This is a genomic window from Blastopirellula marina DSM 3645 (genome assembly GCF_000153105.1).
In the GTDB taxonomy this organism is placed as follows: domain Bacteria; phylum Planctomycetota; class Planctomycetia; order Pirellulales; family Pirellulaceae; genus Blastopirellula; species Blastopirellula marina.
This window is the reverse complement of the sequence record NZ_CH672376.1, coordinates 1,529,385-1,586,813: the sequence shown is the minus strand read 5'-3', so window position 1 is coordinate 1,586,813 and position 57,429 is coordinate 1,529,385. Positions and strand designations below refer to the sequence as shown.

At 57.4% G+C, this 57,429-nt stretch carries 53 protein-coding genes (1 of these 53 cut by a window edge); 34 read left to right on the top strand and 19 right to left on the bottom strand.

Annotation, left to right across the window (positions count from 1 at the left end):
• Positions 1-1,594: the 5' portion of a hypothetical protein gene (locus DSM3645_RS08270; protein ID WP_002651664.1), read on the bottom strand. It extends 29 nt beyond the left edge of the window; 1,594 of the gene's 1,623 nt are visible here — the first part of the coding sequence; it begins with the start codon at positions 1,592-1,594; its stop codon lies beyond the left edge, outside the window.
• 388 nt (positions 1,595-1,982) lie between these two features.
• Here DSM3645_RS08270 and DSM3645_RS08265 point away from each other — a divergent pair, with 388 nt between their 5' ends.
• The 10 genes from DSM3645_RS08265 to DSM3645_RS08220 all read left to right on the top strand — a co-directional run bounded on the left by DSM3645_RS08265 (position 1,983) and on the right by DSM3645_RS08220 (position 11,788).
• The gene (locus tag DSM3645_RS08265) at positions 1,983-3,404 is read left to right on the top strand and encodes a prenyltransferase/squalene oxidase repeat-containing protein (RefSeq protein ID WP_050769331.1); all 1,422 of its coding nucleotides are present in this window, start codon (positions 1,983-1,985) and stop codon (positions 3,402-3,404) included.
• Positions 3,388-4,140, top strand: a complete 753-nt coding sequence (locus DSM3645_RS08260) for a HisA/HisF-related TIM barrel protein (protein WP_161603310.1) — start codon at positions 3,388-3,390, stop codon at positions 4,138-4,140. The genes DSM3645_RS08265 and DSM3645_RS08260 overlap by 17 nt, the downstream gene beginning before the upstream one ends.
• A 440-nt stretch (positions 4,141-4,580) precedes the next feature.
• On the top strand, positions 4,581-5,936 hold the full coding sequence (locus tag DSM3645_RS08255; protein WP_040351703.1) for a Na(+)-translocating NADH-quinone reductase subunit A: 1,356 nt from the start codon (positions 4,581-4,583) through the stop codon (positions 5,934-5,936).
• 2 nt (positions 5,937-5,938) lie between these two features.
• Entirely contained in the window at positions 5,939-7,189 is a 1,251-nt protein-coding gene (locus DSM3645_RS08250) for an NADH:ubiquinone reductase (Na(+)-transporting) subunit B (RefSeq protein WP_002651659.1), read from the top strand.
• Complete coding sequence (locus tag DSM3645_RS08245; protein WP_002651658.1) at positions 7,179-7,985, top strand: Na(+)-translocating NADH-quinone reductase subunit C; 807 nt, start codon at positions 7,179-7,181, stop codon at positions 7,983-7,985. The genes DSM3645_RS08250 and DSM3645_RS08245 overlap by 11 nt, the downstream gene beginning before the upstream one ends.
• The gene (locus tag DSM3645_RS08240; RefSeq protein ID WP_002651657.1) at positions 7,978-8,616 is read left to right on the top strand and encodes an NADH:ubiquinone reductase (Na(+)-transporting) subunit D; all 639 of its coding nucleotides are present in this window, start codon (positions 7,978-7,980) and stop codon (positions 8,614-8,616) included. The genes DSM3645_RS08245 and DSM3645_RS08240 overlap by 8 nt, the downstream gene beginning before the upstream one ends.
• A gap of 2 nt (positions 8,617-8,618) precedes the next feature.
• Positions 8,619-9,230 carry an NADH:ubiquinone reductase (Na(+)-transporting) subunit E gene (nqrE, locus tag DSM3645_RS08235; protein WP_002651656.1) on the top strand — a complete coding sequence of 204 codons (612 nt, stop codon included), beginning with the start codon at positions 8,619-8,621 and terminating at the stop codon, positions 9,228-9,230.
• A 40-nt stretch (positions 9,231-9,270) separates the two neighbouring features.
• Positions 9,271-10,509, top strand: a complete 1,239-nt coding sequence (gene nqrF, locus DSM3645_RS08230) for an NADH:ubiquinone reductase (Na(+)-transporting) subunit F (RefSeq protein ID WP_002651655.1) — start codon at positions 9,271-9,273, stop codon at positions 10,507-10,509.
• Positions 10,493-11,524 (top strand): FAD:protein FMN transferase, encoded by a 1,032-nt coding sequence (locus DSM3645_RS08225; RefSeq protein WP_237564778.1) that lies wholly within the window; start codon positions 10,493-10,495, stop codon positions 11,522-11,524. The genes nqrF and DSM3645_RS08225 overlap by 17 nt, the downstream gene beginning before the upstream one ends.
• Positions 11,525-11,527: 3 nt before the next feature.
• Entirely contained in the window at positions 11,528-11,788 is a 261-nt protein-coding gene (locus DSM3645_RS08220) for a (Na+)-NQR maturation NqrM (protein WP_050769330.1), read from the top strand.
• Positions 11,789-11,965: 177 nt separating this feature from the next.
• On the opposite strand, the gene DSM3645_RS08215 is transcribed toward DSM3645_RS08220, so the two are convergent.
• Positions 11,966-13,444 carry a sulfatase family protein gene (locus tag DSM3645_RS08215; RefSeq protein ID WP_002651652.1) on the bottom strand — a complete coding sequence of 493 codons (1,479 nt, stop codon included), beginning with the start codon at positions 13,442-13,444 and terminating at the stop codon, positions 11,966-11,968.
• A 125-nt stretch (positions 13,445-13,569) separates the two neighbouring features.
• Between DSM3645_RS08215 and DSM3645_RS08210 the strand changes: the two genes are divergently transcribed.
• The gene (locus tag DSM3645_RS08210) at positions 13,570-14,043 is read left to right on the top strand and encodes a nucleoside deaminase (protein ID WP_040351702.1); all 474 of its coding nucleotides are present in this window, start codon (positions 13,570-13,572) and stop codon (positions 14,041-14,043) included.
• A 7-nt stretch (positions 14,044-14,050) separates the two neighbouring features.
• Here the strand turns inward: DSM3645_RS08210 and queF are convergent, their stop codons facing one another.
• Positions 14,051-14,437 (bottom strand): preQ(1) synthase, encoded by a 387-nt coding sequence (queF, locus tag DSM3645_RS08205; protein ID WP_002651650.1) that lies wholly within the window; start codon positions 14,435-14,437, stop codon positions 14,051-14,053.
• A 91-nt stretch (positions 14,438-14,528) separates the two neighbouring features.
• Here queF and DSM3645_RS08200 point away from each other — a divergent pair, with 91 nt between their 5' ends.
• Entirely contained in the window at positions 14,529-15,215 is a 687-nt protein-coding gene (locus tag DSM3645_RS08200) for a 7-carboxy-7-deazaguanine synthase QueE (RefSeq protein WP_002651649.1), read from the top strand.
• A 65-nt stretch (positions 15,216-15,280) separates the two neighbouring features.
• Here the strand turns inward: DSM3645_RS08200 and DSM3645_RS08195 are convergent, their stop codons facing one another.
• From DSM3645_RS08195 to DSM3645_RS08175, 5 genes are all read right to left on the bottom strand, one after another.
• Complete coding sequence (locus tag DSM3645_RS08195) at positions 15,281-15,631, bottom strand: hypothetical protein (protein WP_040352291.1); 351 nt, start codon at positions 15,629-15,631, stop codon at positions 15,281-15,283.
• Between the two features lie 12 nt (positions 15,632-15,643).
• Positions 15,644-16,216: a hypothetical protein gene (locus DSM3645_RS08190; protein ID WP_002651647.1), complete on the bottom strand. Its 573-nt coding sequence runs from the start codon at positions 16,214-16,216 to the stop codon at positions 15,644-15,646.
• 92 nt (positions 16,217-16,308) lie between these two features.
• Positions 16,309-17,085: a PIG-L deacetylase family protein gene (locus DSM3645_RS08185; protein ID WP_002651646.1), complete on the bottom strand. Its 777-nt coding sequence runs from the start codon at positions 17,083-17,085 to the stop codon at positions 16,309-16,311.
• Positions 17,085-18,011 (bottom strand): hypothetical protein, encoded by a 927-nt coding sequence (locus DSM3645_RS08180; protein WP_002651645.1) that lies wholly within the window; start codon positions 18,009-18,011, stop codon positions 17,085-17,087. The genes DSM3645_RS08185 and DSM3645_RS08180 overlap by 1 nt, the downstream gene beginning before the upstream one ends.
• A 75-nt stretch (positions 18,012-18,086) precedes the next feature.
• On the bottom strand, positions 18,087-18,782 hold the full coding sequence (locus DSM3645_RS08175) for a hypothetical protein (RefSeq protein ID WP_002651644.1): 696 nt from the start codon (positions 18,780-18,782) through the stop codon (positions 18,087-18,089).
• Positions 18,783-18,853: 71 nt separating this feature from the next.
• On the opposite strand from DSM3645_RS08175, the gene DSM3645_RS08170 reads away from it, so the two are divergent.
• The 4 genes from DSM3645_RS08170 to DSM3645_RS08155 all read left to right on the top strand — a co-directional run bounded on the left by DSM3645_RS08170 (position 18,854) and on the right by DSM3645_RS08155 (position 22,797).
• Positions 18,854-19,798, top strand: a complete 945-nt coding sequence (locus DSM3645_RS08170) for a hypothetical protein (RefSeq protein WP_002651643.1) — start codon at positions 18,854-18,856, stop codon at positions 19,796-19,798.
• Positions 19,799-19,986: 188 nt separating this feature from the next.
• On the top strand, positions 19,987-20,883 hold the full coding sequence (locus DSM3645_RS08165) for an MlaE family ABC transporter permease (RefSeq protein WP_040351700.1): 897 nt from the start codon (positions 19,987-19,989) through the stop codon (positions 20,881-20,883).
• A gap of 3 nt (positions 20,884-20,886) precedes the next feature.
• Positions 20,887-21,714 carry an ABC transporter ATP-binding protein gene (locus DSM3645_RS08160; protein ID WP_002651641.1) on the top strand — a complete coding sequence of 276 codons (828 nt, stop codon included), beginning with the start codon at positions 20,887-20,889 and terminating at the stop codon, positions 21,712-21,714.
• A gap of 6 nt (positions 21,715-21,720) precedes the next feature.
• A complete protein-coding gene (locus tag DSM3645_RS08155) occupies positions 21,721-22,797 on the top strand; it encodes an MlaD family protein (RefSeq protein ID WP_002651640.1) in 1,077 nt (358 codons plus the stop codon).
• Positions 22,798-22,954: 157 nt separating this feature from the next.
• Here DSM3645_RS08155 and DSM3645_RS27915 read toward each other — a convergent pair whose 3' ends face one another.
• Positions 22,955-23,362 carry a carboxypeptidase-like regulatory domain-containing protein gene (locus DSM3645_RS27915; protein WP_131282331.1) on the bottom strand — a complete coding sequence of 136 codons (408 nt, stop codon included), beginning with the start codon at positions 23,360-23,362 and terminating at the stop codon, positions 22,955-22,957.
• Between the two features lie 131 nt (positions 23,363-23,493).
• Entirely contained in the window at positions 23,494-24,423 is a 930-nt protein-coding gene (locus DSM3645_RS08145; RefSeq protein WP_002651638.1) for a DUF1559 domain-containing protein, read from the bottom strand.
• A 557-nt stretch (positions 24,424-24,980) separates the two neighbouring features.
• Here DSM3645_RS08145 and DSM3645_RS08140 point away from each other — a divergent pair.
• A complete protein-coding gene (locus DSM3645_RS08140) occupies positions 24,981-25,469 on the top strand; it encodes a hypothetical protein (RefSeq protein WP_002651637.1) in 489 nt (162 codons plus the stop codon).
• A 142-nt stretch (positions 25,470-25,611) separates the two neighbouring features.
• Here DSM3645_RS08140 and DSM3645_RS08135 read toward each other — a convergent pair whose 3' ends face one another.
• Together DSM3645_RS08135 and DSM3645_RS08130 are read right to left on the bottom strand one after the other, a co-directional pair.
• On the bottom strand, positions 25,612-26,499 hold the full coding sequence (locus tag DSM3645_RS08135; protein ID WP_002651636.1) for a cytochrome c: 888 nt from the start codon (positions 26,497-26,499) through the stop codon (positions 25,612-25,614).
• 280 nt (positions 26,500-26,779) lie between these two features.
• Positions 26,780-28,093, bottom strand: a complete 1,314-nt coding sequence (locus DSM3645_RS08130) for a radical SAM protein (protein ID WP_002651635.1) — start codon at positions 28,091-28,093, stop codon at positions 26,780-26,782.
• A 185-nt stretch (positions 28,094-28,278) separates the two neighbouring features.
• Between DSM3645_RS08130 and DSM3645_RS08125 the strand changes: the two genes are divergently transcribed.
• From DSM3645_RS08125 to DSM3645_RS08080, 10 genes are all read left to right on the top strand, one after another.
• Complete coding sequence (locus DSM3645_RS08125) at positions 28,279-30,111, top strand: prenyltransferase/squalene oxidase repeat-containing protein (RefSeq protein WP_002651634.1); 1,833 nt, start codon at positions 28,279-28,281, stop codon at positions 30,109-30,111.
• A 13-nt stretch (positions 30,112-30,124) separates the two neighbouring features.
• Positions 30,125-31,975, top strand: coding sequence for a polyprenyl synthetase family protein (locus DSM3645_RS08120; RefSeq protein ID WP_002651633.1), 1,851 nt, complete (start codon positions 30,125-30,127; stop codon positions 31,973-31,975).
• Positions 31,976-32,014: 39 nt separating this feature from the next.
• On the top strand, positions 32,015-32,563 hold the full coding sequence (locus DSM3645_RS08115; protein WP_002651632.1) for a hypothetical protein: 549 nt from the start codon (positions 32,015-32,017) through the stop codon (positions 32,561-32,563).
• A 224-nt stretch (positions 32,564-32,787) separates the two neighbouring features.
• On the top strand, positions 32,788-33,018 hold the full coding sequence (locus tag DSM3645_RS08110; protein WP_002651631.1) for a DUF3311 domain-containing protein: 231 nt from the start codon (positions 32,788-32,790) through the stop codon (positions 33,016-33,018).
• 2 nt (positions 33,019-33,020) lie between these two features.
• Positions 33,021-34,571 carry a sodium:solute symporter family protein gene (locus DSM3645_RS08105; protein WP_002651630.1) on the top strand — a complete coding sequence of 517 codons (1,551 nt, stop codon included), beginning with the start codon at positions 33,021-33,023 and terminating at the stop codon, positions 34,569-34,571.
• A gap of 149 nt (positions 34,572-34,720) precedes the next feature.
• Positions 34,721-34,990, top strand: a complete 270-nt coding sequence (gene rpsR, locus DSM3645_RS31265; protein WP_002651629.1) for a 30S ribosomal protein S18 — start codon at positions 34,721-34,723, stop codon at positions 34,988-34,990.
• Positions 34,991-35,110: 120 nt separating this feature from the next.
• Positions 35,111-35,533 (top strand): acyl-CoA thioesterase, encoded by a 423-nt coding sequence (locus tag DSM3645_RS08095; protein WP_002651628.1) that lies wholly within the window; start codon positions 35,111-35,113, stop codon positions 35,531-35,533.
• Between the two features lie 18 nt (positions 35,534-35,551).
• Complete coding sequence (locus tag DSM3645_RS08090) at positions 35,552-36,475, top strand: prenyltransferase/squalene oxidase repeat-containing protein (RefSeq protein WP_002651627.1); 924 nt, start codon at positions 35,552-35,554, stop codon at positions 36,473-36,475.
• Between the two features lie 14 nt (positions 36,476-36,489).
• A complete protein-coding gene (locus DSM3645_RS08085) occupies positions 36,490-37,158 on the top strand; it encodes an ABC transporter ATP-binding protein (RefSeq protein WP_002651626.1) in 669 nt (222 codons plus the stop codon).
• Entirely contained in the window at positions 37,142-40,651 is a 3,510-nt protein-coding gene (locus tag DSM3645_RS08080) for an ABC transporter permease (RefSeq protein ID WP_002651625.1), read from the top strand. The genes DSM3645_RS08085 and DSM3645_RS08080 overlap by 17 nt, the downstream gene beginning before the upstream one ends.
• A gap of 11 nt (positions 40,652-40,662) precedes the next feature.
• On the opposite strand, the gene DSM3645_RS08075 is transcribed toward DSM3645_RS08080, so the two are convergent.
• The 3 genes from DSM3645_RS08075 to DSM3645_RS08065 all read right to left on the bottom strand — a co-directional run bounded on the left by DSM3645_RS08075 (position 40,663) and on the right by DSM3645_RS08065 (position 44,169).
• Positions 40,663-42,003, bottom strand: coding sequence for a DUF11 domain-containing protein (locus DSM3645_RS08075; protein ID WP_002651624.1), 1,341 nt, complete (start codon positions 42,001-42,003; stop codon positions 40,663-40,665).
• A 21-nt stretch (positions 42,004-42,024) separates the two neighbouring features.
• A complete protein-coding gene (locus tag DSM3645_RS08070; RefSeq protein ID WP_050769329.1) occupies positions 42,025-42,864 on the bottom strand; it encodes a hypothetical protein in 840 nt (279 codons plus the stop codon).
• A gap of 150 nt (positions 42,865-43,014) precedes the next feature.
• On the bottom strand, positions 43,015-44,169 hold the full coding sequence (locus tag DSM3645_RS08065) for a hypothetical protein (protein WP_040351698.1): 1,155 nt from the start codon (positions 44,167-44,169) through the stop codon (positions 43,015-43,017).
• 298 nt (positions 44,170-44,467) lie between these two features.
• On the opposite strand from DSM3645_RS08065, the gene DSM3645_RS08060 reads away from it, so the two are divergent.
• From DSM3645_RS08060 to DSM3645_RS30205, 5 genes are all read left to right on the top strand, one after another.
• Positions 44,468-45,322, top strand: a complete 855-nt coding sequence (locus tag DSM3645_RS08060) for a hypothetical protein (protein WP_002651621.1) — start codon at positions 44,468-44,470, stop codon at positions 45,320-45,322.
• 138 nt (positions 45,323-45,460) lie between these two features.
• On the top strand, positions 45,461-46,042 hold the full coding sequence (locus tag DSM3645_RS08055; protein WP_131282328.1) for a hypothetical protein: 582 nt from the start codon (positions 45,461-45,463) through the stop codon (positions 46,040-46,042).
• Positions 46,043-46,160: 118 nt separating this feature from the next.
• Positions 46,161-46,649, top strand: a complete 489-nt coding sequence (locus tag DSM3645_RS08050; protein ID WP_002651619.1) for a hypothetical protein — start codon at positions 46,161-46,163, stop codon at positions 46,647-46,649.
• 132 nt (positions 46,650-46,781) lie between these two features.
• Positions 46,782-48,905 (top strand): TIM44-like domain-containing protein, encoded by a 2,124-nt coding sequence (locus DSM3645_RS08045; protein ID WP_002651618.1) that lies wholly within the window; start codon positions 46,782-46,784, stop codon positions 48,903-48,905.
• Positions 48,906-48,921: 16 nt separating this feature from the next.
• Positions 48,922-49,434 carry a hypothetical protein gene (locus DSM3645_RS30205; protein WP_002651617.1) on the top strand — a complete coding sequence of 171 codons (513 nt, stop codon included), beginning with the start codon at positions 48,922-48,924 and terminating at the stop codon, positions 49,432-49,434.
• 13 nt (positions 49,435-49,447) lie between these two features.
• On the opposite strand, the gene DSM3645_RS08035 is transcribed toward DSM3645_RS30205, so the two are convergent.
• The 4 genes from DSM3645_RS08035 to DSM3645_RS08020 all read right to left on the bottom strand — a co-directional run bounded on the left by DSM3645_RS08035 (position 49,448) and on the right by DSM3645_RS08020 (position 55,918).
• Positions 49,448-50,380, bottom strand: coding sequence for an ABC transporter ATP-binding protein (locus tag DSM3645_RS08035; protein ID WP_002651616.1), 933 nt, complete (start codon positions 50,378-50,380; stop codon positions 49,448-49,450).
• Positions 50,381-50,399: 19 nt separating this feature from the next.
• Positions 50,400-52,592 (bottom strand): hypothetical protein, encoded by a 2,193-nt coding sequence (locus DSM3645_RS08030; RefSeq protein WP_002651615.1) that lies wholly within the window; start codon positions 52,590-52,592, stop codon positions 50,400-50,402.
• 159 nt (positions 52,593-52,751) lie between these two features.
• Entirely contained in the window at positions 52,752-53,081 is a 330-nt protein-coding gene (locus DSM3645_RS08025; protein ID WP_002651614.1) for a MazG nucleotide pyrophosphohydrolase domain-containing protein, read from the bottom strand.
• On the bottom strand, positions 53,078-55,918 hold the full coding sequence (locus DSM3645_RS08020; RefSeq protein WP_002651613.1) for a tetratricopeptide repeat protein: 2,841 nt from the start codon (positions 55,916-55,918) through the stop codon (positions 53,078-53,080). Before DSM3645_RS08020 ends, DSM3645_RS08025 begins: the two co-directional genes overlap by 4 nt.
• Positions 55,919-56,051: 133 nt before the next feature.
• Here DSM3645_RS08020 and DSM3645_RS08015 point away from each other — a divergent pair, with 133 nt between their 5' ends.
• Positions 56,052-56,372, top strand: a complete 321-nt coding sequence (locus tag DSM3645_RS08015; RefSeq protein WP_002651612.1) for a Rieske (2Fe-2S) protein — start codon at positions 56,052-56,054, stop codon at positions 56,370-56,372.
• Between the two features lie 50 nt (positions 56,373-56,422).
• Entirely contained in the window at positions 56,423-57,364 is a 942-nt protein-coding gene (locus DSM3645_RS08010; RefSeq protein WP_002651611.1) for a mechanosensitive ion channel family protein, read from the top strand.
• The last annotated feature ends 65 nt before the right edge of the window (positions 57,365-57,429 follow it).

Sequence of the window (57,429 nt, the reverse complement as noted above, 5' to 3'; positions counted from 1 at the left end):
CAGGACCAGCAGGGATCGGCGTCGCTTGGCCCGATGAAATCTCGACGAGATAAGGCCGCGGCCCTTCTGCTCCGCCAAATTTCATCATGATCACCTGATTCCCGTCGGGACTTGCGGTCGGGAAGCCATAGCCTTTCAGGCCATCGCCGATCATTTGGACATCTTTGCCATCAAGGTCGCAAGAATACCAAAGATCGGTCTCATTATTTTCGTACATGATGCGCGACTCTGACATGAGCATTACCGGGCTAGAGCCTTGCAACAGCGAGGTGATTTTTCCGCTCAGATCCATGCGGCAAACGGTATTGATCGAAGGCTTGTCGAGCGCGGCGTACTCGCGGGTCACCAGCACGATCCCCTTGCCGTCCGGCAGCCAAGAGGGGAAGCCGGTATCCATGGTTTCGCCTAGCGGACGGGTTTCTCCAGTTTCGAGGTCATGAATGTAAATCTGAAAATCAAGCGGCCCCTTTCCGGTTGCTTGTTTCAAGACGGCCAAATATCGATCGTCAGGCGACAGGACGCATGATAAGACCATGCCGGACTGCAGTTCTGGCCCCCCAATTCGAATGTTTTCGCCCGAGAGCAGATCGATCTCAAAGAGGCACATGCTGCCTTCCAGCGGAAGATTGCCGGCCAAGTAGACCCGGGATCGGTCTTTTGAAAAGCAGCCTCCCAGGGCGACGCCGTGTTGATAGGGGAGTCGGCGGAAGTCTCCCGTGCGGATATTCAAGAGCAGCAAATTCATATCCCCGTCGGGCGTGCCGGGGCGCCATAACGGTTGATTTGCGATCGTGATTAAGTCACGAAGCGACTCTTGATTCGCTAGGGGCTGCGTCCGATCGGTCCATTGTTGCTGACTGATATCGAACTGTGAGTCTTCTGATGCGGGAACCCAGCGAAAGTTTTTGAACCAAACTTGCTTTTTGAAGACGCCATCTTTAAGGATGACTCCATTCGTTATGTCGAGCTTCACCTCGATGCCGGTGTTGAGGGTCCCTTCCAGCATCTGCTTCGTGTCCCGCATTTTTTGATTCACGCTATCGGGAGAACGGGTTTCCGCGTCCTTGATCATCTTCAGGGCTGACTTGATTTGCTGCGCATTGGCCTCAGGCAGCGGCATGCGATAGGTGGCGACATTGTCAGCGACGCCTGCGAAATTCACCGCTTCATCGATTTCGTCGACGATCATGCGGATTTCACTTCTCGCCAGAAAGAAATAGGCGGCGGGAAATGACAGCGGCGCTTCGAAGGGACGGTATTTGAAATTGCCTTCTTTGGTCGTGACGTACCACAGCCCCTCCCTGCTGATGATTTCGGCAATTTCCAATCTGCTATCGCCTTTGGTTAAGCGAATCACTTGCTTTTCCATGTCCGCAGCGCGAACGGTATCGACCTCTGCGAAGAGATCATTGGGCAATTCCAATACCGTCGTCCAGGCTGCCGTGTCGGTGGCCAGTCGTTCCTGAGTCTGGCGGCCGGCGGCGACGATATCCTGGATGTGCGGAGGTTCCGCCCCCTTCAAGCAAGGCGTCTTAGGGGCTGTTGACCAGGTGACGAGAAACGTCAGAAGCCAAAAGAGACGAATCGATTTCATGGAGTTCGCTTTCGCATGGTTCGAAGCAGTACAGCCTGCGAAAGCGATTTTACGAGATTTCTCGCCCGCTTTCCTGTTTTTGAAGGGATTGCGAAGAATATTTTACCTCGAAAGAGGCCCGCTCTGTGGGCTACTCGGATCGCGGTCTGACGATGGATGTTCGCGCAAAAGGGATTGAGTGAGCTCGCGTACTTTTGACACGCAATATTTGCGTCACGCTTGCAGTTTCAATCAAGCTATAGTTGACGGTGATCCTGGTGCTGCGCGCCGATTGTGCGGCGCGTACTCATTGTTTCGGTGGTAGCGATTTATGCGCATCCTTTCGGCATCGACAAATGTCGCCGAGTCTCCGGCTCCTTCGCGGGTCAGGAAGAAGGAGAATGCGCTCGTGCTGTGGCTGTCGCGCCGTTTTCAAGGCTCGGCTGGCTGGATGTTCAGTTTGCTGTTTCATTTATTGGTGGTGCTGGCGCTTGGATTGTGGATCTTGCGCGACGATCGACGAGAAGGCCCGCCGGGGATCATTCTCGGCGAAGCCGACCCGACTGTTCCGATTACCGAGATCCCCAAGTGGCAGCCGGAAGTTGCGGACATCCAGGGGGAAGTCATCAACGATTCGACTTTTGCGCTTGAGGAGTTGGCGCAGCAACTGGCGCAGACTGCTCCGTCCGCAGCGCCAATCGCTTCGATTCCGTCCCCGGCGTTGCAGTTCTCGGATTCGGCGACGCTGACTTACGTACCGCCGGCCGGCGCCGGTGGATTTGAAGGAAGAGATCCCGCCAAGCAACCAGGTTTGCTGCAGCAGCGCGGAGGCTCACAAGCGACGCAAGACGCCGTCGAACGCGCGTTGGCCTGGATCGCTGCGCAGCAAAACGACGATGGTCATTGGGACTTCAATCATCGCAACGGCCCTCAGGGAGCGCGTGCTACCGATCCGGGAACCGCGCATGCGTTGACCGGCGCGACCGGTCTGGCGCTGCTGCCGTTTTTGGGCAAGGGTTACACGCATCTGCGTGAAAGTCCCTATCAAGAGACGGTTGCTAAGGGGCTCTACTATCTGAGAACGAACATGATCGTCAGCAATCGAGGAGGCGATCTGACCGGCGGCAGTAAGTTTGGCATGTATTGTCACGGCTTGGCGGCGATCGCGCTGTGCGAAGCGTACGCCATGACCGAAGATCCTGATCTGCGCCAGGATGCTCAGGAGGCGGTGAAGTTTATTGAGTTCGCGCAGCATCTCGAAGGCGGGTGGCGCTATCAACCGGGCGAGCCAGGCGATACGTCGGTTTATGGTTGGCAATTGATGGCGCTGAAGAGCGCCTTGATCGGCGGGCTGCAAGTTTCGTCCGCCAAAGTTGGTCTGGCGGAGTACTTTCTCGATACGGTGCAAACCGACGCCGGCGCCTACTATGGATATCAGCGGCCGGGGAAGCGGCCGACGACAACGGCGATCGGACTGTTGTCACGGATGTATCTGGGATGGCGTCGCAATGATCGGCGATTGCAACGGGGAGCGAAGTTTCTCGCGACCGAGGGGCCCTCGCAGCGTGACATGTATTTCAACTACTACGCGACCAACGTGATGGCGCACCAAGGCGGGCCTGCGTGGACGAAGTGGAACGACAAGCTAAGCAACTACCTGGTGCAGTCGCAATCGACAAAGTTGTACGAGGCGGGAAGCTGGCGCTTTGACGACCCTTACTTTGAGGAGGGGGGGCGATTGTACACGACCTGTTTGGCGGCGATGATCCTAGAAGTTTACTATCGCCATATGCCTCTCTACTCTGATCAGTCCATTGACTTCACTTTCTAAGTTGCCGCCGGTGATCTTGCCGGTGATCGATTTGAAAGACCGGCACGTGGTGCGCGGCGTCGGCGGCTTGCGGCGTCGCTATCGTCCGATCGAAAGCAAGTTGTGCGCTTCATCAAAGCCTGGCGACGTCGCCGCAGCGATGGTTACCGCGTATTCGTTTGAGGATGCATACGTCGCGGATCTGGATGCGATTCTAGACGGTCGACCGCAAGTTGAAGATTGGCGGAAAATCGCAGAGGCCGGTCTGCGGCTGCATCTCGACGCCGGATTGGCGACGCTTGCCGATTGCCAACGCGTGATCGAAGTGCTGGCACGAGAGAATGTCGCATCCGTGATTGTCGGGCTCGAGACGCTGCGACGCTGGGAAGATCTGGAGCAGATCGCGGCCGAATTTGGCGACGACGTGACGTTCAGTCTTGATTTGCGGCATGGTCGTCCGTTACGGATTGTGGGTGCGGCGATTCGTCCCGAAGAAGTAGCGCAACGCGCGTTTGAGTGCGGCGTTAGGCGAATTGTGTTGCTCGATCTGGCTCACATTGGGCAGGGGAGGGGGACCGGAACCGAGATGCTGTGCCGCGAGTTGTCGACGCAACTTGCGGGAGTCGAGTGGATTACTGGAGGTGGGATGCAGACATCGGCCGATATCGCAGCGCAATTGGCGATCGGCGCATCACGCGTGCTGGTATCTTCTGCACTTCATGAAGATGAAAAAATATTAATGCCGCGTCCGCAATGAGCGACAATGAATTAAATTGCCGCAGAGTGATTACGGCAGAGAGTTTTTTGTCGTTGTTTTTTAACGGATCGGTATTTGCCCACATTTCGCCCGGGGTTCGTTGCGTTCGCTTATCGCCGCTCAAAACGCAAGTTAGGACCTCGCAAAAAGGGGCTTGGATTCGTAGGGCGAGGAATTCTCCCCTTGCGACTCCCTGCACAACCGATATTATTTTGAGGATAGCGAGGCAATTATTCGGGCATGCCTGGGTGTAGGCATCTTCTTCACGGCGAGCGTTAACTGCACAGCTTCCTTTGTTCGCCGCAGACGATTGAAAAGCATTTCCCAGGCCTACATGTCCTATACATTGTGAAAGTTTTCACAAACTCAGTTTGCTCGCTACGTTACGCAGCGATACGCAGTAATTTCCAGGGCCAAGATTCGCCCGTTCGGAGCCGCGGATGCCACGAACTATTACATTGAAACGAGGGCTCGATCTGCCGATTTCGGGTCGTCCTCAGCAGTCCATCGAGTCGGCCGGAGCGGTGACCCGATTCGGTCTCCTTGGCGAGGACTACATCGGCATGCGGCCGACGATGTTTGTTGCCGAAGGGGATTCGGTCAAACTTGGTCAGGCCCTGTTTGAAGACAAAAAGAATCCCGGCGTGATGTTCACATCGCCGGCCGCCGGAAAGGTTGTTGCGGTTAACCGCGGCGCCAAGCGTCGGTTTTTGTCGGTCGTGATCGAGCGTGAAGGGGACGAACAAGTCGAGTTCGCCTCGCATGGCGATCAATCGCTCTTGAATCTGACTCGCCAGCAAGTGGTCGAGGGAATGTTGGCCGCCGGCCTGTGGCCAGCGCTGCGACAACGGCCCTTTGGTCGGACTCCATCGCCGACGCAAACGCCGAGAGCGCTGTTCATTACGGCGATCGACAGCCATCCGTTGGCGGCTGATCCCGCAGTCGTGATCGGCCCGCAGAAAGCGGAGTTCACGGCCGGTTTGGAAGCGCTGAGTAAATTAACCGATGGACCGATGTTCGTCTGTCGTGCTCCTGGCGCTGACATCCCGGGTGAAGGCCTGGAATTCGCCGAAGTTGTCGAATTCGATGGCCCACATCCTGCCGGCTTGCCTGGAACGCATATTCATTGCTTGTTCCCGGCGGGGCGCGATCGCGCCGTCTGGCACATCGGTTATCAAGACGTGTTGGCGATCGGTACGCTGTTCAAGACCGGCCGACTGAACGTCAAGCGAATCCTCTCGCTGGCGGGACCCGCCGTGAGCAAGCCGCGCTTGATCGAAGCGGCGTTGGGCGCCGACCTGACGCAGTTGACTGACGGTCAGCTGAATGGAGTCGATCCTCGCGTGATTTCGGGCTCGGTCTTTTGGGGCCGAACTTGTGCAGAGCCGCATACGTTCCTGGGACGTTACCACAATCAGATTTCGGTGCTGGAAGAAGGTCGCAACCGCGACTTCCTGGGTTGGCTGACGCTCGGGTTCGGCAAGTTCTCGACCAAGTCGGTGTTCATGTCGGCCCTGACCGGCGGAGGTCGCGAATATGACTTCACGACCAGCAGTGAGGGAAGTCATCGCGCGATCATCCCGACCGGGATGTATGAAAAAGTGATGCCGCTCGATATCGAACCGACAGCACTGCTCAAGTCGCTGGTGGTGAACGATATGGAATCGGCTCAGGCGCTGGGCGCCTTGGAATTGGATGAAGAAGATTTGGCGCTTTGTTCCTACGTCGATACCGGCAAGCACGACTTCGGCAGCGCCCTGCGGAAGAACCTAGACCGCATTGAGGCCGAGGGGTAACCATGAAGTTTATACGCAACCTACTCGATCGCGCCGCTCCTCTGTTTGAGGAAGGCGGCAAGCTCGAACGACTCTATCCGCTGTATGAAGCGGGAGATACGTTCCTTTACACGCCAGGCGAAATCACGCACGGTACGACCCATGTGCGAGATGGTCTCGACCTGAAGCGGATGATGGTGTTTGTCGTCATCGCGCTCACGCCGTGCATCTTGATGGCGATGTGGAACACCGGCTACCAAGCCAACTCAGCGATTCACGCTGAAGCCGGCACTGCGCCGGAGAACTGGCAAGAGAGTCTGTTCACGTCACTGGGAATGGCTCACGACCCCGGCAGCTTGCTCGACAATATCGTGCTGGGCGCGATCTACTTTCTGCCGGTCTACATCGTCACGATGACGGTCGGCGGGATTATCGAGGTGATCTTCGGAATCGTTCGCAAGCATGAAGTCAACGAAGGGTTCCTGGTTACCGGGATGCTCTTTCCGCTGACGTTGCCGCCGACGATTCCACTCTGGCAAGTCGCTTTAGGCATCGCCTTCGGCGTGTTGATCGGCAAGGAAGTTTTTGGCGGCACCGGCAAGAACTTTCTGAATCCGGCCCTCACGGCTCGTGCGTTCCTTTACTTCGCTTACCCGAATCAGATCACCGGCAACGTTTGGATTGCTGCCGATGGTTTTAGCGGCGCGACCACCCTAGGGGCGTTGGCCGAGAACAAAGACAATCTGGACGTGGGGCTTTCGCAGATTCTGCAAGGAGTCGACGGTCAGGGGATTACTTGGATGCAAGCGTTCCTCGGGACGATCACCGGTTCGATGGGCGAAACATCAGCTCTGGCATGTTTGCTGGGCGCCGCCTTTTTGATCCTGACCGGCGTCGGCTCGTGGAAGATCATGGCCGCAACTGTGTTGGGCGCCGTGGGAACCTCGGGCGTCTTTTGGCTCGCGAGTCTTTCGGGATTGGAAACCTCCGCGTTGTTCGCATTGCCGCCGTGGTGGCATCTGGTGATCGGCGGTTTCGCCTTCGGTTGCGTCTTTATGGTGACCGACCCGGTTTCGGCGGCGATGACGGAAAAAGGAAAGTGGTTTTACGGGATCCTGGTCGGCGTACTGACGATCTTGATTCGCGGCATCAACCCCGCGTTCCCGGAAGGGATCATGCTCGCCATCTTGTTTGGTAACGTGATGGCGCCGCTGATCGACTACTTCGTGATTCAAGGAAACATCAACAGAAGGATGGCTCGCTATGCGTCGTGATAGCGTAGGCGGAACGTTCCTGGTGGCCGCCGTCCTTTGCATCGTTTGTTCGATAGCGGTTTCGGCGACGGCAGTCCTCCTGAAACCGACTCAAGTCGAAAACGAAAAGCTGGATCAGCAGAAGAATATTCTGGCTGCCGCCGGCGCGTTGCCGAAGGACAAAGAAGGCAAAGTCGAAGATGTCAGCGACGCCAAGATCACCGAGTTGTACAACAGCGTCGAGACGATCGTGATCGACCTCGACACCGGCGAACGTGTTGATAATCGGGAAGAAGACCCGATTGCGGCCGATTCGTTGGATGACAAACCGAAGATGGAAAAAATTCCTACCGATGCTCCGGCTGCTGAAAAGCTGGGTGACATCAAAGAGCGCCCCAAATATTCGCAGGTCTTTTTGCTGAAGAAAGAGGGCCAGATCGACGTGATTGTGTTGCCGTTCTACGGCAAAGGACTGTGGTCGACCATGAAGGGCTTCATCGCTCTTGAGGGAGACGCCCAGACGATCAAAGGTTTGACTTACTACTCGCATGGCGAAACTCCAGGGCTCGGCGGCGAAGTCGACAACCCAGATTGGAAAGCCCAGTGGCCCGGCACCCAAGCGGTCGAAGACGACGGCAAGGTCGTCGTTTCGGTCACGAAGGCAGGGCAGACCGGCGGCATTGATACCAACATCGACGGCCTGTCAGGCGCTACGATCACGACCAAAGGGGTTGATACGATGGTTCGCTACTGGCTAGGCCCAGGCGGCTTCGGTCCATTTTTGGCGAAAGTTCGCAAGGGAGACTTCAATGGCTAAAGAGACCACGAAAGAGATCCTGCTGTCGCCGGTCTTCACCAACAATCCGATCGCACTGCAAGTGCTCGGCATTTGTTCGGCGTTGGCGGTGACGTCCAAAATGGACAAAGCCCTGACGATGGCGTTGGCGGTGACGGTGGTGACGGGGTTCTCGAACCTGAGCGTTAGTCTGGTTCGCAAGTTCATCCCCAGCAGCATCCGCATCATCGTGCAGATGACGATCATCGCATCGCTCGTGATCATCGTCGACCAATTTTTGAAAGCCTACGCGTTCAACATCAGCAAAGAGCTGTCGGTGTTCGTCGGTTTGATCATTACCAACTGTATCGTGATGGGACGTGCTGAAGCCTACGCGATGAAGCACGAACCCGGCATGAGCTTTTTGGACGGCATCGGCAATGGACTCGGCTATAGCTTGATTCTGTTGATCGTCGCCTTCTTCCGCGAACTGTTCGGTTTTGGAACCTTGTTCGGCATTACTATTCTGCCGCTGTACGACGCAGTCAAAGATTCCGGCTGGTACACGACCAACGGGCTGATGGTCTTGCCGCCGAGTGCGTTTTTCATCATCGGCATCATCATTTGGGTCTTGCGGACATTCCGTCCTGACCAGGTAGAGACGGAGGGCTAAACATGGCTGACTACGTCAATATTGCACTGAAAGCGGTCTTCAGCGAAAATCTCGCGCTCGCCTTCTTTTTGGGGATGTGCACGTTTCTCGCCGTTTCCAAAAACGTGAAGACGGCCCTCGGGCTGGGCGCCGCGGTGATCGCAGTGATGGCGATCACGATTCCGGCGAACAACCTGATCTATCAGCATCTGCTGAAGAAAGGGCAACTTGCTTGGATCAGCTCGGATCTGGCCGATATGGACCTCACGTTTCTCGGATTGATCATTTACATCGGCGTTATCGCGGCGATTGTGCAGATCTTGGAAATGGCGCTCGATCGTTACTTTCCGCCGTTGTATACCGCGCTCGGCATCTTTCTGCCGTTGATCACGGTCAACTGCGCGATTTTGGGCGGTTCGTTGTTCATGGTCGAGCGTGATTACAACTTTACGCAAAGCTGCGTTTACGGCGTCTTCGCCGGAGTCGGCTGGGCGTTGGCGATCGTCGCTTTGGCCGGCGTTCGCGAAAAGCTGAAATACAGCGACGTGCCGGATGGTCTGAAAGGACTCGGCATCACGTTCATCACCGCCGGCCTCATGGCTTTGGCGTTCATGTCGTTTGGCGGCATGCTGTAATTCCCGATTTCAGTGACTTTTAGTCGAAAAGTATAGAGTCATGCAGGAATATCAATTCATCCTGATTCCCGTCGGCGTCGCGATGTTCACGGTTCTCGTGCTGGCGCTGGTGGCGATCATTCTTGCCGCCAAGTCGGTGCTTGTCGCCGCCGGCGACGTGAAGCTCGTGATCAATGAGCAAAAAGAAGTTCATGTCCCCGCCGGCGGTAAATTGCTCAATGCGCTAGCCGACCAGGGCATCTTCGTCTCGTCCGCGTGCGGCGGCGGCGGAACCTGTGCTCAGTGCAAAGTGAAAATTCATTCGGGCGGCGGTGATATTCTGCCGACCGAAAAATCGCACATCAACAACCAGCAAGCCCGCGAAGGCTATCGCTTGTCGTGCCAGGTCGCGGTCAAGCAGGACATGAGCATCGAAGTTCCCCACGAAGCGTTTGAAACGAAGAAGTGGGATTGCGAGGTCATCTCGAACGACAACGTCGCGACCTTCATCAAAGAGTTCAAGCTGAAGCTGCCCGAAGGCGAGGAAGTCGACTTCAAGGCGGGCGGCTACATCCAGATCGAAATTCCGGAACACGAAGTCGCCTACAAGGACTTCGTCGTCGACAAGGAATATCATGAAGACTGGGATAAGTTCAACATTTGGCGGTATGTGTCCAAAGTGGATGAGCCGGTGATTCGCGCTTACTCGATGGCGAACTACCCCGGCGAAAAGGGCATCATCATGCTCAACGTCCGGATCGCTTCGCCGCCGCCGCGAGCCCCCGAAGGAACTCCGCCGGGTAAAGCTTCCAGCTATATCTTTAGCAAGAAGCCTGGCGATAAGGTGACGATCTCGGGCCCGTACGGCGAGTTCTTCATTAAAGACACCGAAAACGAAATGGTCTACATCGGCGGCGGCGCCGGCATGGCTCCGCTTCGCAGTCACATCTTTGAACTGTTCAAAGAACGAAAGACCAACCGCAAAGTTTCGTTTTGGTACGGCGGTCGGAGCGTTCGCGAACTGTTCTATGTCGACGAATTCCGCGACATTGAAAAGGACTTTCCGAACTTTAAGTTCAACATCGCGCTCTCGGATGCGTTGCCGGAAGACAACTGGACCGGTCTGAAAGGGTTCATTCACCAGGTTCTCCTCGAGAACTACTTGAAGAACCATCCGGCTCCGGAAGACATCGAGTATTACATCTGCGGTCCGCCGATGATGAATCAGGCGGTGTTCAAAATGCTGGATGACCTCGGCGTTCCGCCAGAAAATATCGCCTACGATGACTTCGGCGGCTAAACGTATGATCACGCTGACCAGAGCAGCATGCTTGCTGCTTTTGGTGGTCGGCTGTAGTCCCAACCACTCCGCTCCTGTCGAGTTAACAGGGCGGACGATGGGGACGACCTACTCGGTCAAGTTGATCGCGTCCGGCGCCGACTTCTCGACAGCGTCGCTGCAAAAGCAGGTGGACGAGCGGCTGGTCGAAATCAACCAGCAGATGTCGACCTATATTCCAGATTCGGAACTCTCGCGTTTCAATCAAAGCCCGGCGGGAAATTGGTTTCCCGTCTCGCAGGCGTTGGCCGACGTTGTTGCACGGGCCAAAGAAATTAGCGAGCAGAGCGACGGCGCGTTTGACGTGACCGTCGGCCCGCTGGTCAATCTCTGGAGTTTTGGCCCTGACAATCGTCCTGAAAAAGTCCCCAGCGACGAAGCGATCGCCGCCGCCCTGGCCAACGTGGGAGACGCCAAGCTCGAGGTTCGACTCGATCCTCCGGCCCTGAAAAAGTCACGAGACGCGTTGTATGTCGATCTTTCGGCGATCGCCAAAGGCTACGGCGTCGACCAGATCGCCCAACTGGTCGCCGACTCAGGCGCCCAATCGTACATGGTCGAAATCGGCGGTGAAGTACGCGCCGTCGGACGCAAGAGCGACGGCTCGCTATGGCGGATCGCGATCGAGAAACCGACCCCCGGCGCCAGAGCGATTCAAGAGATCGTCGAACTGTCGAACCAATCACTGGCGACTTCCGGAGATTATCGACAACATTTTGTGGAGGATGGTCAGATCTATTCTCACACGATTGATCCCCAAACAGGGCGTCCGCTGCCGCATCCTCCCGCGTCGGTCAGCGTGTTGCATGCCGATTGCGCCGCGGCCGACGCTTTCGCGACGACGCTCATGGTCTTGGGACCAGAGCGTGGATACAATTGGGCGGAACAAAACAAATTGGCCGTGTTGTTTCTCATCCGCGGCGCGGATGGGCCGGTCGTACGCCGCACGTCGTTGTGGCCTCAGCGTGGAGAGTAACCTGTGCTACTCACTTTTTTAATCGCCGCCGGAGTGTTCGCCATCGCATTGGCGGGGATGGCGATCGGCGTCATCATCAGCAACCGCAGCATCAAGGGAAGTTGCGGCGGGCTAAATAACTTCCGCGACTCGGTCGGCAATCCGATCTGCGACGCTTGCACGACGCCGTCACCGGAATGCTCGGGCCAGGGCAAGCGTCCCCAAGAATCCGGCGACTGCGATTCTCATCCGACCGCGACCGACGAGCACCCGGTTCATTCGTAAACGCGCGGCGTTATTTCTCAACCAACATCGCCGCTGGTAGAGCAAAACTAGGGTCCGCCGTGCGGACCAGCCGCCCTGCAAATTTGCTTGCTACGATGAACCGCTTTCCTTGGGCCGCACAGCGGCCCCTGCGCTGCTTGCACCGGGCCCCGCCGTCGATTGGCTTGCGGTTTTGCTTTACTCTCGCGTGCGGTCCGCTTGGCGAATCACCTTCAAGCGGGCTTTCAATTCTTTCAGCTTCTCGGGCGAAGCCTTGGCTAAGTTCTTGGTTTCGCCGATGTCTTGCGACAAATTGAAGAGTTGATCCTTGTCGTTGCGACGCGGCTCGATGTACTTCCAGTCTCCGACGCGGAGCGACAGTTGTCGGGCATGTTCGACCAGTTCGCTACGACCGAGCGTCGACTTACCAAGCAGCGCTTCCATGACGTCGAGACTGTCCGGAGCGGCCTCCGCCGGCAGCGTTTGCCCTGTCAGCTTGGCGAGCGAGGTCAACAGATCAATCTGGCAAACGAGCGCCTCTGACTCACCGGGCTGCACGACATGGGGCCAACGGACGATCGTCGGCACGCGGGTTCCCCCTTCGTAGTCACTATATTTTCCGCCGCGAAACGGGCCAGCCGGTTTGTGGTCGCCGATCAGTTCGACCGCTTGGTCTTTGTAGCCGTCGTCTAGCACCGGGCCATTGTCGCTCGACAAGATGACGAGCGTATCGTCGGTTAAGTTGTAACGATCCAGCGCGTCCAGCACCTGGCCGACGCACCAGTCAAACTGCAGGATCGCGTCGCCACGCGGGCCGTGGCCGCTTTTGCCGACGAACCGAGGGTGCGGAACGCGGGGGACGTGAATGTCGTGCGTCGAAAAGTAAAGGAAGAACGGTTGGTCGGCGTTGTCGTCGATAAACGCGACTGCTTTTGCGGTGATCGTGTCGGCCATGTCCTCGTCGACCCAGCGGGCCGACTTGCCGCCAGACATGTAACCGATGCGGCTGACGCCGTTAATAATGGTCTTGTCATGGCCATGCGAGAGTCCCATCTTCAGCAGTTCGGGATGGTCTTTGCCGGTCGGCTCGTCGCCCACCTTTTTCGCGTAGCTGACTTCGATCGGATCGTTGGGATCGAGACCGACGACATGGTGATTCTCGAGGTAGACGCACGGAACGCGGTCGCCGGTGGCCGGGATCAGAAACGAATAGTCGAAACCGACTTCCAGCGGTCCAGGAGCCACTTTGTCGTTCCAATTGACGTTTCCTATGCCGATTCCGAGATGCCATTTGCCGACGACGCCGGTCTTGTAGCCGGCGTCTCGCAGCATCGAGGGGAGGGTTACCTCATCGGTCGGGATAATCAACGCCGCGTCACCCGGCAAAATGCCGGTTCCCTTTTGTCGCCATGCGTAACGGCCGGTCAGCAGCGAATAACGCGACGGGGTGCAAGTCGCCGATCCACAGTGTGCGTCGGTAAACTGCAGCCCCTCTTGGGCGAGCCGATCCACGTTGGGGGTCGAGAACGACTTCGCGCCGTAACAGCTGAAATCCCCGTAACCGATGTCATCGGCGTAAATAAGAACGATGTTTTTGGGCTTTTCGGCGGCAGCGCCGCTGGCCAACAGAGTTCCGACAAGACCAGCGGCAAGCGCGAGATTTTGCAGAGATTGCATTGGGATCCAATCTAGCGTCGAGTAGCGTAGGCAGGGAAAATTTCCCTGTCGCCTGAGTCGGGCGACTCTACTATTGTACGCAGTCCAATTCGCTCACCTCTCCCGATTTTATGACGAAAACCCCCATGATTTCGCCCGTGGAACTGATGCAACTGGCCATTGAGAAGGCCAAACAGGGGATCGCCGCCAGGCAGTCGCCGTTTGGCTGTGCGATCGCCGTTGATGGAGAAGTGGTCGCCGTGTCTCACAATCTTGTGCTGCAAACGGTCGATGCGACCGCGCATGCCGAGGTGACGGCGCTGCGTGTCGCCTGCCAAAAAGTGGGCGAAATCTTGCTCCCCAGGGCCCAGGTCGCAACGACTTGCGAGCCTTGCCCGATGTGCGCGGCGGCGCTACATTGGGCGCGGGTCGCCGAGATCTACTACGGGGCGACCATCGACGACGCCGCAGCAGCCGGCTTTAACGAGCTGCGGGTCCCCGCTCGCTCGCTCTATGAACAAGGGGGGAGCTCAACGCGACTTATCAGCGACGTCGAGCGAGCGGCTTGCCGCGAATTGTTCGACCTCTGGAAGAGGGGCGAATCGGCGATCGCTTATTAGTTGGCGATTAGGCTTCTTCTTCCTCGTCCTCTTCCGGCGTTTCGGCGTAGTGCTCGACCGTCACGTTGGTGCTGATTCCGCCGCGCGGCGTGAACTTCGCTTCCAGGTGCATCCAGCGGGGCTCGAGCACGGCGACCAAGTCGTCCAGAATACGATTGGTGACGTTTTCGTAGAAGATTCCCTCGTTGCGAAAGGCCTGAAGATACATCTTCAGGCTTTTCAGCTCGACGCACTTCTCTTCGGGGATATAGTTGAAAATCAGCGTCCCAAAGTCAGGCTGCCCCGTTTTCGGGCAAACCGACGTAAATTCGGGACAGACGATCTCGATGTTGTAATCGCGATCAGGGTTCTGATTTTCGAAAGTTTCTAGAATATCGCGAAACTGTGTCGCCATTTGCGCGTCACTCCTACACGGTAAACTGGTATTTTGGCTTAACCGACCCGCGACGAAAAGCGGGCTCACACCTAAACCGCAGTCCAAACGCGTGCGCATCGCCGAAATATATCGATCGATTCAAGGAGAAGGCGCTCTGACCGGCGTCACGAGCACGTTTGTGCGCGCCTCAGGCTGCAATCTCCGCTGCTGGTTTTGCGATACGCCGCATGCTTCGTGGAAGCCGGAAGGGGAAGATCTGTCGGTCGCCGAGATCCTGGGCAGGATCGCCCTGTTGGACTGCGATCATGTGGTGTTGACCGGAGGCGAACCGATGTTGTTCGCCGAGATGATCCCGCTGTGCGAGGGGATCCATGTCGCGGGTCGTCACATCACTATCGAAACGGCCGGCACCCTTTATTTGCCGCTGACCTGCGACGTGATGTCGATCAGTCCAAAAATGTCGAACTCGGCGCCGCCGTTGGATGATCATCCTCGCTGGCGCCGCCGGCACGAGCAAACGCGGAAGGCGCCGGAGGTGATACGGCAACTGATCGACGAGCACGCTTATCAGTTCAAGTTTGTGATCGATCGCCCGGCCGACGCAGAAGAGGTGCTCCGCTATCTTGACCTGTATCCGCAGATCAATCGCCAAACGGTCTTTATGATGCCGCAAGGAACCGAGGCCGGTGAGTTGGAAGCGATTCGAACCTGGCTCGAGCCTTGGTGCGATCAGCATCAATTGCAATTTGGTCCGCGGCGGCAGATCGAATGGTTTGGCGCGCTGCGGGGAACGTGATGCTCCCGTATAGGTCAAGCCTTGGCCCAATTATCGTGCCGAACTTCAGTGGGCCAAGGCCTGACCTACACGAGCAGTCGCTCTAACTCGGCGATCACGGTACGGCAACTAGCGGCGGCCATTCGGAAGTTGGTGTGGTCCGAGATCTCGGGTTGGATCTCTTGGAACAACTCGCCGGCGCGGCGCAGTTTGGAGAGCTTCTTCTTCGCCTGTTTCAGATAGGCGGCCGCATCGCCGCTTTCGAGCGGCGCTCCGAGCGCGAGCATGTAGTCGTACAATGCTCGCGCGACTTCCTGTAATTCGTCGTCTTCTTCCGTTTCTTCGGCATGCTTGAGAAACGTGCGAACCATCCAGAGATGCGCCAGTTGGTCGTCGATCGCCTGCATCAGCTGTTGATCGTTGCTGGATTCGTTCATCATCGGCTCCCGCTAGTCAGCGGCAGGCTTGGCTTCATGGGCAGGATCGGCTGGTTTCTCAGCCGCGGACGCCGTTTTGCCGTGATCGGCCGCAGCGTGCGGTTTGGCGCGGGGAGCGAAAAAGAGAACTGTCACGGCGCCGGCGACAATCAAAATCAGGCCGGCGAAGTAAAACGGATTGGCTTGGCCCCACAGACCTTTGGTCGTCATCGAGATGACCGTGATGATGATCGGCGCCGTCCCAAAAACGAGCGGCATCACGATCCATGGTTTCGATGCGCTGCTGCCGGCGCTGAAAGCTAAAACAATCCCTAATGCGCCCAGCGTACCGAAGACGCCTGCGGCGCTGCTCCAGCCGATGCCGCTAAAGGACCAACCTTCCCACAGCTTGCCTTGCGAAGCGAGAATCGCTCCGGGGATCAGAATCGCAACGACAAAATAGGCGAAACCGACGCAGATCAGCGGTTTGAAAGAACCCCCTAGTCTTGCTTGCCCTTCATGCAACACCGCGCCGTACGATCCCCAGCAAATTGCCGTTAACGCAACGCCCAGCAACATGAATACTAGCTTTTCGAGACTTTCCATCACCGGCTCCCCGATCCCATTTAATTGTTAGAACGACTATTCTCGTCATTGTAACAGCCGCGCCAAGGGAAGGGCAGGGCGAGCCAAATGGGTTAGTAAGCTGGATTACGAACGACGCGCGACGCCAGCGCGACGGCCAAGGGGTCATCGCCGGGATCGCAAAATCCGGCGTGCAGATGCCGCCGCCAACCTTCGGCAAATGCGTAGGTCTCTGACAGATGACCCATTTGGCGATCCAAATCGCGGAGCGCTTCGAGATACGAGCCCATCCCCTGGCTTTGGTCGAGCCACTCTTTCTGGCTTTTGTGACAGGCCAGCATGTCGACTTTCCGTTCGACCAGATCCGACGTATCGACAAACAGCTCTGGCATGACCAGTTTGCCTAGCGGGTCTCGATTTTGATACGGCTGGGCGTGATAGACCGTCACCTTTTGCTGGGTGATCGCCTGCGGCGGATTGACCGAAAAGTTAGGCATGCCGCGGCAAAATGCGCCGGTTACCGCCAAGCGAGCGACTTGCATGTGGTCTTCCATATAATCGCTGGGCGCATGTGTGAGCACGATCTCCGGCTCGATGGCCCGCATGACTGAAGTCACCTGCGCCAAGAGTTCGAGCGAATAGATCACCTCTAGATCAGCGCACAGCGGCGCGTGAAATTGCGCGCCGATCGCCGCGGCCGCCGCCTGGGCTTCGGCCAGACGAATCCGGGCGGTCGTCTCACGATCGGTCGTCATGCTGCCGCAGCAGCCATCGGCGACGTTCCAATAATGGATTTCGTAGCCGGCGTCGGCGAGCGCCATCAGGGAGCCCGCCATGAGGAACTCGATATCGTCGGGATGAGCCGCAATGGCCAGAGCAGAACGCTTCATTAGTGCATTTGAACCGTGCAAGTTCCCAAACCGCCGCGGAAGTAGTTGAAGCGAACATTCGGATGATCCGCCAACAACGACATCGGCACCGCCGAATCAGGAATCTTCTTGGCGATCATCAGCGCCGTCAAACGTTGACCAAACGGGTTGTCATGCGCGCCGGCTTGCCAGATCGAAACGCATTCTGACTTCCAGGTCTCTTTCGGTCCGACGGTCACCGCCGAAAGGGGAACTTCAGTCACGACGCCGCCGCCAGAGGTGCGCGCGTTTTGCATCACCGTCACCGGGTGAAGATCAACGACGCGGGTGCCGAGCTGACGGTATTCTTCTGGAGTGGGCGGCGCGTCGACATAGTCGCCGGTTCGCGGGAAGGGATCGTTGAACGCCCAGTGTTTCGCGTCTCCCTGACCACCTTGCATGACCAGGCAGCGCGCCTGATCCCACGACGCGATATATTCGGCCGCGTCGACTTTGGGGAAGTGGATGTTCTCGGTCGGCATCCGTAGTTCGGGCTTGATCTTGTCAAACAACATGTCGTGATCGGCTTTGGCGAATCCGAGCGGAAATTCAAACGGCACTTCTTTGCCGTCGATGACCCATTCGTCCATGCCCCAAAAGTGGGCATGCTTCAGATCGATCTCTAACTCGTTGACCAGCCGCGCGACCAGCGGCAGTTGTTCGGTCGGCCCAATCGGGCCGCAGATGCCGCACGGATTGTCGGCGGTCGCTTGTTTCCAAGCGGTGATGTATTCGAGCGCTTCGGCTAGATAGAAATCTTCGAGCGTGTCATACATCCGCACCTCAAAACCTTCGCGAGAAAAGCCGAGCAGATCCTCCGGCGTGACGCGGGCCGCATCGTCCAGTAGCTCACGGTCGAGCGTTGTGAAGTCCCACCACTCGGGCGCCAGGATGCTGCGAGATCGCATATCGAATTCTCTTTGACGAAGTTCAAGGAAGGAGTGTGACGAGTCGCCCGATTTTGGCTTCGCAGCGGCGATGTGTCAATCTTCAGAATGCGAAGTTCCAGGCGATTGTATAAAACCTGTCAGGTGTGTGCGCAAGATTGCTTCGACTTGCTCGCACTTTGCCGGTTCGACCTGAATCTGAATGCTGCCGAGCAATTGCAATTGGTTGGGCTGATAACCACTCCAGCGATAAGATTTGAAGTCTTCCCAGGGGTAGAGCATCCAGCACAGAAGTAGACCATTTTCGCGGAACTGCGGTGCGTCCGAGGACCGCAGTATCAAAATGAACTGCAGTTCCATCGCGACAGGCGGAAGCAGATTCATTGCTTCGAGCATCCACGATGTCGGCGGGTTTGACTTGCCCTGTAGATGGACTTGAAACAGTAACAGGAAAACCGGACAAAAGAAAAGGATCACTAAAAAGGCGCTTCTCCAAGTCTTCCAGCGAATGGCCCTTTGATCCTCCACGACCAGCAAAAGTCCTTCGGCGCGAAGTATTGCGTTGCGACGGAGTTGTTCAAAAAAGGTCCAGAAGACGATCGCACCGACAATCAGGCAAATCGCGCCACGCAAGATCATCATCCATTGCGCCGCGTTAAAAGCACGAATCCATGGCGCCGAAAATATCAACAGAATCGCAGTCGCGGTGATGAAGACGGCCACTTGAGCAAGTTGAAACTGCAGCGGGCGAAATCGCTTTGGCGTCGGCTCGAAGCGAGAGTTTTCTTCCATGCATTCTTTAAACACCCACGGTACAATCGGGGGGAACTTCAGATCGTTAGATTAGGCGGGATCGCGGCGGCATGCAAGAATCGACGGAGCAGCGGCTAGAAACTTCGCGTGGTTGGCGGATTGCGCTGCTCCTGTTGTTGGTGATCGGCTTTCTGGCGTTTGACTATTATGTGACGCGAGCGTTTCAAGCCAGGTATGGCTTCGCCACTGAATTCATCCAGGCCATCTGCATGGGAGCGTATGTGGTGCAGATTGACCTGATCGCTATCTGGAGCGCGATGGGACCGGGGAGAATGGTCGTACGGATTCCTTGGGCGCTGTTGGCGATGACGTTGGTTTTTGTCGTTCATCAGCAAGGCGCGGCGGTCCGCTCACGGTATCTTTTTTCAGACGAAGACCGGTCGATGTTAGCGGCGATGCTGTTGTGGGGACTGATCGCCGCGACCGGGAGCTTCTTTCTGTATCGAGTTGCGTCCCGTCGACGCTTACTTCACCGCGACGCTTCCTTGGAAGGGGCGCAACATTTTCATTTGCAGCATCTGATCGGAGGGATCTTCTTACTAAGCGTGACGTGCGGGTTGCTGAAAGCATTTGAGTTTCCCATCGTGTTTCCCTCGCTCAACAATAGGCCGATCATTGGCGTCGGAATTTTCACGGTCGTGAATCTCACGATCACCTTGCCGGCGATCATCTTGTCTTACCGAATCTCTTTCGCACCTCGTTATCTGGTGCTGGCCGGGATTTGCGTCTTGGTGACGATCAGCGAGGTCGCCGTGTTTTTTTTTCTCTCCGGAGGCGGAGCGCCGCCAGATTTAGGCAAGATCGTCTTGATGTTCCTGCTGATGAATGTCACCCAAGGTTTCTTGCTATCGCTGATCTTATCGATGGTTCGCTTCGGCGGTTACGAATTTCGTTTGGTGACCAGCGGTACGCTAGTCCAGCCGAACGTGAAGAACGAATCGCCAACCATTGCCGAGGCCGATCCATGGTCGCATGATGAAACAACCATGGACTAGCAACGCTAGCGCCAGCAGCCGAATCACAACCAATTCAGCTCCTATTTCAGGCGCCGTAAGCAAACCTTCGCCAAGCGGCGCAGCTTTCCTCAAGCCGATCAACGACACTAGTCGACGTTAATGAGGATCCCCCGAGCTGCGCGCGCATCTCGAGAGTAGCTAGCACGCATCGTCAACGACCGAAAACGATGGCGACCGGAACCGCCCCTACAAACCCGACTCCTCCCCCGCGACCACGTCAGTTGACTTGGATCGAAGAGGCGTTTTTCAATTGGATCGCCGATTGGGGAACGTTGGGGATCGAATTTACGATCGCCGTTGGCGACATGTCGCTGTTCGCGCTGCGGACCATGCAGTGGCTCTTTAATCGCCTGCCGAAACGCGAAACGTTGGTTCCCAACTTCTACCAGGTCGGCGTGATGAGTTTGCCGGTGGTGGCGCTGACTGGTACGTTTATCGGCATGGTGTTGGCCGTCCAAAGCTACTTTCAATTCCGGCAACTGGGGCTCGAGACGCGACTAGGCGCCGTGATCAACATGACCCTGGTCCGCGAACTAGGGCCGGTGCTCGCCGCAACGATGTTAGCCGGTCGCGTCGGCAGCGCTATGGCTGCCGAGTTGGGAACGATGCGCGTGACCGAGCAGATCGACGCGCTCGATAGCATGGGGACCAATCCGATTCATTACCTCGTGGTGCCGCGGTTCTTGGCCTGCGTGATTCTTATCCCGGCGCTGACGGTGATGGCCGACTTCATGGGGTTTGTCGGCGGCTACTTTTACTCGGTCAATATTCTGGGGATCGATCAACACTACTACATGTACAACTCCGAGCAGTTTGTGCAGTCGTGGGATATTTTCTATGGTCTCATCAAGAGCGTCTTCTTTGGCGGGACGATTGCGATCGTCAGTTGCCATCGCGGGTTCCACTGCGAAGCTGGCGCCGAAGGGGTCGGCCGAGCTGCGACCGCGGCGTTCGTCTATTCGTTCGTCTTTATTTTGGCGATCGACTTGGCGCTCGGGATTGGGCTCGACTCGATTTATAACTATATGTGGCCCGATCATGTCGTCTCCATTAGCGGAGGTTAAACGTTGCACGCGCGGTTAGAAGAAGATCATTCCGAGCCGATTCTGGATGTCGATTCGCTGCATGTGCAGTTCGGCAGTCAGACGGTGCTGCGCGATATCTCGATCAAGATTCCCCGTGGGCAAACGTTGGCGATCATCGGCGAAAGCGGATGCGGCAAGACGGTGCTGTTGAAGACGATGATCGCGCTGATTCGCCCGACGCAGGGTCAGGTGACGTTCGAAGGAAAAAACCTGCACAAGATTTCGGAACGAGAGCTGACCAAAGAACGGATCCGCTATGGGTTCGTCTTTCAAGGGGCTGCGCTGTTCGACAGTATGACGATCGGACAAAACGTCGCTTTTCCCTTGAAGCAACATACTCGTAAGCCGATCGAAGAGATTCGCCAGATCGTGTTTGGCTTGCTGGCCGACGTCGGTCTGCCCGATTCGATCGTCTGGAAGAAGCCGGCTGAGCTCTCCGGCGGCATGCAAAAACGAGTCGGACTGGCGCGTTCGTTGGCCCTCAAGCCCGAGGTGATGTTGTACGACGAGCCGACGACGGGACTCGATCCGATCATGAGCGACGTCATCAACGAGCTGATCTTGCGAACCCGGTCGCGCTACCCCGTCACTAGCATTGTGGTGACGCATGACATGCGGACAGCCCGTAAAGTAGCCGATCGCGTGCTGATGCTTTATCCGGCAAGCCGCTTAAAAGGGGATGAGCCGCAGATCTTGTACGATGGACCGCCGGAGGGACTCGACGAGTGCACCGATCGTCGCGTCACGCAATTTGTGCATGGCGAAGCGGGCGAACGGATCATGGAAATGCGCGAAGCGGCGGGAGTATAACGCGACATGGATGATCGCATTTTACAATTTCGCGTGGGAGTCGTCATGCTGGCGGCGCTGATGATCGCCGGCATTCTCTTCTTCTTGTTGGGCGAATTCCCGACGCTGGTCACCGATCGAAATACGCTCTACGTCGTCTTTGATCAGGCGCCCGGCGTGACGGTCGATACGCCGGTGCGGACCTCCGGCATTTTGATCGGCCGCGTCAGCGACGTTGCGCTGCAAGAAGACCGCGACGTGCTGGTGACGCTCAAAATCGACCGCAAGTATATGCCGCGCTCGAATGATGTTTGCCGCATTACTTCCGGGTCGATCTTGGGGGATGCGTTGCTTGAGTTCGTGCCGGGCGAACGTCCCACGCAGCAGGTCACCGTATTGCAGGACAAGGCGATGATCGAAGGCCTCGTCGCGAACAATCCGTTGGACACGCTGCGGAATCTTGAAGGGCAAATGGCCACGGCGCTTTCCACCATCGATCAAGCAGGCCGCGAAGTCGGCACGTTCGCGCACAACGCGAACGAGATGCTGGTGGGGAATGGAAATCAATTCCAACGGATCCTGCAGAAATCAGAACTGGCGCTCGATCGATTTGATAACGCAATGTTAGCGATCAACAATCTGGTCGCCGACGAAGAGCTGAACAAACGTTTGCACGAGGCGCTGGAAGGCTTGCCCGAAACGTTAAACGAATCTCGAGCGTTGATCGAACGCATGCAAGGCGTCGTCGACAAAGCGGACCGCAATCTCGAGAACCTGGAAGGCTTTACCGAGCCGCTGGGCGAAAAGGGAGAACAGCTGATCGCCAACTTGGAGACCAGCACCGAGAATCTAAGTGAGATGATCGAGCAACTCGCTCGCCTGGCCCGGGCCGCCAACAATCCGGATGGTTCGCTGGGACAGATCATGAACAATCCGCAGCTCTATCAGAATCTGAACGAAGCGGCCGAAAACGTCCAAGAGATCTCGGCCAAGCTCAAGCCGATCATCAACGACGTCCGCGTCTTCACCGACAAGATCGCCCGCGACCCAGGGATTATTGGGGTCCGTGGGGCGCTGAAGCGAGGGCAATCGGGGATCAAGTAGATGTCCGTCAGGGTGGGTGGAACAAGCGCGGAGAACTCGACTTCGCGCGATCAACTTCCCTCGCTTGCGCAACCCACCTTCGACTTGCGAACGCCCTGTTGGGTTTCGCTCCGCTGCACCCAACCTACATGACGGAATTTTTTGGCGCGAACAAAAACTAGCGAGCCCGCTCGACTTGGAAGTCGAGTGAGCTGTTCGCTCCTTCTACTTTCGCTTCGAGCGGAGTTCTTTCTCGGTTGGCGAACTTCCCGGCTATCTGGGATTGCTTGCCATATTCGCTGAATCCCTGGATGGTGACTTGGTAGTTTCCCTGGGGAACTCCGTCATCTCCGGAATAGGTTCCCATGTAATAGGACCCATCCGACTCGATGACCCCTTCGGAACTGATGTTCTGCTCTGAGTCCGCAAAGATGATAAGTCCGCCGGTGACAGGCGAACCATCGGTATAGGTCACTTTGCCCGAGGTTGGATAGGTCGCGATTCCGCCGGGACTGCAACCGGTCAAATGGAGCATTAATACCGCCGCCAACAAAGTGCTGGAAGCATATCCTCTTGTTTTCTTCACGAGTCAACCTTTGCTATTCGTAGCAAACAACAGCGAGTCTGTTTGCCTGCCCGGTAATCTGAAAAAAATCAAGTGCGAAACGCTCGTCGTCTGCGGTTCGCACTAGCCAGTAAACCACCGCTAGAGAGGACCTAATCCAGTCGGTAAGTCCTGCCGTCGCGGCGATCCGCCATCAGGTACAAATTGACCGGATCCACGATGGTCGCCACGTTGTGGACGCTTCCATCGCAAAACAAGAATTGGGCGATGCCGGGATGGTAACTGCCGAATCTCTTTTGGAAACCGCTGTTTTCGCGGTGATAATTGGGTTCCCGAATGATCGTCCACTTCGAGTTTCGCACGATCGTCCACGTCCTCCAGTTGCTGGTGTACCAAAAGTAGAACGTCCCGTCGCCGTCGCTCGCCTCTTTATTGAGGTTGTCTTGGGCGACATGTTTTTCGCCGAGCAACGAGGTGTTTGAGAGACCGTCAGTAATGCTGGCGAACTTGGTTTGCGACCGCCAGCCGGTGATCTGGTTTCCGCTGACGGTTCCTCCGGTGGAGTGAATCAATGCTCCGTAATGAACATTCGGACTGGCCCCTCCCTGTTCAAAGCGATCGCAGTCGTCCGACGATTCTCGGTTGCCCGTGGTCGCATAGTCGGCCGCGGCGCCCTGCGGAGTCTGTTGAACTCCTGAGCGGCGACTAGGGCAGAGCAGCGCCGGTATCGACGCCGCGGGACTCTTGATGAACGTGTTGTTGTCGCCGCTGGTAAATTTCGCGGTCATATCAAGTTGATCTTGAACGTTCTGCAATTCCATTTGCGGAAACAGCAGCGGAAAAAAGGTTCCGAACTCATTTCCGATCACCGCCGGAGGCAAAGTGCCGTAGGTGTCGTGAAAATTGTGGAACGCTAGGCCGAGCTGTTTCAAATTGTTGCTGCATTGCATCCGGCGAGCAGCTTCACGCGCCTGCTGAACTGCCGGCAACAAGAGCGCAATCAAGACGCCGATAATGGCGATGACGACCAGCAGTTCAACAAGGGTGAAAGCCAAACGGCTTTCTCGTAAGCGGCGTTGCATGGGGTTCCTCAATCGTTCGAGGGATGGGGGCGAATTCGTAAGAAAAGCGAAATCACGAAGCGACAAATCAAAGCAAAGAAGCTCTGGCGTATCGCGATCCTTGCTATTCAAAGCAAGTAACCTGCGTTCTATTAGAAATCATTCCGGAAGATTGAACTTCGCAATTCACCTAAAAAGGGTGAGCTTTTTAACGTGTACAGAGCGAAATGAGCCCAGAACTGTCGGTGTCGCTCAATTTGACCCCCTGATTTTTTCGCAAACTCCGCCGCCTAGAATTTGGCTTCTGCAAAGGGGCGATAAGAACAATGAACGTGCGATCACCAGAAAAATAGGGGCACTCCGTTAGTCGCTTCCTTTCCCCAAGTCAGGTAGGGTCGATGGAGCGATTGCGGAGAACTCGACTTCGCGCGTTCAACGTCGTCCGTTTGCGCATCCCATCTTTAACTTGCGAGCGCCTTGTTGGGTTTTGCTCCGCCCAACGGATGCGGCTCACGTCATGGAAGGTTTGGGGCCGAACTTGCGATCGTTTATGATGCAGCTATGTAACGCCACGTCGGGTGGCCGAATATCTATGCCTGCTTAGATTGGAGCTTGCCATGGGAATCTTCTCTCGCTTCACGACGCCATTTCTTCTCGTGGCGCTCTCGGTTTCGGTCAATCTTCCCAGCGCCTTTGGACAAGACGACGCCAACAGCCCCACTGAATCGCAGATTCAGCAGTTGTTAAACCGACGTGTTGACCAGCTACGTAAGGTCAGCGAGTTGCTGGCGGTCCAATTCGAGAATGGGGGAGAATCCAACTATGACCGGCTCCTCACTGTGCAAATCAAACTGCATGAGGCCGAAATCGAAGCAGCGGAAACGCCGGAGGCTCGTTTGGCGATATTAGAAGCCTATCTGAAAACGGCGAAAAAACTCGCAGACTTTACCGATATGAAGTTTCGAAACGGAGAGGGGTCTGCAGTGGATAGCCTCCTTGCCCAAGCGGCGGCGACGGGTGTTGAGATTAGGCTACTCAAAGCGCGACGCGCGTTGAAATTCAGGTAGCGTGGATGGAGCAAGCGCGGAGAACTCGACTTCGCGCGTTCAACGTCCCTCGCTTGCGCAACCCACCTTCAACTTGCTATCCCCTTGTTGGGTTTCGCTCCGCTGCACCCAACCTACATGAAGAGCCGTTGTGACGGACCAACTAGTTCCGATAGTCGGCATGGCAAGCGTTGCATGACTTTTTGAGCTTCGCCAGATCGTCGCTCAGGCCTGACTTGTCGCCGCGCTTTAATTTCGTCTCGATTGTTAGCGCGATCGCTTCTGACGATTGCAGCAGCTGTCGGAACTTAACGTCGTACTCGTCCTCCGCCAGCAAGCGACCTGCTTCGTGCAGTCCCTCGCGCAAGATCAATGCTTCGCCGACCGGCGTCAGATCGGGGTGATCGGCTGGTGTATTCCACTGGGCTTTGTCGATCAGCACCAGGTTGTCATAGATTCGATCGATGTCGGCCATCGCGGCGGCGAGCGACTCGACCTGGGCGACTTCGACCAACTTGGGGCGGGGAGCATTGGGGGGCAGCGGTGTGAACTCGTGCACGTTTTTCCAGAGTCCGGTATAGTCGCCGCTGGTGCCGGCCTGATGCATGAACGCTTCGGCTTGAGCGGTGTTCAGTGAACCTTCGGCCAGGCAAGCGATCGCGACGCCGGCGGGGCCGCGATGTTTGCCGTGATGGCAATGGAAGTAAATCTGACCCGGGTACTGCTTCATCACTTCGGCCAGTTGAGCTTGAGCGTCGCCGGGCACGCCGTCATAGCCAAAAGGAATATGAATGTACTTCAGGCCCTGTTTTTTCGCGGCGGCGATCTCTGGTTTGGCGCCGTCGACCGAAACGATCACTTGGACGCCCAGCTTCGCGAGCGACTCAAACCCTGCGACGCCATGCGGCTGACTGCCGCTCCAAACGCGCGGCGTGACTTGAAACAGATTGTGCACGCCCGGCGGATCAACTTGCTTAGCGGCGGGCCCTTCCGGCGGCATGGGATCGGCGGCCAACAAGATCGGCAGAAGCAGCATCGGGGCAATTTGCATCACAAGATTCTCCGCCAGCCAATTGATAAGCTTGCGAACATTCTAGTTTCCGTTAGGCCGTGACGCCACAGAAGCGAAAGTAGAAAAGGGGCAGGATCGCCGTAGGGTGGATGGAGCAAGCGAATGCCGGCGACCAATTTCGCGCAACATCATCGCTTGCGCAACCCACCAAGGACGTGTTTGCTGTAAGCAGGTTCGGTGGGTTACGCAAACCGGCTATATCGATTGGTGATGGTGGAAGCGATTTCGGTTTTTGCTCCCCCCACCCTCACGTTTGCGTCTACTTGTCGGCCGATGTCGGAATTGTCGTTTCCAATTGCACTAGCGGCGGATGCGACGGCGACTGGTTGATCGCTTCGCCATCTTTGATGGTCGGGCGCCAGTTTTTCAGCTCGAAGTGCCGACCATACGCGCCATAGTCATGGAAGGCGAACTTCTTCAGCAGCCAATAGGCCCAGCTTTTCTCGGGCACTTCGCGGCCTGGATTGTACTGCGAAGGGTTGGTCTGCAGTTCGTCAAGCTCTTGATAGGCGGCGCCGCGAACCGTCGTGTCCTTCGCTTCGTTCTTCCGCGCGTATTCGTTCAGCAGATCGGGACGCTCCAAGATGATGCAGCCGCGCGTGCTGCCGGCGGCCAACTCGCGAAAGCCGCGTAAGAATTCGGATTCGTTGAAAACCTCTTTCAGCGGTCGCTCGTCATGGATCGACTCTTTGGCGAACTGGATCACCGGGCAAGGTTCGATATCGCCGTAGGGCGAAATGTGATGCGTGAACCCGGTCGCGGCCGGACATAGCGCGTTGCCATCCGCATCGTAGTAGGCGTCGATGATCGCAATCGGCTTCTTACAACGCATCTCGACGACAAACTTGCGGGCCTGGTACTGTTGCTCTGGCGTCAGCGCCAATTGCGGATTCGGCTCGGGGCCCACGATGCGGTAGATGTGGTACCACGTGTAGAAGACCCCCATCTCAATCAGGCGGTCAATCCACTTCTCTTGCAGCAGGTCGTCATAGTTCGTTTGGCACAAGCTGGTGCAGACGCCGGTCAGCAACTTATTGCGGGTGCAGTTTTCGATCCCCTCGATCGACTTGCTATAGACGCCGCCGCGACCGCGACGCTCGTCGCTGATGATCTCGGAGCCTTCAATGCTGATCAGCGGCGTGACGTTGCCGAGTCGGCGAAGTTCTTTGGCGACTTCGTCGGTGATGAAATGCCCGTTGGTGAAAACTTGAAAGTAGGCGTCGGGATGGCGCGCGAAGATTTCGAGCAAATCGGCATGCATGAAGGGTTCGCCCCCCAAGATGCCGAAAAACGAATTGCCCATCGCTTTCGCCTGGTTTAACAAACTGTCCATCGCGGCGATATCAATTTTCTCTTGCTTCGCCGCGACATCGACCCAGCACCCCTGACAGCGAAGATTGCAGCTGTTGATGACCGAGATATAGAGGAACGGGGGGAAGAACTCGCCCCGCTTGAGTCTCGATTTGTGCTTGACGACGCTTCGCAGACCCTTGTAGCCCATCAGCCAAGCGAATTTGGCGACCAGGCGTTTGTCAGTTTCTAGAAGAGCTCGTTTGGCGAGTCGCAGATACATAAGCTCAGCACGGTCGAGGGATAGAGTCGAAGGGGAAATTGCGGGCAAGCGATCTGTCGTTCATTCTACCACCAAGAGCCGCGGGAAGACAGGAACGCGGCTCCGTCGACAGTCGCGCCGCTGGCACGTAAACTGAATAACCCCGTCTATTCCCTCCCTTCCGCCGCCTGGATACCGCCTTGTTGATGGACCAAGATCGACTTCAGCGCTGCTATGCGATTGCCCGCGATGATCTGCTTGCGCAGCGTAATGGGCAAGGGCATTGGACCGGCGAGTTGTCGACATCGGCCTTGTCGACAGCCACGGCGGTCAGCGCCCTACAGTTAGTGGTGCGGCATGATCCGGCCCAAAGCGAGCGTTTGATGCCGCTGATTGAGGGGGGAGTGCGATATCTTACCGAACATCAAAACCCCGACGGCGGCTGGGGCGACACCGATCGCAGTTATTCGAACATTGCGACCACCATGTTGGCGGTCGCCGCGCTAACGATCGCCGAGCGTCGCGAGGCGTTGTTTGAGCAGCTTGCCTTCGCCGAGAACTATATCGAAGCGCAAGGGGGCATCCCCGGCTTGCGCCGACGCTACGGCAAAGACAAAACGTTCGCCGTGCCGATTTTGACCAATTATGCGTTGGCGGGGCTGGTGGATTGGCGCGAGGTTTCGCCGCTGCCGTTTGAACTCGCTTGCCTGCCGCAGAAGTTTTACAAGTTGGTGAAGCTGCCGGTCGTCAGCTATGCGATCCCGGCGCTGGTCGCAATCGGGCAAGCACGCTACTTCCATCGGCCTCCCTTCAATCCGCTGATGCGGGGTCTGCGTGGGGCGGCGGTGAAGAAGAGTCTCGCGGTGCTAGAGCGGATGCAACCGGCGAGCGGCGGTTATCTGGAAGCGGCTCCGCTGACCAGTTTTGTCGTCATGAGTCTGGCGAGCATCGGTAATGCGAGCCATCCGGTGGCGCAAAACGGCGTGCAATTTTTGGTCGACTCGGTGCGCGAAGATGGCAGTTGGCCGATTGACTCGAATCTCGCCAACTGGGTGACGACCCTCTCGATCAGCGCGCTGGCGACCGGCGGAGACGATATCGCCGAGCTCGACTGCTTGCCATGGGTACTAGCGAACCAATACCAAGAGACGCATCCCTTTACCGGCGCCGATCCTGGAGGTTGGGGATGGACCGATCTCAGCGGTTCGGTCCCCGATGCCGACGATACTCCGGGGGCTATGTTAGCGATCGCACATTTTTTTCATTCCCCTCGCGCCGACAATGAAACGCGTCGCCAGATTGCGAGCGCAGCGATCAGCGGCGCACGTTGGCTGCTCGACTTGCAGAATAGCGACGGCGGCTGGCCCACCTTTTGTGCAGGTTGGGGGACGCAGCCGTTTGATCGCAGCGGCAGTGATTTGACTGCGCATGCGATTCGAGCGCTGCACGCTTGGCGAAGCGAACTGGGGGACCTGCCGGTAGAGCGGGCAATTGAACGCGGTTTGCGTTATCTCCAAAAACAACAGCGTGACGATGGTTCTTGGTTGCCGCTTTGGTTTGGTAACCAAGATATCCATGACGACGAAAACCCGATTTATGGGACCGTAAAGGTTTTGCTGGCGTATCGCGACCTCGGAAAAATGTCGTCCGAAACAGCCCAAAGAGGGGCCGCGTGGCTGGCTGCGCGGCAAAATGAAGATGGCGGTTTTGGAGGCGGACCGAGTATTTCTACTCTTTGCGGGGGGCCAGGCGAGAGCAGCGTCGAAGAGACGGCGCTGGCGATCGAAGCCCTGTTTGCGGCGGAAAACTCCAATATTTCGGCGGAAATTGTCCCTCCAGCGGTCGGTTGGCTCTGCCAGAGGGTTGAAGAAGGAAGCTACGTCAACTGTACGCCAATCGGTTTTTACTTCTCGAAGCTGTGGTATTATGAAAAGCTCTACCCGAGAGTCATGACGGTTACGTCACTCGGCGCCGCGCTGCAAGCCAACGCCAGCGTCCCGCCTGCGCCAGAGACAGTAACTACATCTTCCGATCATTAAGGAATGTTCTCCCTTGGCAATTGCACCGATCGACTCCAATAGCGCAGACTCCGAGCCGGGCCGCAAACGCAAGTCGCGTCGTCGTCAGACGGCGCACTTGAAGCAGGTCCCTTCGTCGAAGCAGTTGCGCGAGACGATCCGCGCCGCCTGCGTGCAGGTAGCGGCTGGTCTCGACAAGTCTCGTCCCTTGCCGAAGGACGAGATGGAGAAAGTCGTCCGCGATCTGTTGACCGGTTTAAACCAACCTGACAGTTATGTCGGCTGGACCATGGTGATGTTCGCTTCCGAGTTTTGGCGCGATCAGGTCGCCGCCGTGCCGCATGAGCGACGGCTGTTTCTGTTGCCGCATTGTCTGAAACATGCCGAAGGTTGCCCGGCCGACTATGACCAGTTTGGCCTCGACTGCAAAACGTGCGGAGCTTGCAGCATCGCCGACTACCGGACCATCGCCGAAGAAATGGGCTACAAGGTGCTGGTCGCCGAAGGTTCGCCGATCGTACTGAAGATCATCGTCAGCGGGCACGTCGACGCGATCGTCGGCGTCGCTTGTTTGAACGTGCTTGAAAAAGCGATTGATAAAATCTTGCTCGCCGGCATCCCCTGCATGGCGGTCCCGCTGCTCTCGAGCGATTGTCGCAATACGTCGGTCGATGAGGACTGGGTTCATGACATGATCCAAGTGCCGCATCAACAACCGCAGCAAACGACCCGCAGCTATGTTCACTTGATGCGAGCCGCTTCGGCGATGTTTGAGCCGGAAGAACTGACCCGTCTGGTGCAGCCGCAACGCAAAGGTCCGAGCCTGGCCGAAGTTAACGGTCACGGAGCGGCGGCGCTCGATCCGATCTCAGCGACCGAAAAACTGGCGCTCGATTTTCTAGCTCGCGGCGGAAAGTATTCGCGACCCTTCACCACGCTGGCCGTCTATGACGCTTTGACCGGCGGCGAAGGGACTTCGGCCGGCGGCGCGGCGCGTGTCGGCGAATATTCGGACTCGGTCAAGCGGACCGCGCTCGCGATTGAGACCTTTCACAAAGCGTCGCTGGTCCATGACGATATCGAAGATGACGACGCCTACCGCTACGGCGACGTCACGATTCACCGCAAGTACGGCGTGCCGACGGCGATCAATCTGGGCGACTACATGATCGGCCTGGGGTATCGCTTGGTCAGTCGCGATATGGCGCAGTTGGGGGGCGAAACCGCCGGCCGCATCATCGACTGTCTGGCCGACGCCCACATGCGATTGTCCGAAGGGCAGGGCGCCGAACTCCTCTGGCGCGACGCTGCGGACAAGTCGCTGAAACCGGTCGATGCGTTGAAGATCTACGCGTTGAAGACTTCCCCCGCGTTTGAGGCGGCCCTGCAATGCGGCGTGCTGTTAAGTGGAACGGAAGAGGATTATTCCAATTCGATGCGGCAGTTCGCCAGACACGTGGGAGTCGCCTTCCAGATTTTGAACGATCTGAAAGATTGGCGCGGCGACAGCGATAACAAGCTGTCTGCTGGCGGCGACGTCTTGGGTGGCCGACCGACCGTTTTGTGGGCGTTGGCGTTAGAAAATCTGAATGAGGCGAATCGTACAGAACTGATCCAACTAATCAGCGATGATTCGCAAAGTCCGGCGTCGCGAGTCGCGCAAGTTCGCCAGTTGTACGCCACGGCTGGCGTGTTCGACGCCGCCGAACGTTTGATCGATAAATACCGATCCCGCGCCGAAGAAATTGCCGATCAGCTCGAGCCGGAAGAACTGCGCCGACTGATGTACTACTTGATTGACACGATTCTGGATGACCCGGCCGCATCGCAGCCGCCGATCGTCATGCACATGTTGACGGCCGACATGGCTGTCACGCCCGCCTGAGACCATGCCCACCGACTGACTTCTGGATTGCGAAAGGGAGTGAAGTTGAACGACCGTCAACGCACGACGCCTGACTTGGATGAGTTGGTGCGGCTGTTCTATCGCAATCCGAGCGAATTGGGGGACTTCACCGAGGTTTCCGCCGCCGAGACGCCGGAACCGTTTGCCGAACTGTTGGCCCACGATCATCACATGACGGTCACGGTCGAACGCTTTCATGATTCGCCGGTCGATGTGCAAGTGCTCGATACGCTGACGGTAGGATCGGCCTATTCACGGAAGATCCTGTTGTCACGGCAAAGCGACGGCAAGGTCGTGCAGTTTGGCATCGTTCGTTTGCACTGTGATTTTCTTAGTGAAATTGTCGAACGCGAGATCAAAAGCGAAAAGATTCCGGTCGGTCGCGTTTTGATCACGCGCAACGTGTTGCGTCAAGTGCAACTGACCAGTCTCTGGCGCGTCGCGCCGGGCGAAGAATTGCGAGATTTGCTCGCATTGGCCCCCGGCGACGTCATCTATGGTCGCACCGCATTGATCTTCTGCGACGGCGAACCGGCCGTTGAGTTGCTAGAGATCGTCACCCCTTAATCACGTCGGGCCCGGCGACCTGCTCTTCCGTCGAAGACGCCGTAAGAGCATTGGCGCCGAGAGCGACTTGAGCACCGCATCCGCGTCCTCGATTCCCCGCGGTGATCTTTTTCTTTGGATTTGGCTTTCGCCCATCGCTTGGTTCTTCTAAGATAGGCGTTGAAACAACTGTTGTTTGCACCGGTAGCAAGCGACGCCATGCCTTTCCCGCGCACGTCTGCATCATGAAATACCTCGTTTGGTCTCTCGTCGTGGCCCTGATCATTTTGCATCAGGACTTCTGGAATTGGGACAACGCCAATCTCGTATTTGGCTTTATCCCCGTGACACTGCTGTATCAGGTTTGTATTTCGTTGGGGGCCGGGATCACCTGGTTCCTGGCGGTTCAGTTCGCTTGGCCGCAAGAACTGGAATACATCGAACAGCAGATGGAAGAAAAGAAGGGGGAAGAGTAATCATGGTGTTTGAACCCGGCGTCACTCAACTAGTCATCATTTGCTTTTACTTGGCGCTGCTGCTGGCGCTCGGCTTGTTTTCGAACCGCCTCTTTAGCGGTTCGAGCAAAGACTACATGTTGGCGAGCCATTCAATCGGCCCGTTCTTGCTGCTGATGTCGATCTTCGGCACCACGATGACGGCGTTCGCGCTCGTCGGTTCGACCGGCGAATCGTACAAAGAAGGGGTCGGCGTCTACGGATTGCTGGCTTCTTCCAGCGGGATCATTCACTCGCTCTGCTTTTTTGTGCTCGGCGTCAAACTTTGGTCGTTGGGCCGAAAATATGGCTATACGACGCAGATCGAGTTTTTCCGCGATCGACTCGAGAGCGACAAGCTGGGGCTCCTGCTGTTCCCAGTGTTGGTTGGACTGGTGATTCCTTACTTGTTGATCGGCGTCATGGCTTCCGGCACGGTGGTCACCGCGGTGACCCGCGGCGCTTTTCCGGTTTGGTTTGAATCGACGCAAGGTGGCGTGCCAGGATGGCTGGGAAGTCTGGTGATTTGCGGCGTGGTGTTGACCTACGTCTTTTTTGGCGGGATGCGCGGCACCGCTTGGGCCAATACTTTTCAGACGATTGTCTTTATGGTGCTGGGCTTGGTCGCCTTTTTCGTCATTGCCTCGCAGATCGGCGGAAAAGAAGGTCTATGGGCGAACCTGGTCGCCGCCTCCGAATCGATCCCCCGCGACAAACTGGTGCGAGCCGGGAATCCCAGCATGTCGTACTTAAGATTCGCAACCTATATGTTTGTGCCGTTATCGGTTGGCATGTTCCCGCACTTGTTTCAGCACTGGTTGACCGCTCGTAAAGCAAGCAACTTTAAACTGGCGGTCGTCGCTCATCCGCTGTTCATCATGATCGTTTGGGCGCCGTGCGTGTTGATCGGGGCTTGGGCGGCTGGCAACTTGGTGCCGATTCCGCCGGCGGTGGACGCCAACGCCAACGCGATTTTGCCATTTTTGGTGAAGCGTTTTTCGGGCGACGTTCTGGGCGGCTTTTTGACCGCCGGCGTCTTGGCGGCGATCATGTCGTCGCTGGATAGTCAGTTCCTCTGCGTCGGCACGATCTTCACCAACGATATCGTCGTCCACTACGGCGGCAAAAATCGCTTCACCGACAAGCAAATCGTCATGATTGCGCGGACGTTCATTATCTTGATCGTCGCGATCACCTACGGGCTCAGCCTGCTCGACTACCGCCGCGTCTTCACTCTGGGCGTCTGGTGTTTCAGCGGGTTCTCGGCGCTGTTTCCGCTGGTTCTCGCGGCGTTGTACTGGAAAGGTCTCACCAAAGCGGGGGCTTACGCGTCGGTGATTACGGCGATCAGCCTGTGGTGCTACTTTTTCTACCAGTCGGACTTTGCTGGAAACCCACACTATTCGGTGCTGGATATGATGCCGGTTGCTCCGATGTTGGCCGGTTCGACGCTCGCTTTAATCCTCGTTTCGCTGGTAACTCCCCGGCCTAGCGAAGAAACCTTGCAAAAGTTTTTCCCGGCGAAAGACTCGTAAGTGACTGTTACCCTTTGGTTTGCGACAATCGTGCGGGTTCTGACAACCTGCTGTTCGGCCCTTGCTGTCGGCCGCGATTCCGTTAAAATCTGAGGTTTCGACTCGATACAAAACAATCGATAGTAGCTTTTTCGATTCCATAGGATGCTATGAAGCCTGCCAACCGATTCAAGGCTCGTAAACGGGCGAAGACCAAAGCCCGCGTCACACGCAAAGACCCGATCTTCGTCGATGGCAAACGCCCGCGACCGATGTTCGTGGATTACAAAGACGTTGAGCTGCTGAAAAAGCTGACCAATCGCCATGGCCGGATCGTCGGTCGTCGCAAGAGCGGGTGCACCGCGGTTAGCCAGCACGCTGTGACGCAGGCGATCAAACGCGCCCGATTCATGGCTTTGTTGCCGTACGTGAAGGACTAGCATCCTTTCCTAGAAAGGATGTCCCTGCCGACGCACGTCGCGAACGAAGGAAGCCTGCCCACCTGTGCAGGCTTTTTGCGTGCGCTGATTTGAATGGAACGCCAAAGATGAGCTTGCGCCATGCCTGAGGTTTATCACACAAAGCGACGGGTCGAATTTCGTGACACCGACGCCGCCGGCATCATGCACTTCTCGGCGTTCGCCGTTTATATGGAACAAGTCGAGCACGAGTTCCTGCGGCATGTGGGACTTTCGGTCCATACGCCGGACGGCGATGCGACGATCAGTTGGCCGCGAGTCTCGATCCGCTGCGACTTTCAAAGTCCGGTTCGCTTTGAAGACGAGATCGATATTTCGATCGTCGTAAAAAAGATGGGCGCCAAAAGCGTGACGTACGGATTCAAATTCTCGCATGACGGTCGACCGGTCGCGACCGGCGAAACGACCGCCGTTTGTTGTCGCATCTATCATGCGCTGCCGCCGCAGTCGATCGAAACGCCTACTTGGTTTCGCGATAAGATCACCCCTTATCTTGTCGCCTAGAACGACCGGTCCGAGCTGATGAACAACTATCTGCCGGAATTGACGGTTCGCATTGCGATGGGGCTGGGCGAAGTCGACGTCGAGATCCGTGATCGCCACACGCAATTCATTGCCGCCCGACAGCAAGCCGACGGCGGTTTTGGGGGGCGTGAAGGTCCCAGCGATCTCTATTACACGTCATTCGCGCTCCGCTCGTTGGCGATCCTGGGCGAGTTGCACGGAGATCTAGCGGACCGAGCATGCGACTTTTTGCGCTCGCGACTCGGCGGGCAAGAGACGATCGTCGATTTTCTTTCCTTGATCTATGGCGCCGGTCTGCTGGAAAATAGCGCCGGAGTCGAAGTCTTTGCCGGCGCCAACGAAGACTGGCGCGAGCAAGTCGCCGCGGCGCTTGAGAAATTGCGTCGCGAAGACGGGGGTTACGCCAAGGGAGAACTGGGATCGGCCAGCAGCACGTATCACACGTTCTTGGTGCTTCTCTGTTTGCAATTGCTGGAGCGCCCGATCGTACAGCCCGAGCGAATTCGCGATTTTCTGCTTTCGCAAGAAGCCGAGGATGGCGGCTTTCGCGAGATTCGAGCTAGTAAGCGAGCCGGCACCAATCCCACAGCCGCTGCGATCGGCGCGCTGCGGATCATTGATGGGTTGGATCAAGAAGTAGCCGACGGCGCGATCGACTTTTTGCTCGAAATGCAAAATGACGAAGGGGGACTGCGAGCCAACACGCGGATTCCGATCGCCGATCTGCTAAGTACTTTTACCGGCTGTCTGACGCTGACCGATCTGGGCGCATTGCACGAGATCGACACCGCCGCAGCGATGCGTTACGTTGAAGGATTACAACAACCGGGCGGCGGCTTCTTTGGCGCCGTTTGGGACGAAGTCGCCGATGTCGAATATACGTTTTACGGCTTAGGCGGCCTCGCGATCTTGCATCCTTAGACGCACTCGCCGCCATGTCCGATCTCGACGTTGTTTCGCTGCGTAAAGAATATCCGACCCGCGGTGAGCCGCTGGTCGTGCTCCAGCAAGCCGATCTAGCGCTCAATGCTGGCGAAAATCTCGCGATCATTGGTCCGAGTGGTTCCGGCAAGAGCACGCTGCTCTACTGTCTTGGCGCGCTCGAGTCGCCGACGAGCGGCGGCGTGGCGCTCGATGGACAAAATCCGTTTGAGCTGGCCGAGCCGCAACTGGCCGATTTCCGTAATCGCAAAATCGGGTTCATCTTTCAGGACCATCACCTGCTGCCGCAGTTGTCGGTGCTGGAGAATGTATTGGTGCCAACATTGGCCGGCGGCGCCGCATCCAACGAGGCCGTCGAGCGGGCCAAGTATTTAATCGACGGGGTCGGACTCACGTCGCGAATCAGTCATCGACCCGCAGAACTTTCTGGCGGCGAACGGCAACGGGTCGCCGTCGCACGCAGTTTGATTCATCAGCCGCGACTGCTGTTGGCGGACGAACCGACCGGCAATCTCGATCGGACCAACGCCGAAACGATCGGTCGACTGTTGCTCGATTTGCAATCGCAAGAGAACGCGATGCTGATCGCGGTGACGCATAGCATGGAGTTGGCCGAGATGTTCGCCGCGCGGCGAAGTCTCGACGATGGACGCCTTACCTAAACGACGCGCGCAGGAGATGGTCGGCATGGATCAAATGCGACTTGCGCTTCGCAGCGCACGTTATTATTTCTCGATCAACCTGGCGGTGGGACTGGGAGTCGCCGCGGCGACTGCTGTCTTGACCGGTGCGCTGCTGGTCGGCGATTCGGTTCAGGGGAGCCTGCGGGATTTGTCGTTGGATCGTTTGGGCGAGGTCACGCACGTTGTTTTGGCGGATCGCTTTTTCGCCCAGCATCGAGCGACGCAACTGGCCTCCGGCGCCGAACGAACCGCGCCGCTGATCTTGCTGCGCGGCAGCGTCGAACATGCCGGCGAACATCTTCGCCTGGCCGGGGGAGTCTCGATCTTTGGCGTGAATGATTCGTTTTGGCGGCTGAACCCCAACGCGAAGCCGCCCAAGTTCGACGGCGAGAACTCAATCGTCTTAAATGCGCCGCTAGCGGCCGAGTTGAACGTCGCCGTCGGCGATGAGGTGGCGATTCGCTTGCCATCGTCCAATGACGTGCCGGCCGATAGTCCGCTGGGGAAGAAGTCAGGCCGCGTGCGGGGAATTCCCCGGTTGAAAGTCGCCGCGATTATTCCCGCCCAGGGATTGGGAAGATTCGGACTGTTTCCGAACCAACAGGCGCCTCTGAACGCGTTTGTCCCGCTACAGCGATTGGAAGAGTCGCTGGACCTGTCGGGCAAAGCGAACGCGATTTTGCTGGCTGCACGTGATCCCGATCAAACCGCCGAAGAACTTGCGGGCGAGTTGACGCTTGGCCTGGATGATTTCGGCTATCGCTTGGATCAGGTGCGGCAAGAGTTCGCCGCAGAAGGCGCAGATCCGCAAACGATCTACGACTACTACCAGCTCAGTTCGTCGCGGATGATCATTAGCGATGCGGCGGAAGCCGCGATTTTGAAAGCGGCCGGCCGGCAGGCGTTTCCAACTTTTACTTACCTGACGACATCGATTGAAAAAGAGTCAACCGACAATCAGGCGATTCCTTATTCGACAGTGACGGCGCTTGATCCCGGTGCGCTCGCTTACCCGCTGCTTGATACCGCTGGCGAACCGATTCGAATGCTCGCCGAGGATGAAATCATTTTGAACTCATGGTCGGCCGAACAATTGGGGGCCGCGATCGGTGATCCGATCGAACTCGCTTACTTTGAGCCAGAAAGTTCGCATGGAATCGCCAAAGAGACGACCAGTCTGTTTACGGTTGCAGCGATCACTCCATTGACCGAGCCTGACAGTCCCGCGTCACGGCGGCGACCGGCCGAGTACGATAAGCCGCCGACCACCGCGAATGATCCTGACTTAACGCCGGAAGTGGAAGGGATCACCGATCAAGATTCGATCGACGATTGGGATCCGCCGTTTCCGTTCGACAATCGTCGGATCCGCGGAGTCGATGACGCCTATTGGGAAAACTATCGGACCACGCCGAAGGCCTACGTTTCGCTCAGCGCCGGCAAAAAATTGTGGGGAAGCCGGTTTGGCGACGCGACGTCGATTCGGGTTCCGGTCACTGCGATGGCGAAAGAAAAACTGATCGCAGGCATCGAGGCCGAGCTCAATCAGCACAAAGAAGAGCTTGGTTTCCGCTTTTTGCCGGCGCGCCAGAATGCGCTGCGAGCGGCCAGCGGCACGACGCCGTTCAACGGGTTGTTTCTCGGTTTCAGCATGTTCATTATTGCGGCGGCGCTGATGCTGACGCTGCTGCTGTTCCAATTAGGCGTCGACCAGCGCGCTCGACAGATTGGACTCGAAGCGGCCGTTGGCCTGAGGATGAAAGCGATTCGCGCGATGCTGTTGATCGAAGCGACGATCGTCGCTTCGCTAGGCGGATTGGTGGGGGTGATCCTAGGCGTCGGCTATGCCTGGGTGATGCTGTATGGACTGCGCACATGGTGGGTCGCTGCGGTAGTGACGCCGTTTTTGCAATTACATCTCGACAATCCGGCGACGCTGCTGATTGGTTTGACGAGCGGCGTATTCGCTTCGTTGGGCGCTATCCTTTGGGCGCTGCGGCGGTTGCGGAAAACTTCGCCGCGAGCTTTGTTGGCCGGGCAGACCGCCGCATCGCAAGATCACCAGCCAGGAAAAGGGCGTTGGATGATTTACGCCGGTGGAGCGCTGATTGCAGCTTCGATCGGATTAGCCGTATTGGCGACCGCGCTGGCCGGCGAAGCCCAGGCAGGGGCCTTCTTTGGGGCCGGCGCCGCGATGTTGGCGGCGCTGATGTTTCTGGAGCGACGGTATCTGCAGTGGCGCGCGACCGAACGTTCCGCCGGCGTTGGGTTCCAATTATCGCAGTTAGCGCTGAGCAACGCGGCGCGCAATCCGGGCCGCAGTACGTTGACGATTGGACTGGTCGGCGCGGCGTCGTTTTTAATCATCGCGATCAGCAGTTTTCGTTTGGCTCCGACGGAAAGCGGAACCGGCGGCGTAGACTTGATCGCCGAAAGCACGCAGCCGATCTTTCACGACCTGAATTCGCCGGCCGGCCGCTACGATCAAGGTTTTCGCGAAAGCGACGAACCGCTCTTGGCGAAATCGACCCTCTTGGCGATGCGGATGCAACCGGGGGACGATGCGAGTTGTTTGAACTTGTATCAGTCGAACAGTCCGCGCGTGCTGGGAGCGACGCCGCAGATGATCTCCCACTACTCGCAAGAGGGCGCAGCGCAGTTCGAATGGGCAGGCTCAGCGGCGACCACGCCAGAAGAGCAGGCGAATCCCTGGCTCGTGCTTGAGAAGCCTGCCGATGGTGAGAACGCGCCGATTCCATGCGCGCTCGATAAAAACACGGCGATGTACGCGCTGCATCTGTTTGGCGGTGTGGGCGAAACCTTCGAGACGACCGATCCGGATGGACGGACCACCAAGTATCAGGTCGCCGGGCTCCTCTCGAACAGCATTCTGCAAGGGAGCTTGATTGTCAGCGAAGGGAACTTGCTCGACCGCTTTCCCGATACCAGCGGCTACCGCATGTTTTTGATTCAAACGCCGCCGGGAGAAACGGAAGAAGTCGCATCGATCTTGGAAGATCGTTTGAGCGAAGATGGATTTGACGCGACCGACGCCAAGCAGAAACTGATCGACTTGTTGGCGGTGCAAAATACGTATCTCTCGACGTTTCAGAGTCTCGGCGCGCTCGGCTTGTTGCTGGGAACCTTTGGGTTGGCGACGGTTCAGGCACGCAACGTGATTGAACGTCGCGGCGAATTGGCGCTGCTGCAAGCGGCCGGATTTCGCCGCGATCGTTTGGTTCGGCTGGTGCTGCTCGAGAACGCAGCGCTGTTGAGCGCCGGACTGGCGACCGGCGTGTTAGCGGCCCTGGTCGCGGTCTTGCCGCATATGCTGTTTGGCGCAGCAGGCGTTCCGTGGGCGACTTTGACGGTGATGCTGGGGCTGATCTTCGTCGTAGGCTTGATCGCGGGGCGATGGACTGCGCGAGCTTCGTTGCGAACGCCGCTGATTCCCGCTTTACGCGGTGAGTAATCGCTCGTCCGTTAGCGAACGCGACATTTGAAGCGGCAGACGCCCCCTTCGCCGACCTCGAGCGCGTCCTTGATCTCCCAGCGGAGGATCAGCGATTCTTTTTCGTTCGGCTGGGTTAAGAATGCGGCGTCGATGCTGCACTGCGCCGAATCTTCGATCAGTTCCAAGCGAGGCGACAAGTTGTCGATGATCGTCACATTGCCGATTCGCTGATCGCCGAGGTTGTCGAAGCGAAGCGTGAATTCGACGATATCGCCGGGTTGGGCGTCGTCGGTCGAAGCCGCTTTGACAATTCGCAAGCGGGGTTTGCCCGGCGGCAGGTCGAACATCACCGCTTCCTGCGGGTTCATTTCGTAGGTTCCCTCGTGGGCCTGTTGCCCTTCGATGGTGACCTGCACCGCTTGGTTTTCGGTCCACGCGATCGCATTCTGAATGCTGGTCGCCAAGCGAGCTTTCTGCGAAGCGTCGTAGATGCCGACCTTCATGATGCTGAAGTCTTCGTAGGCTTGGAACTCTTTGACAAACTGGATCAAGATCTGGCGATTTTCGAGCCCGACCCCCATCGTGCGATCACGGAAGATCGTCGCCGTGCGCGCGGCGAGATTTCGCTCTGGCTGCACCGGTTGATTGATGTTGGTCGCAATGCCGGTGTGATTCTGTCCTTGCAGTTCCAGGTCGGCGCGGCTAGCAACGAGACGTTGATTTTTCAGGCCGGCCGACAAGCCGTAGATCTTGCGGACTGCGGCGAAGCGGGGCGCGTAAACGCAGACGCGATTACTGGGAGTGACAATCCGCTGGCCATCCAGCGTGTCGTAGTGGGCGACGGTGTCTTCAATGTCGAGACCGCGCATACTGAAGTCGGCGCCGATCATTGTCTGTTGGTTGCGATCGCCGCCGTCGTAGATGTATTCGTCTTCGGGCCAACAAGGGGGCGTCGTGTCGTACGAAGTGACCGGATAGCAGCCGTAGGCGCCGGGGCCGCAATTTCCATAGCCAGGTCCACAGGGTCCGCCTGGGCACGGCATGCTGGAAGTCGGCTGGGGGATCGGCGCAACCGCTTGATAATAATGCTCGGGAGGCGGCACATTGGCCGGTTCTTCGCCGGAGGTTAGTTGAATGGGATATTGATTTTCGACCGGCGGAACTTCACTGGGCTGCGCAGCCGCAAATTGCGGCGTCGGCGCCGGCATTTCGGGCGTCTCTGCTGGCGATTCTTCGTTGAAAGCGATGCCAGACATCGGCTTCGTCGGTCCGTACGTCGTTTTGACGTCGGTGATTTTGCAAGCCGGGACCGTCAGTAGCCCCAACGCCGCGGCCAGCAAAGCGAGTAGTCGCAAGTTCCGAAATTTCATGACGGCAATTCGGCGAAGGTGTTAGCGAGTTTGTACATTACCGGGAGGAGCGTACTGCGGACGCTCCGCAACGTTCGGCGGCAGATAAGCGGTCGGCGGAACGCGAGGATACGCCGGTTGGCGAATCGCTTCCTGCTCGACGCGTTGCGGCGGCATCTGTTGGATCGCGGTGGTGTCAAAGACCATGATCGGCGGCGAGCGATAATCAAATTCGCCCTGCGGTTCTTCCTGCGACGGTTGTCGCGATCCCATCCGTAAAATCGCGACGGGACGCCCTAGTTCGTCGGCGATCTGAATCGGATCGCCGCCGGGAGGAACCTCGAAGAAGGGTTGAAAGTCTTTCTCTTGTCGCGCTGGAACAGCGTCGATCGGCGGTTCGAGATAGATGATCCGCGTCACGAACTTTCCTTCCATCGCGTAGCGAATTTCTTCCTGCGTGATATGGACCGGAATCGGGTATTTCAGTTCTAAGCCCGGCGGTGGGTAAAGTCGATCAATCACTTCGACCGTCGGGTACAGCTCGGCGCCGGGGTTCAGCGGGATCTCGCTCAACCGCATGCGATAGACCTGACCGATCAAACAGCCGGCGATCGCCGGAGCCGGGAGGTCCGGTCCGAATTGCCCGTTGTTGGTGAACGAGACCTTGGTTCCGGCCGGAGGAACAATCTCGACCGGTTGAAACCAGCCGGCGACCGGGCGTTTCTGCAACAGTTGCAACTGTCCGATGGCGCCCGGCGGCAGACCCTCGTGATAGATCTTGTGCGGATTGGGGGTTTCTTGAGCGAAGGCGAGCGTGCTGCAGGTCAGCACGGCGACCATGCCCAAGGTCAAAGCCAGGTTCTGGGGGGTAGAGCTATTCATGCAAGATCCGTCTCGCTGCTGGCTGCGCCAATGTGGAACGAACATCCTTGTCCGCTCGGTTCCCCTGTCATGGGAAAAGGCACGGTCGCGCTTTGCAGCTGTCGACCGTGCCGATGGTTTCATGTTGGCCTCAAGGCCGAAGCGATCCGCTTACTGCGGTGGGCAGTAGGCGCCGCCGCCCTGGCTCGGCATGTACTCGCGACGATCGGCGTGCGGTTGTCCGAAGGCCGGAGCGTGGTGCATGTTTTCTTCCACAATCCAAGCCTTGTTCGGCGGAGTCGGATAGCTCAGACCCGGCTTCTGCTTGACATGGATGTTGACCTTGTCGGTAGGACCAGGAATGTGCATGTGCGTGTGATTGGTTATCACGTGCTTCTGCAATCCGGCCGGGCCGCCCAACGGAATGTGAGCCGGACCAGGCAACCCGATCGGCGTGCCGACGTACGGCATGCCATATTCAGGCGTGGTGACGCCGGCGACAAACGGAGCCGAGTAAGGATGACCGCCGGGCAAGCCGGGGTAACCCATCGGACCGCCGGGACCCATGGCCGGCATCATGCCGCCGCCGGCCATGACGTTCGGATCGAATCCGCCTTGCAGTTCGTCACCCGGCATTTCCAGGTCTTTGTTACCCAAGCGAGTGATCGCCATGATCGTGCCGCGGCGATCGGCTTCCATGATCGGGTCGACGCCGGGATCGAGACGAGTCGAGACGAGCGTTTCGACGTCGGCCAAGGCCAGCTCTTGATAGTTGGGATCGGGCAGGTAGATCACCTTCGTTACGAAGTTGCCGCTACGAACCTGAGCAAAGTCTTCTTCGGTGAATTGAATCGGAATCGCATTGTGAGCCAGGAAGGCGTCAGTACGCGGAGTGGCCGGACCAACTTCGATGGTCGGGTACAGCTCGGCGCCGGGATCGCCCGGGATGTTGGTCAGCTTCAAGCGGTAGATGCCGCCTTGGGGGAAGTTGACCGGGAACGGCACGACGCGCGGCGTCGAGTCGTAGTAGCCGATGCCGCCTACGTCCCATTGAACCTGCATCCCGTCCGGTTTGACGAACAAGATCTGGCTGGTCGACGCTGGTCCGGGCATTCCCAGACCCATGTTTGGATCCATCGGCATCATGGCTGACGCTTGTTGGATCGGCGGCCCATTCAGCACTCCGGGACCGGGACCGTCAACGCCTGGGCCTGGATGACGAAGTTGTTGCGCCGGCGGCAAGTTGTGCGGCGTGTGCATGGCTTGACAGCCAACCGTCGCAGCCGTCAGCGACAGCATGGCCCACTTCCAGAAAGTCTGTCTCATGGTTTTCCCCCTCACTCAGCTCTTGCCGCCGATTCGGAACCGACACGGGTCAGTACAAGAGTTAAAGCGATTCGCTATCGTTCGGTTTTGGTTCACTCAGTTGATTTGTCAAACGTCGCCGGCGGCATTCGCCGATTGACGTGGACCTGTTCCTGTCACAGAGCGTAAAATCGCCGCTCGACGTGACGAGCAGCCAATCCCAATTCCCGCACGAACAAACCGCGCAAGGAAGACTCCGTGGCATTAATGTTCGGCCCGGAACGATGCGAATCTTTGGGAAAACCGACAAAACCTTGATATGAGCAATAATCGGCGTAATGTGACACTGCTGACTGCAGCCGTGGTGCTAGCGGTTTTCACCGCCGTTTGCGCCGTCGAGTTTCCCTCTTTGCCGTTGCTTGCTCCTGCTTCGCAGGCGGTTGCCGCCGATGTTGCTAGCGGCGATAGCTTGACTTCGGCCGGTCGTAACGCCGATCAATTGCTGGCCGCCGCGATCCGCCGCGTGTTGGCCTGCTCGTCGATCGTCACGCGGATGGAGTATTCGACCATCACGCCGGCAGCGGCCGGATCGGGGTACTATCTGGAAAAAGGAGCGCTGCTCCGCCGACTAGAACTCAAACTGCGCGGCGTCGAGCAGGCGAGCTTGTTGCAAATCAGCAATGGGCGAATGCTTTGGACGCGCTGCACGACGCAGCGAGAAACGATGACCAGCGAAACAAAGCCGCCGACTCCGCTGCATAGCCCTCAAATGCATCTGGCCGAGTTGGGACTTCCCGGACTGCTAGCGCAGCTGAAAGCCGAATATGATCTGGTCTTGGTCGGCGCCGGAAAACTAGCGGACGAAGATGTCTTTGTGCTGAAGGGAGTCTTAAAGCGTGACACGCTTGTTAGCCGACTGCCGCAGCACGCAGCGGAGATCCGGTCCGGCGCATTCTCGGCCTGGAGCGAACTTCCGGAAGGTACGCCTGCAGCGCTGATCATCGCTTTGGGACGGGAAGACGCGGTTCCGCGGCGGATTCAGTTTCATGCGATTACCGACGGCGCGGCGCTTGCCGCATGGCCGAAACTGGAGACGCACGAAACGCGGACAATCGATTTGCGGGATGTGCAGTTGAACCAGCCGATTGCATCCGCGACCTTTGTGCATCCCTAACTGCGGTGTTAGTGGCGATATCTGCACCCATCGGATATGGCGTCTCTTTGAGCCGTCGACCAAAATGGTGTATGCTGGAGCGTATTCACTCTGAGTAACTCCATGAATTCCTGATCCTTGACCGCCTTGGGAGTTACGATGCATCGGCAATACTTCCCTCGCTGCCCAGTAGATGGACCCATCGAACCAGCGGTCCCCTACGAGTATGAGGGAACGCGCGGCGCCGTTCCGATGAAGTGCTCCGAGTGCCCTCATTTGTATGGAAGCGCCTGCACGCGAGCGATGCCGCTGATTCATCACAGTCTCCATTTGGATCATGGGGCCTGCGAAATCGAGGGTCCCACGGAGCCGGTTTCGTTGGAAAATGAATTCCTGCGCGCGAAAGTCGACGTGCCCGAAAAATGCGCCACCTGTATTTTTCTGGGAGTCAGCTTGGTGGAAGGCTTTTACTGCACGAAAGATGTCGATAAATGGGGCGATTTGCACCAGGGACTCGACTGGGGCACATGGCGGCCTGCTCGCATTGATCTTCAACTTCCCTCCCCCAAAGTCACCACACGCGAGTTGACGAACTTTGCCTACGAAGCTAATCTCGTTGCCTTCGTCAAAGAATTACGTCGTGTGAATCCCAATGTTTCGGTCACCGAAGCGCGGGATGATTTTTATCATCTTCGTGATATGATCGAGTCGTTCTTGGTGCGCAGCGAAGACGCTACTTAAGTAGCGATCGCAGCTATTTCGATGTTTCCTGCCGACCACGGAACGGCATCGGATTGACGGAGATGCCGTGCGCCGCTTCGCCGCCTGAAACTGTTTTGGAAAAATAGGGAGACCACCCATGATTGCTGCCGCAGAGCTGGGCGGGTTTTTCGCCGCACATGCTGTTTGGTGCGTCTCGGATGGAGACCTGCTGATCCCCATTCTCGCTTACGCGACTCCGGATGGAGAACGGGAGATGGAGCGTCTGGAGCATGACGATCTGGAAGTCGCGGTGAAGGCCGGCGTCGAGCGGTTGGAAGCGAACGAGATGGAGGCCGACGACGGCGTCTTCGTCTTTGATGGTCGCGTGACGATTAACGAGGTGACGCACGATGCGATCATCCTGGAACATCGCGCCTATCTATGGCCCGAATCTAAGCTGATCGTCGCTGTCCCCTACGTTCCGGTCGAGAGCGGCGCGTTTAAGGTGCATCGGCCGATGCTGTTGGCTTGGGAGAAGTGCGACGACTGTGATCCCGATACGGCGATGAAGTCGTTCTTTCACGGGGTCGCCGAGCATGAAAAAGGCGCCGAAGTCTGGAAAACCTGCTTCGAAGAGCGCGAGTAAACCAGTACGAAACTACGTGTTTCGCTGCGGTTTGCGCGTTAAAATGCGCCGGCGCCGCTAAGAATTCGTCTCGACGGACGAATACCTAGCGCCCTTTTGCATTTTCTCCTCTCAACCCCTGAGTGTCTGCTTGTGCGAATTGCCCGTGCTATCGCCGTCATGTTTTTGCTCGGGGGACTGATTCTGGTTCCTGCGCCTGATGCTTGGGGACGCGCCGGTAGCGGCGGATCGTTTTCTGGCGGCGGCGGTTCCTTTTCCAGCGGATCGGGCGGCGGCCATTTTTCTTCGGGTTCCGGCGGAGGCCATGGCGATTTGGGGCCGCTCATCTTTTTTCTTTTTCGCCATCCGGTCATCGGCATTCCAACCTTTGTCATCGTCGCGATCGTCTTCGTTTGGTATGTCATGCAAGCCAACGAGCGCCAGCAACGGCGATTTATTCATCGCTCGTTTCACAAACTGGACCATGACTTTATCGACTCGTGTCTGGAAGCTTTGAAGGAGAGTGATCCGTCGTTTGACCTGCCGCAGTTCAAGCAACGCGCCGAGAACGCGTTTGGCAAAATTCAACGCGCCTGGTCGGATCAAGATCTGGCGTCGATTCACGCGTTTGTTTCGGACGGCGTTTACGAACGTTTCTCGCTGCAAATTTCAGAACAGCACGAACTTGGCTATCGCAACGTGATCGAAGACGTGCGGATCCTGAAGATGGAGCCGATCGAAATCATCGCCAGCCGAAATGATCAAAACGCGTTTGAAGTGATCTCGCTGCGAGTCCAAGCGCGGGGCAAGGATTATCGTGTCGATCGTACGACCGGCAAGCTGATCCCCGGCTCGAAAAGCAATGAGTCTTTTTCTGAGGTTTGGACGTTTCTGCGACGCCGCGGAGCGCAGACGAAGCCGCAAAAAGCGGGACTAATCGAAGGAAATTGCCCCAACTGCGGCGCATCGATTCAGATCAACCAATGGGATCGTTGCGGCTCGTGCGAAAGTTTGCTACGCAGCGGCGAGCATGACTGGGTGCTAAGCGAAATCACGCAAAGCAGCGTCTGGAAACCCAACGCCGCGCTGGGGCTGAACAGCGCCACGCGATATTGGATTTCGCATGATCCCGGCTTCAACACGCATCACTTGGAAGATCGCGCGAGCGTGATCTTCACACGCAAAGTGACGGCCGATCGACATGGTGATCTGCGCCCGTTGAATAAAGTGGCGCACGACATGTTTTGCGATCTGCATGGCAAAGTGCTCAACGCGCGAGAGCGGACGTTCTATACCGATTGCGGCGTCGGCGCGGTCGACGTCATCGGGGTGATCACCGATAAGCATTTGGATCGCGCCTTGGTCGATATTCGTTGGTCAGGCCGGCGCAACAAGAAAAGTGGAGAGAGCCAAGAGACGTCGCGCGAGCCGAGCACGCTACGCACGATGATGGTGCTGGCGCGTAAGCACGGCGTGCAGACCAAGATCGAAAAGAGCGTCTCGTCGCTGCAGTGTCCCGGTTGTGGCGCCCCCGAGTCGGACGCCGCGTCGCATGCTTGCGAGTTTTGTCACATGGTGCTCAACGATGGCGCGAGCGACTGGGTGTTGGTTGATTGGATTCCGTACAGCGCCAATGAAGCGCGTAACTTGCGGAAAAAAGCGAATGAGGGAATCGAAACGGTGATTGCAGCGATTCCCAACAGTTCGTCGGAAGGTATGGATATTGATCGTCCCTTGTTTGACCAACAGCCAACGATGGTTGTCAGCCAGATCGTACGGCACGTATCGGGAAGCGATTTGGACCGCGCCCAGGTCAACGGCCGCAGCTTGCGAGAATACGCCAAGATCGATGATGTCGATTTGATCGCTTGGGTCGTGCAGGTCGCAGCGGCGGATGGCAAGCTGGACGAGAAAGAGCAAAAGCTGCTGAAGGAAGTCGCCAAAAAGCATGGCGTACCGCTGAGCCGCGTCCAGGGAATGTTGACCGACGCCGCCAATGGAACGTTGGAATCACCCACGCCCGATCATCGCGCGTCAGGCGTCCAGTGGTTAACGACCATGATCGACATGGCGCTGGTCGATGGTCACTATGACGCCCGCGAGCAAAAGGTGATCGCCGCGACCGGTAAACGAATCGGACTTTCCGACTATGACTTTGCGCGACTGCTCGCCAAACGCAAAACCGAGCTCTATCGCCAAGCAAAAACGGAGTTGCAGGAGCAGAGGAAAGCAGCCAATCGACGCAAGATTCGGAAGAATTATCATCCGGATGAGTAGAATCCAGAACTTGCGAATGAATACCAATATTCGACGGAACGGAACTCTGCTTGCGTCGCTTCTGGCTGCGTTGAGCTCGCTGTTCGCCGGCTGCTCTTGTTCGCAATTAACGAACCCTCATGCAGTACGACTAGGAACGGACAGCACCAACCTGGGGGAACTCCGAAAGTTCTGCAACCTGCCGGCAGACGTTCAGTCTTGCCAGTGGCAAACCTGGTCCAATATGGATGACTTTGGATTTGGTGATTGGGGCTTGGTCGCCGTGGTCAAATTGGGAAACGACGCCGAACTCGCAGAACTGGGTGATCCCTCCCCAAGAGAGCATGTCGTGTTGTTTTCGCGCGAGCCAACGCCGGCATGGCTGCGCGATAGTACGGCGACAATGCTGGAAGCAACGGATGAACGTGGAGTCTATTCGATCCAAGGGGATACTTTTGAAGCGGGCAATATTGGCAAGTCGCCTCTTTTGCATGGTTCGATCATCAAAGGACCGGATAACACTTGGATCATCACACTGCATACAATGTAAAGTTTCGCCGAAACTACGTCTTCTTCCCCATCCCCTTGGTCAGCGCCATAAACGCCGACTCCAGATTGATTTCTTCTTCGCGGAAGAGGGTCAGCTTGTGGCCGGCTTGGATCAGCCAAGTCGGTAGATCGCTGTAGTCGCTGGTTCCCTCTTTCAAGGTCACCATCAGGTAAGTCGGGCGCGGCTCAATGCTTTCGACCATTTCGGAGCCTTCCAAGACCTGGGCGGCCGCTTCCTGATCGCCGTCGACGCCGATATGCAGCACCGTCTTTTGGCGGACTTGCTTCATCACTTCTTCGACCGATGCGTTGACCGACATCACGCCGCGATCGATGATCCCGATCTTGTTACAGACATCGGCCAGTTCGGGCAGAATGTGGCTCGATACGATGATCGTTTTTCCCATGTCACGCAACCGCTTCAGCAAGTTGCGCATCTCGATCCGAGCACGAGGATCCAGACCGCTCGCCGGTTCGTCCAGCAGCAGCACTTGCGGATCATGCAGCAGCACGCGAGCCAGGCCCAAACGCTGCGTCTGACCGCGTGAGAGCGTATTGGCGAACGCGTCCCGTTTGAAATCGAGATCGACCAGGTTGAGCATTTCGTCGCATACCTGGCGTCGCTGGGCGCCGCGGATGCGATAGGCGGCGGCGAAGAACTCGAGGTACTCGATCACCTTCATGTCGTCGTACACGCCAAAGAAGTCAGGCATGTATCCGACCAGGCGGCGGATCTCTTTGGGATTGGTGTAGATCGAATGGCCGCAGACGTAGGCTTCGCCCCAGGTCGGGTTGAGCAGCGTCGCGATGATTCGCATCGTGGTCGTCTTGCCGGCCCCGTTGGGGCCGATAAAGCCAAACACGTCCCCTTGCTTCAGGTCGAGCTCGATCCCTTTGATCGCAAAGAAGTCGCCGTATTTTTTCGTCAGGTCGTGAGTTTCGATCATGGCGGCGCCTAAAGGTGCGTTATTCCGGCTCAACCGGATAGATCAAGCGAACGTAGGTCCAGTGTTCCGTTTTCGGCGCAAGCGGCTCTCCCGATCCAGCAGCCGTCATCTGCAACTGCGTGACCGGTTCGGCCGACTTGCCGACCAATACGGCGCGTTGCGTTTGCGAGTGCTTCGAGAGGTCGATGAACCCCTGATAGCGCTGAATCAAATTCGTATAGCCGCGACCGCCTGCCGATTCGTGAAACAGGGCGACTTCCATGATGCGGTCGATATCGGTGTTTTCGCGGTCCCACAGTTCCGACACGTCGCGCGCGTCGGAGACCCGGGTTTTGCGTAAGACCTTGTCCGAGTTCTTGCCGGCTTTGCCAGAAAGCGACAAGACGCCGCCGGCCGGAAATTTCGGAAAGTGCCAAGCCCAGCGGCCGTAGAAAACGTAGACGTCTTCCAGGTCAATTTCGGTCGGATTGCGAATCACGCCGTCGAGTAGTTGATTGCTGATTTCGGTCAGCGGTTTGGGGGCTTCGCCATCGAGCGTCGCCCAGCCGCGACCAAACAAACTGCGCGATGACCAAATCTGAATCGGCAAGTTCTCGAGCGATACGGAGTCATCCGCTTCGGCCAGGTAGTACGGGTTTTGCACCGTCGCGAGCGACTGACGCGAATCCATGCCGCCCAGCGATTTGCCTGGCAAACCTTGCCAGGCGAGGATTTGTTTCCAATCGCTCGCTTGCGCCGGGGACTGATTGTGCAATTGAATGTTGAGCCGCTGCGTTTGCGGGCTGTAGATATGGGCCCACGTGGTGGAGCGGACGACGCGGCTGGCCAAATCGCAGTCGAGTACGTCGACTTGATTCATCCGCAGTTCATGGCCTTTCGCCCAAAAAGCGATCCCCCATGAAGCGCCGCAAGCCAACAGCACAAACAGCGGAAACGTGACCCACGTCCATTCCATGCGGGGAAAGTAGCGTTTCAGCAAGAAGTAGTCGCCGGGTCCGATCAACAGCAGATAACCGACAACAATCACGCCGATCAACAAAAATGAGATCAGATGGACCCCTTGGAATTGATCGAGCGCGACGCGCAATTGTCCCGAGAGATCTTCGTAGCCGACATGTGCGGCGCTTTGTCCGGCCAACGAGACGATGCCAGAGTCTTGTTGCTCTGACTCGCCGATCAGCAGTTTGACCAGCAACGGCTTGCGACCGTCCCAGCCGGCGATCGGCTGCGAGTTGAGATCGAATGCGACAAATTCGATCAGTCCAAATCCGTAAGGAGCGATCGAGATCAACGGAGTTGGATTGGCCGTCGCGAGTTGGACCAACGCAATCCCGCTGGCGTCTTCCAACGTGGCGATCTCTAAAGTTGGCGCGCCTGGGCGATCGAGCCGCGTGACTTTACCCGCATATTTTTCGAGATCGGCCGTTTGGCGTTCTTCCTCAAACCCGACGTACTTGCCAGGGAGATAGCGAGCCAAGGGAGCGTCCGCCGACAACAGTTGTTCGGTATCGGCGCCAACCGCGAGAAAGATGCGTCCGCCTAGCTTGGCCCACCAATCGAGCGCCGCCAACTTCTCGGCCGGCAATTTGCGCCACGCTGCGGAGTCGCCGCTGACAATCAGCAGACGGTCGACCCCTTCTAGCATGCGCCAATCGTCCGGCAGTTGGCTGGGATCGATCTGAGCGAGTTGCGATGATTCGTTAGGAGGCACGCGCTGTTGGTTCAAGATGTCTTGAATGCCGACTAATTCGCCTGATTGCAGCCAGAGTTGTTGGCTCGCGAGCACCGGTTGTCCCAGATCGGCGACGGCGGCTTGCCAGACCGATCGACTGACGACGCCGTCGACTTCGCTTTCGAGGATGACTTCGATCCGGCTGCTGGTGCGGCCGATCTTCACCGGAAGGACAAACGTCTTGGTTTCGCCAGCGGCGATTTGGGCCGCTTCGTCGTGAGGCCAGCGATGTTCGACCGGGACTCCGTCCGAATCGAAAGCGGCGATATGAATTTTGCCTTGCAGCGGTTCGGACCCGGCCGTGATCGCGACACGAATCGGCGACCACACGCCGACTTTGAACCGTCCAGCGAAACCAAGGCTCGCTTCGATCTCGGCGATGTCATGACGCTGCTGCATCCACTCGCCGGCCCATAAAGAGGACGCCGACGTGGCGATGAGAACGATCGTAATTAGGAAGGTGCGACAGAGAAGCAACATCAAAGTCGAACGTGTCTCACAAAAGGGGGGACGCCACCGGAGTTCCAAGTTGGATGGCTTGAAGCTATTTAGCATAATCAGCCGGCCGCTTTCCTGCGAGTTGACGCGGGGCCTCCGCTGGCCAACTTCGCGGGAAGTTAACGCCGATTGGACCGATTTTTACGGCTTTTCGGCGTCATCGCAGACGCATAGAAATTGTCCACAACCTGGACAGCCGCTCCCATATTTTTGATTTACGGCGTCAGCCAGATCGACTCCGGCGACGTTGGCGATGGTGGTCAGCCAGGCCAGCACGTCGGCAAACTCGCCCACGCGCTCTTCATGCGTTCCGCCGCGAAGCGCTGACGAGAGCTCGCCAACTTCCTCCATCAGCCACATGAAGGTTCCTTCGACCCCGCGGGTCTGGTCCTTTTCAAAGTACATGTCGCGGATCAATTTTTGAAATTGACCCAAGCTGACGTCGACCGGCGGCGCAGGTTCTTGGTTCACGATTTGATTTGCTCTAACAACTGTTGGGCCGCCGCGGAGGACGGAGAATGTTTCAGCACAGCTTCCAGAATTTCACGCGCGGCCGCTTCGTCACTGACAGCGATCAGCGCTTCGGCCGCGGCGATTCCCCAATCTACTCGATCAGGGGATAAGCGAAAAGCGACCGCCAGTTCACGGGCCGCCGCCAGAGGGTGATCGAGCTCTTGCTCGGCGCGGCCGTTGATCTCATGCGCTTGGGCGTCGGCCACATCAATCTGAAACGCCTCTTCCGACCAGCGCGCTGCGCCTCGCCAATCGTCGCGAGCCGCTAACAGGGTCGCCAGTTTTTTACGAATCGCGACGTCGTGATGTTTTTGCGCGGCCAGGATCGGCAGCAGTTTCAGCAGCGCGTCGTCATCTTTTTGCAGCAGATGGACGCGGACCAGCGCTGCGGTCCATTCTTCACTCGCCGGCTCCGCTTTGGCGCCGCGCTCGTACAGTTCGATCGCCGACTGGTAATCCTTTTGTTTCAATCGCAAGCCGGCCAACAGCGCCACCGGACGACGATCAAAGCGATCGCCGGTCGCTTGCTCCAGCAATTTCAGCGTCTCTTGGGCGTCCCCGATCGAGAGAAAGAGTCGCGCCATCACATACAAGCCGAGCGGATGGCTCGGATCGAGCTCAATCGCTTTTTCCGCGAATTTGCGAGCGCTGGAGTTCGACTTGCGTTGCAAATAAGCGTAAGCGGCGTCGGCCTGCGTATCGGCGTCTTCCGGCTGATCGCGCGCGTCACGAATCAACTGGGCGAAGCTCTTATCGTTATCGCTGGCTTTGATTTCGACATCACGGACGACCGTCACCAGATAGTCACGATAACCTCGCTCAAAATCGGCTTGCGGCGTCTGAAAGGTTCGCTCCAAAATCTGATCAGTCGTCAGCGACTCGGCATATCCCGCGAGCATTTTGGTCAGCGCGTCGTCACCGAAGCGCTGTTTCAAGTAAACGGCGTAGTGAAACGCCTGGCAGTAGGCCATGGTCCAGTCATCGCCGTCACGCGGACGAATGAAGCCGTAGTTGATCGAGTTCAGGTCAAACAAATCGTTGGCCGCAATTCGTTTCGCCAACAGTCGTTTCCAATCAGGCGGCTGCACGTCGGTCTCGTAAGTAACGGCCAACGCTTCCGTAAACCAATGGGGAATGTTGAAATCGGTCTGCTGCAAATTGACGACATGGACAAATTCGTGACGCAGCACATTGCCCCAGTTGTATTTCTCCGGCATTGACGATGGCGAAGCGAGCGCGATCATTTTGCCGGCACACGCGCCAACCGTGCCGATATAGGGCAAGCCGACCATGCGAGCGCTGAACCAGCCGTGCCCGCTGGTGTTTTTCGCTTGGTTGAAAAACTCGATCAACGTTTTGTCGGCCGGTTCGTAATCGAGGGCCGCGCAGATCGGCGCGTAGACGTTGTCTTCTAAATGGCGAGCCGCGTATTCGGCCAGCAGCTTGTCTTTTTCCGGATCATAGCGAATGAGAAAATGCTCGGTTTCCAGCGTTTCGTAGTTGGCCAGTACGTCCAATACTTCCAACGTGTTCTTCACGCGGACATGAAAGGGATCGGCCTGAAACGCCGCTTCCAGGGCAGCACGCGCCTCCGGCTCTTCTCCCATCCGCATCAGCACCATGCCCAACTCGGCATGGGGACGAACGAGTTGCGGCATTCGCTCGGTCGCCGCACGGTAGAAGCTGGCGGCGTAAGGATACTTGCGCAGCAGCTCGCAGCCTTCTCCTAGCGAGGCGAAAAACTCACCGCAGTGGGGATTGGAGAGAGACTGCGTTTCGATCAATTCTCCGTAACGGGTCGAACTTCCTTCGCTTGTCTCGAGCGCCGCTCCGTCGGCCGCCAAGTAGGCGGCGGCTAACAGGCCGGCGGTCGCTTGACGCTTGTCATTGATCTCGCGAGCTTTCGTCAGCGCCGCGATCGCTTCGAGCGGGCGAAAATCGGCCAGGTACGCTTTCGCTTTGGCTTCTAGCGCCGGGACGTAATCGCTGCGAATCGCCAATGCTTGATCGGCGGCGGCGATCGCCAGGTCGACGTTGTAGCCGGTCAGGTCCATTTGCGACTTCAGCGTGAAGAGCTCGGCCGAGCTGGAATTGATTTCCAGCGCCTTGGTCCACTCGCTGCGCGCGGAGCCCAGGTTGAACTTTTCAGCAAACAGTTCCGCTACCGCGAGTCGGGCGGGCCAATATTGGGGTGAACGCTTGAGGATCGTCGGAAAGAGCGTGTTGACCAGGTAGCTGAACTGCTCGCTGTTTTGCGTCCAACGAGCGAACTCGGCCGCGCCCAGTCCGGCGTAATACAACTGGTCGGGGTCGTCCGAGATGTCGTTTTCGTTGAAGTCGTCGACAAACCACTCGTAGGCGGCGCCAGCTGCTTCTAACTCGCCGCGCTCCCGGTGGAGTTGAGCGACCGTCCAGCGTGCGACCGGTTGCCGCTCGTCCAGCACTAGCGCCTTTTTGCAACTCGCGGACGCTGCGTCCCAGTGACCCTGGTCAAACTGTATTCGGGCCAACTGAGCGTACAAGTGAGCGGTCGGCTTTTGCTCGATCGCGGCGGTTAATGTCTTTGTCGCCGCGGCCGCTTGGCCGATCGCGATTTGGGATTTGGCGGTTAGCCACGCGGTGGTTGCGTCGGGCGGATCAACTTGCTCCAGTTCGGCGATCGCCTCGGCGTATTTGCCGGCGTAATAGAGAGACTCGGCCGATGTCGGCTCGGCCCCTTGGGCGATCCAACAGAGCGTCAGCCAGGCGGCGCACGTCAAGAGCGAGAGGTTTCGATTGCTTGCGGGCGGCATCATGCGATCGGAGGAGGAAGGGAAAGGTCTGTCAACGAGCGCGGCTCAGGCGTAAAATGGTCGCGACTGACAGCTTACGTACTATTCTAGCCCCCTTCGGCGCCGCGGCGAACCCTTTTTCATTCGGGCATTTTAGATGGCAGATTTTGTGACCGTCGCCAAAGTTGGCGATATTCCCCCCGGACAAGGCCAGGCGTTCAACGTCAGCGGACGCATGGCGGCCGTATTTCACCTGGCCGATGGGACCTATCAAGCGATCGACGATTTTTGTCCGCACATGGGCGCTTCGCTGGCCGGCGGCTATGTCGAAGATGGCGTGGTGATGTGCCCCTGGCATGCGTGGGGCTTCCAGCTTTGCGACGGCGCTTGGCTTGATAACCCGAAAGTGAAGGTCGATTGTTTCGACGTTCGCGTCGAAGGGGATGAAATCCAGGTGCGGGTCAACGCCAAAGAATAGCGGGATGCGAGCTCTATTTTCTTTCTTAACATGTACAAGGACCGACTGCCATGTTTTTCAACCTGCTGCTGGCCCAAGTAGAAAATCCGGGTGAGAATCCAGCCGGCGACAACGCCGCCGCGATCGACGTTAGCGAAAAGGCGACGCAAACCCTGACCGACTTGCAGAATTGGGGAAATTCGGCGGTCGTCTTTGTGCAAGATCAAGGACCCGAGTGGATCCTGCGAATCGTCACGGCGATTCTGATTTTGTTTGTTGGACGCTTGGTCGCTTTATGGGCGAGCGGATTCTTAAAACGGCTGATGAATCGCGGAGGCGTTGATCAAACGCTTGCTCTGTTTCTCTCGAACATCGCCTATGGTTTCTTCCTGACGCTGGTCATCGTCGCCGTGCTCGATCGCTTGGGGATTGATACCACCAGCGTCGCGGCCGTGTTGGCGGCGGCTGGTTTGGCGGTTGGCTTGGCGCTGCAAAACTCGTTAGCGAATTTTGCCGCCGGCGTGATGATCATTTTCTTTCGTCCCTTTTCGGCCGGCGATTTTGTGGAAGCCGGCGGAGTGTCGGGCATCGTCGACGCCGTCCAGATTTTCCACACGCAGATGAAGACGCCGGACAACAAGATGATCATCGTCCCCAACGGCAACATCACCAGCGGCAACATCATCAACTACTCACGCAACGCGACCCGCCGCGTTGATCTGACCGTTGGCTGCGGCTATGACGATGATCTGCGGGAAGTAAAGAAGTATTTGATCGCCCTGTTGGAAAGCGACGAACGAATCCTCCAAGATCCGCCGCCGGAAGTTCGCGTGACCGAACTCGCTTCAAGCAGCGTCAACTTTATCGTTCGCGGCTGGGTCAAGAAGGAAGACTTTTGGGCGGTTTCGTGTGATTTGACCGAACAGGTCAAACTGGGCTTCGACGAACGCGGCTTCTCAATTCCGTATCCGCAGAGTGACGTGCACATGCACCAGGCGGCGCCGTCGGCGTAGGCAAACCAAAACCGATCCACTAGCTCGCTGGCGCTTTTTGAAGTTTTGACGTTGCGTTATTTCCC

Excerpts from the sequence above, each read along its gene's own strand:
- DSM3645_RS08255 (WP_040351703.1), top strand. The coding sequence starts at position 4,581 with ATGCCACGAACTATTACATTGAAACGAGGGCTCGATCTGCCGATTTCG.
- DSM3645_RS08250 (WP_002651659.1), top strand. The coding sequence starts at position 5,939 with ATGAAGTTTATACGCAACCTACTCGATCGCGCCGCTCCTCTGTTTGAG.
- DSM3645_RS08245 (WP_002651658.1), top strand. The coding sequence starts at position 7,179 with ATGCGTCGTGATAGCGTAGGCGGAACGTTCCTGGTGGCCGCCGTCCTT.
- DSM3645_RS08240 (WP_002651657.1), top strand. The coding sequence starts at position 7,978 with ATGGCTAAAGAGACCACGAAAGAGATCCTGCTGTCGCCGGTCTTCACC.
- nqrE (WP_002651656.1), top strand. The coding sequence starts at position 8,619 with ATGGCTGACTACGTCAATATTGCACTGAAAGCGGTCTTCAGCGAAAAT.
- nqrF (WP_002651655.1), top strand. The coding sequence starts at position 9,271 with ATGCAGGAATATCAATTCATCCTGATTCCCGTCGGCGTCGCGATGTTC.
- DSM3645_RS08225 (WP_237564778.1), top strand. The coding sequence starts at position 10,493 with ATGACTTCGGCGGCTAAACGTATGATCACGCTGACCAGAGCAGCATGC.
- DSM3645_RS08215 (WP_002651652.1), bottom strand. The coding sequence starts at position 13,444 with ATGCAATCTCTGCAAAATCTCGCGCTTGCCGCTGGTCTTGTCGGAACT.
- DSM3645_RS08210 (WP_040351702.1), top strand. The coding sequence starts at position 13,570 with ATGATTTCGCCCGTGGAACTGATGCAACTGGCCATTGAGAAGGCCAAA.
- queF (WP_002651650.1), bottom strand. The coding sequence starts at position 14,437 with ATGGCGACACAGTTTCGCGATATTCTAGAAACTTTCGAAAATCAGAAC.
- DSM3645_RS08195 (WP_040352291.1), bottom strand. The coding sequence starts at position 15,631 with ATGAACGAATCCAGCAACGATCAACAGCTGATGCAGGCGATCGACGAC.
- DSM3645_RS08190 (WP_002651647.1), bottom strand. The coding sequence starts at position 16,216 with ATGGAAAGTCTCGAAAAGCTAGTATTCATGTTGCTGGGCGTTGCGTTA.
- DSM3645_RS08185 (WP_002651646.1), bottom strand. The coding sequence starts at position 17,085 with ATGAAGCGTTCTGCTCTGGCCATTGCGGCTCATCCCGACGATATCGAG.
- DSM3645_RS08180 (WP_002651645.1), bottom strand. The coding sequence starts at position 18,011 with ATGCGATCTCGCAGCATCCTGGCGCCCGAGTGGTGGGACTTCACAACG.
- DSM3645_RS08175 (WP_002651644.1), bottom strand. The coding sequence starts at position 18,782 with ATGGAAGAAAACTCTCGCTTCGAGCCGACGCCAAAGCGATTTCGCCCG.
- DSM3645_RS08170 (WP_002651643.1), top strand. The coding sequence starts at position 18,854 with ATGCAAGAATCGACGGAGCAGCGGCTAGAAACTTCGCGTGGTTGGCGG.
- DSM3645_RS08165 (WP_040351700.1), top strand. The coding sequence starts at position 19,987 with ATGGCGACCGGAACCGCCCCTACAAACCCGACTCCTCCCCCGCGACCA.
- DSM3645_RS08155 (WP_002651640.1), top strand. The coding sequence starts at position 21,721 with ATGGATGATCGCATTTTACAATTTCGCGTGGGAGTCGTCATGCTGGCG.
- DSM3645_RS08145 (WP_002651638.1), bottom strand. The coding sequence starts at position 24,423 with ATGCAACGCCGCTTACGAGAAAGCCGTTTGGCTTTCACCCTTGTTGAA.
- DSM3645_RS08135 (WP_002651636.1), bottom strand. The coding sequence starts at position 26,499 with ATGCAAATTGCCCCGATGCTGCTTCTGCCGATCTTGTTGGCCGCCGAT.
- DSM3645_RS08130 (WP_002651635.1), bottom strand. The coding sequence starts at position 28,093 with ATGTATCTGCGACTCGCCAAACGAGCTCTTCTAGAAACTGACAAACGC.
- DSM3645_RS08125 (WP_002651634.1), top strand. The coding sequence starts at position 28,279 with ATGGACCAAGATCGACTTCAGCGCTGCTATGCGATTGCCCGCGATGAT.
- DSM3645_RS08110 (WP_002651631.1), top strand. The coding sequence starts at position 32,788 with ATGAAATACCTCGTTTGGTCTCTCGTCGTGGCCCTGATCATTTTGCAT.
- DSM3645_RS08105 (WP_002651630.1), top strand. The coding sequence starts at position 33,021 with ATGGTGTTTGAACCCGGCGTCACTCAACTAGTCATCATTTGCTTTTAC.
- rpsR (WP_002651629.1), top strand. The coding sequence starts at position 34,721 with ATGAAGCCTGCCAACCGATTCAAGGCTCGTAAACGGGCGAAGACCAAA.
- DSM3645_RS08095 (WP_002651628.1), top strand. The coding sequence starts at position 35,111 with ATGCCTGAGGTTTATCACACAAAGCGACGGGTCGAATTTCGTGACACC.
- DSM3645_RS08090 (WP_002651627.1), top strand. The coding sequence starts at position 35,552 with ATGAACAACTATCTGCCGGAATTGACGGTTCGCATTGCGATGGGGCTG.
- DSM3645_RS08085 (WP_002651626.1), top strand. The coding sequence starts at position 36,490 with ATGTCCGATCTCGACGTTGTTTCGCTGCGTAAAGAATATCCGACCCGC.
- DSM3645_RS08080 (WP_002651625.1), top strand. The coding sequence starts at position 37,142 with ATGGACGCCTTACCTAAACGACGCGCGCAGGAGATGGTCGGCATGGAT.
- DSM3645_RS08075 (WP_002651624.1), bottom strand. The coding sequence starts at position 42,003 with ATGAAATTTCGGAACTTGCGACTACTCGCTTTGCTGGCCGCGGCGTTG.
- DSM3645_RS08070 (WP_050769329.1), bottom strand. The coding sequence starts at position 42,864 with ATGAATAGCTCTACCCCCCAGAACCTGGCTTTGACCTTGGGCATGGTC.
- DSM3645_RS08065 (WP_040351698.1), bottom strand. The coding sequence starts at position 44,169 with ATGAGACAGACTTTCTGGAAGTGGGCCATGCTGTCGCTGACGGCTGCG.
- DSM3645_RS08060 (WP_002651621.1), top strand. The coding sequence starts at position 44,468 with ATGAGCAATAATCGGCGTAATGTGACACTGCTGACTGCAGCCGTGGTG.
- DSM3645_RS08055 (WP_131282328.1), top strand. The coding sequence starts at position 45,461 with ATGCATCGGCAATACTTCCCTCGCTGCCCAGTAGATGGACCCATCGAA.
- DSM3645_RS08050 (WP_002651619.1), top strand. The coding sequence starts at position 46,161 with ATGATTGCTGCCGCAGAGCTGGGCGGGTTTTTCGCCGCACATGCTGTT.
- DSM3645_RS30205 (WP_002651617.1), top strand. The coding sequence starts at position 48,922 with ATGAATACCAATATTCGACGGAACGGAACTCTGCTTGCGTCGCTTCTG.
- DSM3645_RS08035 (WP_002651616.1), bottom strand. The coding sequence starts at position 50,380 with ATGATCGAAACTCACGACCTGACGAAAAAATACGGCGACTTCTTTGCG.
- DSM3645_RS08030 (WP_002651615.1), bottom strand. The coding sequence starts at position 52,592 with ATGTTGCTTCTCTGTCGCACCTTCCTAATTACGATCGTTCTCATCGCC.
- DSM3645_RS08020 (WP_002651613.1), bottom strand. The coding sequence starts at position 55,918 with ATGATGCCGCCCGCAAGCAATCGAAACCTCTCGCTCTTGACGTGCGCC.
- DSM3645_RS08015 (WP_002651612.1), top strand. The coding sequence starts at position 56,052 with ATGGCAGATTTTGTGACCGTCGCCAAAGTTGGCGATATTCCCCCCGGA.
- DSM3645_RS08010 (WP_002651611.1), top strand. The coding sequence starts at position 56,423 with ATGTTTTTCAACCTGCTGCTGGCCCAAGTAGAAAATCCGGGTGAGAAT.